The organism is Dechloromonas hortensis (assembly GCF_009469765.1).
In the GTDB taxonomy this organism is placed as follows: Bacteria; Pseudomonadota; Gammaproteobacteria; order Burkholderiales; family Rhodocyclaceae; genus Azonexus; species Azonexus hortensis.
This window is the reverse complement of sequence record NZ_SSSQ01000012.1, coordinates 1-57,229: the sequence shown is the minus strand read 5'-3', so window position 1 is coordinate 57,229 and position 57,229 is coordinate 1. Positions and strand designations below refer to the sequence as shown.

General features: G+C 63.1%; 53 protein-coding genes (1 of these 53 cut by a window edge). 24 read left to right on the top strand and 29 right to left on the bottom strand.

Features of this window, described 5'->3' with window-relative positions; all coding sequences use genetic code 11:
* Positions 1–301 carry the start of a tRNA (adenosine(37)-N6)-threonylcarbamoyltransferase complex dimerization subunit type 1 TsaB gene (tsaB, locus tag GH663_RS16720; RefSeq protein WP_153132820.1) on the bottom strand. Its footprint begins 389 nt before the window's first position, so the window shows 301 of its 690 coding nt (coding positions 1–301); its start codon is at positions 299–301; its stop codon lies off the left edge, out of view.
* Between the two features lie 90 nt (positions 302–391).
* Positions 392–682 (bottom strand): hypothetical protein, encoded by a 291-nt coding sequence (locus GH663_RS16715; protein WP_153132819.1) that lies wholly within the window; start codon positions 680–682, stop codon positions 392–394.
* Positions 683–842: 160 nt separating this feature from the next.
* Between GH663_RS16715 and ompR the strand changes: the two genes are divergently transcribed.
* Entirely contained in the window at positions 843–1,571 is a 729-nt protein-coding gene (gene ompR, locus GH663_RS16710; protein WP_153132818.1) for an osmolarity response regulator transcription factor OmpR, read from the top strand.
* On the top strand, positions 1,568–2,872 hold the full coding sequence (locus tag GH663_RS16705; protein ID WP_246181620.1) for an ATP-binding protein: 1,305 nt from the start codon (positions 1,568–1,570) through the stop codon (positions 2,870–2,872). Before ompR ends, GH663_RS16705 begins: the two co-directional genes overlap by 4 nt.
* Here GH663_RS16705 and GH663_RS16700 read toward each other — a convergent pair.
* The 7 genes from GH663_RS16700 to ispD all read right to left on the bottom strand — a co-directional run bounded on the left by GH663_RS16700 (position 2,862) and on the right by ispD (position 9,924).
* On the bottom strand, positions 2,862–3,704 hold the full coding sequence (locus GH663_RS16700; protein ID WP_153132817.1) for an HDOD domain-containing protein: 843 nt from the start codon (positions 3,702–3,704) through the stop codon (positions 2,862–2,864). The genes GH663_RS16705 and GH663_RS16700 overlap by 11 nt on opposite strands.
* The gene (locus tag GH663_RS16695) at positions 3,701–4,021 is read right to left on the bottom strand and encodes a hypothetical protein (protein ID WP_153132816.1); all 321 of its coding nucleotides are present in this window, start codon (positions 4,019–4,021) and stop codon (positions 3,701–3,703) included. The genes GH663_RS16700 and GH663_RS16695 overlap by 4 nt, the downstream gene beginning before the upstream one ends.
* Positions 4,018–6,897, bottom strand: coding sequence for a putative bifunctional diguanylate cyclase/phosphodiesterase (locus GH663_RS16690; protein ID WP_153132815.1), 2,880 nt, complete (start codon positions 6,895–6,897; stop codon positions 4,018–4,020). The genes GH663_RS16695 and GH663_RS16690 overlap by 4 nt, the downstream gene beginning before the upstream one ends.
* A 73-nt stretch (positions 6,898–6,970) precedes the next feature.
* Positions 6,971–8,197, bottom strand: a complete 1,227-nt coding sequence (locus tag GH663_RS16685) for an HD-GYP domain-containing protein (protein WP_153132814.1) — start codon at positions 8,195–8,197, stop codon at positions 6,971–6,973.
* On the bottom strand, positions 8,194–8,727 hold the full coding sequence (gene thpR, locus GH663_RS16680; RefSeq protein ID WP_153132813.1) for an RNA 2',3'-cyclic phosphodiesterase: 534 nt from the start codon (positions 8,725–8,727) through the stop codon (positions 8,194–8,196). The genes GH663_RS16685 and thpR overlap by 4 nt, the downstream gene beginning before the upstream one ends.
* Before the next feature lie 31 nt (positions 8,728–8,758).
* Positions 8,759–9,241, bottom strand: coding sequence for a 2-C-methyl-D-erythritol 2,4-cyclodiphosphate synthase (gene ispF / locus GH663_RS16675; protein ID WP_153132812.1), 483 nt, complete (start codon positions 9,239–9,241; stop codon positions 8,759–8,761).
* Positions 9,238–9,924, bottom strand: a complete 687-nt coding sequence (gene ispD / locus GH663_RS16670) for a 2-C-methyl-D-erythritol 4-phosphate cytidylyltransferase (protein WP_153132811.1) — start codon at positions 9,922–9,924, stop codon at positions 9,238–9,240. The genes ispF and ispD overlap by 4 nt, the downstream gene beginning before the upstream one ends.
* 41 nt (positions 9,925–9,965) lie before the next feature.
* Between ispD and GH663_RS16665 the strand changes: the two genes are divergently transcribed.
* The 10 genes from GH663_RS16665 (at position 9,966) to GH663_RS16620 (ending at position 19,437) form a co-directional block, all read left to right on the top strand.
* The gene (locus GH663_RS16665) at positions 9,966–11,222 is read left to right on the top strand and encodes an MgtC/SapB family protein (RefSeq protein WP_153132810.1); all 1,257 of its coding nucleotides are present in this window, start codon (positions 9,966–9,968) and stop codon (positions 11,220–11,222) included.
* A gap of 10 nt (positions 11,223–11,232) precedes the next feature.
* Positions 11,233–12,039 carry an AmmeMemoRadiSam system protein B gene (gene amrB / locus GH663_RS16660; protein WP_153132809.1) on the top strand — a complete coding sequence of 269 codons (807 nt, stop codon included), beginning with the start codon at positions 11,233–11,235 and terminating at the stop codon, positions 12,037–12,039.
* Positions 12,032–12,580, top strand: coding sequence for an AmmeMemoRadiSam system protein A (gene amrA / locus GH663_RS16655; RefSeq protein ID WP_066887049.1), 549 nt, complete (start codon positions 12,032–12,034; stop codon positions 12,578–12,580). Before amrB ends, amrA begins: the two co-directional genes overlap by 8 nt.
* On the top strand, positions 12,577–13,671 hold the full coding sequence (gene amrS / locus GH663_RS16650) for an AmmeMemoRadiSam system radical SAM enzyme (RefSeq protein ID WP_066887051.1): 1,095 nt from the start codon (positions 12,577–12,579) through the stop codon (positions 13,669–13,671). The genes amrA and amrS overlap by 4 nt, the downstream gene beginning before the upstream one ends.
* The gene (locus tag GH663_RS16645; protein WP_066887054.1) at positions 13,668–14,261 is read left to right on the top strand and encodes a dienelactone hydrolase family protein; all 594 of its coding nucleotides are present in this window, start codon (positions 13,668–13,670) and stop codon (positions 14,259–14,261) included. Before amrS ends, GH663_RS16645 begins: the two co-directional genes overlap by 4 nt.
* Positions 14,262–14,366: 105 nt before the next feature.
* Complete coding sequence (gene upp, locus GH663_RS16640; RefSeq protein WP_153132808.1) at positions 14,367–14,999, top strand: uracil phosphoribosyltransferase; 633 nt, start codon at positions 14,367–14,369, stop codon at positions 14,997–14,999.
* Positions 14,996–16,228, top strand: coding sequence for a uracil-xanthine permease family protein (locus tag GH663_RS16635; RefSeq protein WP_153132807.1), 1,233 nt, complete (start codon positions 14,996–14,998; stop codon positions 16,226–16,228). The genes upp and GH663_RS16635 overlap by 4 nt, the downstream gene beginning before the upstream one ends.
* Before the next feature lie 403 nt (positions 16,229–16,631).
* A complete protein-coding gene (locus GH663_RS16630) occupies positions 16,632–17,582 on the top strand; it encodes a DUF2971 domain-containing protein (protein ID WP_170291445.1) in 951 nt (316 codons plus the stop codon).
* A 73-nt stretch (positions 17,583–17,655) separates the two neighbouring features.
* Positions 17,656–18,201, top strand: coding sequence for a hypothetical protein (locus GH663_RS16625; protein ID WP_153132805.1), 546 nt, complete (start codon positions 17,656–17,658; stop codon positions 18,199–18,201).
* A gap of 369 nt (positions 18,202–18,570) precedes the next feature.
* Entirely contained in the window at positions 18,571–19,437 is an 867-nt protein-coding gene (locus GH663_RS16620; protein WP_153132804.1) for an EamA family transporter, read from the top strand.
* Between the two features lie 13 nt (positions 19,438–19,450).
* Here GH663_RS16620 and GH663_RS16615 read toward each other — a convergent pair whose 3' ends face one another.
* Complete coding sequence (locus GH663_RS16615) at positions 19,451–22,330, bottom strand: response regulator (RefSeq protein WP_246181625.1); 2,880 nt, start codon at positions 22,328–22,330, stop codon at positions 19,451–19,453.
* Positions 22,331–22,464: 134 nt separating this feature from the next.
* Positions 22,465–24,426 carry a GGDEF domain-containing protein gene (locus GH663_RS16610; RefSeq protein ID WP_153132802.1) on the bottom strand — a complete coding sequence of 654 codons (1,962 nt, stop codon included), beginning with the start codon at positions 24,424–24,426 and terminating at the stop codon, positions 22,465–22,467.
* 280 nt (positions 24,427–24,706) lie between these two features.
* Between GH663_RS16610 and GH663_RS16605 the strand changes: the two genes are divergently transcribed.
* From GH663_RS16605 to GH663_RS16575, 7 genes are all read left to right on the top strand, one after another.
* Positions 24,707–25,270, top strand: coding sequence for a hypothetical protein (locus GH663_RS16605; protein WP_153132801.1), 564 nt, complete (start codon positions 24,707–24,709; stop codon positions 25,268–25,270).
* Between the two features lie 158 nt (positions 25,271–25,428).
* Positions 25,429–28,869: a transcription-repair coupling factor gene (mfd, locus tag GH663_RS16600; RefSeq protein WP_153132800.1), complete on the top strand. Its 3,441-nt coding sequence runs from the start codon at positions 25,429–25,431 to the stop codon at positions 28,867–28,869.
* A 1-nt stretch (position 28,870) separates the two neighbouring features.
* Positions 28,871–29,941, top strand: coding sequence for a 3-deoxy-7-phosphoheptulonate synthase (locus GH663_RS16595; RefSeq protein WP_066879573.1), 1,071 nt, complete (start codon positions 28,871–28,873; stop codon positions 29,939–29,941).
* Positions 29,942–29,989: 48 nt separating this feature from the next.
* Entirely contained in the window at positions 29,990–30,376 is a 387-nt protein-coding gene (locus GH663_RS16590) for a YkvA family protein (protein WP_153132799.1), read from the top strand.
* An 18-nt stretch (positions 30,377–30,394) separates the two neighbouring features.
* Positions 30,395–30,955 carry a gamma carbonic anhydrase family protein gene (locus GH663_RS16585; RefSeq protein ID WP_153132798.1) on the top strand — a complete coding sequence of 187 codons (561 nt, stop codon included), beginning with the start codon at positions 30,395–30,397 and terminating at the stop codon, positions 30,953–30,955.
* Entirely contained in the window at positions 30,952–31,791 is an 840-nt protein-coding gene (gene serB / locus GH663_RS16580; RefSeq protein ID WP_153132797.1) for a phosphoserine phosphatase SerB, read from the top strand. Before GH663_RS16585 ends, serB begins: the two co-directional genes overlap by 4 nt.
* Before the next feature lie 194 nt (positions 31,792–31,985).
* A complete protein-coding gene (locus GH663_RS16575; RefSeq protein ID WP_153132796.1) occupies positions 31,986–34,556 on the top strand; it encodes a chemotaxis protein CheW in 2,571 nt (856 codons plus the stop codon).
* Here the strand turns inward: GH663_RS16575 and GH663_RS16570 are convergent.
* From GH663_RS16570 to cysE, 12 genes are all read right to left on the bottom strand, one after another.
* Positions 34,553–36,268 (bottom strand): SulP family inorganic anion transporter, encoded by a 1,716-nt coding sequence (locus GH663_RS16570; RefSeq protein ID WP_153132795.1) that lies wholly within the window; start codon positions 36,266–36,268, stop codon positions 34,553–34,555. The two genes, GH663_RS16575 and GH663_RS16570, sit on opposite strands and share 4 nt — an antisense overlap.
* A gap of 98 nt (positions 36,269–36,366) precedes the next feature.
* Positions 36,367–36,762, bottom strand: a complete 396-nt coding sequence (locus GH663_RS16565; protein WP_153132794.1) for a DUF2237 family protein — start codon at positions 36,760–36,762, stop codon at positions 36,367–36,369.
* On the bottom strand, positions 36,759–36,953 hold the full coding sequence (gene iscX / locus GH663_RS16560) for a Fe-S cluster assembly protein IscX (protein WP_066879593.1): 195 nt from the start codon (positions 36,951–36,953) through the stop codon (positions 36,759–36,761). The genes GH663_RS16565 and iscX overlap by 4 nt, the downstream gene beginning before the upstream one ends.
* A complete protein-coding gene (gene fdx, locus GH663_RS16555; RefSeq protein WP_153132793.1) occupies positions 36,950–37,294 on the bottom strand; it encodes an ISC system 2Fe-2S type ferredoxin in 345 nt (114 codons plus the stop codon). The genes iscX and fdx overlap by 4 nt, the downstream gene beginning before the upstream one ends.
* The gene (gene hscA, locus GH663_RS16550) at positions 37,291–39,171 is read right to left on the bottom strand and encodes a Fe-S protein assembly chaperone HscA (RefSeq protein ID WP_153132792.1); all 1,881 of its coding nucleotides are present in this window, start codon (positions 39,169–39,171) and stop codon (positions 37,291–37,293) included. Before hscA ends, fdx begins: the two co-directional genes overlap by 4 nt.
* Positions 39,172–39,173: 2 nt before the next feature.
* Positions 39,174–39,701 (bottom strand): Fe-S protein assembly co-chaperone HscB, encoded by a 528-nt coding sequence (gene hscB / locus GH663_RS16545; RefSeq protein WP_153132791.1) that lies wholly within the window; start codon positions 39,699–39,701, stop codon positions 39,174–39,176.
* The gene (iscA, locus tag GH663_RS16540; protein ID WP_066879605.1) at positions 39,701–40,024 is read right to left on the bottom strand and encodes an iron-sulfur cluster assembly protein IscA; all 324 of its coding nucleotides are present in this window, start codon (positions 40,022–40,024) and stop codon (positions 39,701–39,703) included. Before iscA ends, hscB begins: the two co-directional genes overlap by 1 nt.
* A 2-nt stretch (positions 40,025–40,026) precedes the next feature.
* Positions 40,027–40,410: a Fe-S cluster assembly scaffold IscU gene (gene iscU, locus GH663_RS16535; protein ID WP_066879609.1), complete on the bottom strand. Its 384-nt coding sequence runs from the start codon at positions 40,408–40,410 to the stop codon at positions 40,027–40,029.
* A gap of 43 nt (positions 40,411–40,453) precedes the next feature.
* On the bottom strand, positions 40,454–41,665 hold the full coding sequence (locus GH663_RS16530; protein ID WP_153132790.1) for an IscS subfamily cysteine desulfurase: 1,212 nt from the start codon (positions 41,663–41,665) through the stop codon (positions 40,454–40,456).
* A gap of 25 nt (positions 41,666–41,690) precedes the next feature.
* Positions 41,691–42,848 carry a cysteine desulfurase family protein gene (locus GH663_RS16525; protein ID WP_153132789.1) on the bottom strand — a complete coding sequence of 386 codons (1,158 nt, stop codon included), beginning with the start codon at positions 42,846–42,848 and terminating at the stop codon, positions 41,691–41,693.
* Between the two features lie 6 nt (positions 42,849–42,854).
* Entirely contained in the window at positions 42,855–43,361 is a 507-nt protein-coding gene (iscR, locus tag GH663_RS16520) for a Fe-S cluster assembly transcriptional regulator IscR (protein ID WP_153132788.1), read from the bottom strand.
* Positions 43,362–43,420: 59 nt separating this feature from the next.
* A complete protein-coding gene (cysE, locus tag GH663_RS16515) occupies positions 43,421–44,176 on the bottom strand; it encodes a serine O-acetyltransferase (protein WP_153132787.1) in 756 nt (251 codons plus the stop codon).
* A 143-nt stretch (positions 44,177–44,319) separates the two neighbouring features.
* Between cysE and GH663_RS16510 the strand changes: the two genes are divergently transcribed.
* Positions 44,320–46,086 (top strand): serine hydrolase domain-containing protein, encoded by a 1,767-nt coding sequence (locus tag GH663_RS16510; protein ID WP_153132786.1) that lies wholly within the window; start codon positions 44,320–44,322, stop codon positions 46,084–46,086.
* A 3-nt stretch (positions 46,087–46,089) separates the two neighbouring features.
* Positions 46,090–46,350: a phosphopantetheine-binding protein gene (locus GH663_RS16505; RefSeq protein WP_153132785.1), complete on the top strand. Its 261-nt coding sequence runs from the start codon at positions 46,090–46,092 to the stop codon at positions 46,348–46,350.
* Here GH663_RS16505 and GH663_RS16500 read toward each other — a convergent pair.
* The 4 genes from GH663_RS16500 to lexA are packed head-to-tail and all read right to left on the bottom strand — an operon-like array spanning position 46,347 to position 52,164.
* Positions 46,347–49,427: an error-prone DNA polymerase gene (locus GH663_RS16500; RefSeq protein ID WP_153132784.1), complete on the bottom strand. Its 3,081-nt coding sequence runs from the start codon at positions 49,425–49,427 to the stop codon at positions 46,347–46,349. The genes GH663_RS16505 and GH663_RS16500 overlap by 4 nt on opposite strands.
* Positions 49,428–49,443: 16 nt before the next feature.
* Positions 49,444–50,916, bottom strand: coding sequence for a Y-family DNA polymerase (locus GH663_RS16495; RefSeq protein WP_153132783.1), 1,473 nt, complete (start codon positions 50,914–50,916; stop codon positions 49,444–49,446).
* Positions 50,849–51,562 carry a translesion DNA synthesis-associated protein ImuA gene (gene imuA / locus GH663_RS16490; RefSeq protein ID WP_246181619.1) on the bottom strand — a complete coding sequence of 238 codons (714 nt, stop codon included), beginning with the start codon at positions 51,560–51,562 and terminating at the stop codon, positions 50,849–50,851. Before imuA ends, GH663_RS16495 begins: the two co-directional genes overlap by 68 nt.
* Complete coding sequence (gene lexA / locus GH663_RS16485) at positions 51,559–52,164, bottom strand: transcriptional repressor LexA (RefSeq protein ID WP_066880288.1); 606 nt, start codon at positions 52,162–52,164, stop codon at positions 51,559–51,561. Before lexA ends, imuA begins: the two co-directional genes overlap by 4 nt.
* A gap of 136 nt (positions 52,165–52,300) precedes the next feature.
* Between lexA and GH663_RS16480 the strand changes: the two genes are divergently transcribed.
* Entirely contained in the window at positions 52,301–52,606 is a 306-nt protein-coding gene (locus GH663_RS16480) for a hypothetical protein (RefSeq protein ID WP_153132782.1), read from the top strand.
* Positions 52,607–52,609: 3 nt separating this feature from the next.
* On the opposite strand, the gene dgt is transcribed toward GH663_RS16480, so the two are convergent.
* A complete protein-coding gene (gene dgt / locus GH663_RS16475) occupies positions 52,610–53,956 on the bottom strand; it encodes a dGTP triphosphohydrolase (protein ID WP_153132781.1) in 1,347 nt (448 codons plus the stop codon).
* Between the two features lie 35 nt (positions 53,957–53,991).
* A complete protein-coding gene (locus GH663_RS16470; RefSeq protein WP_153132780.1) occupies positions 53,992–54,402 on the bottom strand; it encodes an acyl-CoA thioesterase in 411 nt (136 codons plus the stop codon).
* Between the two features lie 102 nt (positions 54,403–54,504).
* Here GH663_RS16470 and GH663_RS16465 point away from each other — a divergent pair, with 102 nt between their 5' ends.
* Both GH663_RS16465 and fabI read left to right on the top strand, forming a co-directional pair.
* Positions 54,505–56,151: an electron transfer flavoprotein-ubiquinone oxidoreductase gene (locus GH663_RS16465; RefSeq protein ID WP_153132779.1), complete on the top strand. Its 1,647-nt coding sequence runs from the start codon at positions 54,505–54,507 to the stop codon at positions 56,149–56,151.
* Positions 56,152–56,194: 43 nt separating this feature from the next.
* Positions 56,195–56,992 (top strand): enoyl-ACP reductase FabI, encoded by a 798-nt coding sequence (fabI, locus tag GH663_RS16460; protein WP_153132778.1) that lies wholly within the window; start codon positions 56,195–56,197, stop codon positions 56,990–56,992.
* Positions 56,993–57,229: the final 237 nt, after the last annotated feature.

The window sequence follows — 57,229 nt, the reverse complement described above, 5'->3', positions numbered from 1 at the left end:
GTTCGGCAAGGGCAGCGAGGCTGGTGACGGGGATCAGCGGAATATCAGCCGCCATCGCCAGCCCCTGTGCGGCACCGCAGGCCACCCGCAGGCCGGTAAAGGCACCGGGGCCAACACCGAAGGCAATGGCATCGAGCTGGGCAATCTTCAGCCCCGCCTCGCTGAGCAGTTCGCGAACCAGCGGCAACAGGGTTTCGGAATGCGACTTACCGGCCGGGCAAAAGCGTTCGGTGATCTGGCCGTCGCGCCACAGCGCGCAGGAGCCAAGTTCGGTGGAGGTTTCGAGAGCGAGGATCAGCATGGGGCCGCATTTTACCGGAGCGGCAGCCTGGCCGGGGCAAGGCATTGCGCCAAGTGGTGCTAACAAATGCCGAGGCAGCCAGCGAACACCTTAGTTCTCCCGCCGCCCATCGCGCCCTTCCCGCTCCTGCACGGCGCGCTGTTCGCGCATTTCCTCGCGCATGCGGCGCCGGTCTTCCGGTGGCACATCCTGCCAGCGTCGCCCGCCTCCCTCTTCACGCCGAAACTCGCGATCCTGCTGCCAGTGTTCGCGCATCTGCTGCCGCATTTGCCGACGCTCCTCGGGCGGCAAGTCCCGCCACTGCGCCTGTGCCCAGACGCCGCCCAGCGGGCCGAGCAGGCCCAGGAGCAACAGTGTGGAGAGGAGAATCCGGCGTTTCATGGCAATGACGAAGGTTTCGATGTGCAGATGCGATCATTGTCCATCGCAGCCCACCAGACAAGGCAAGCGAGATGTAAAAATATGTTTCCCGGCGCCGGTCCGACAATCCTTGTTACCATTTGTCGCGCTTGATTCACCGTCTGCAATTATCCTTGCCAGCATGAGCGAACAAAATACCCACCTTCTCGTCGTCGACGACGACGCCCGCCTGCGCGACCTGCTGACCCGTTACCTCGGCGAACAGGGCTTTGACGTCAAGGCTGTCGCCGACGGCCAGCAAATGGACAAGCTGCGCAGCCGCGAACATTTTCATCTGATCGTGCTCGACCTGATGATGCCGGGCGAAGATGGCCTGAGCATCTGTCGCCGCCTGCGCGGCACCGGCGACCTGACACCGATCATCATGCTGACCGCCAAAGGCGACGAAGTGGACCGCATTGTCGGGCTCGAAATGGGAGCCGACGACTACCTGCCGAAGCCCTTCAACCCGCGCGAACTGCTCGCCCGCATCCATGCCGTACTGCGCCGCCAAGGCAACCGGCCGCCGGGCGCGCCGGACGATGAAGCCGAAAACATCCGCTTCGGCAATCTCGAAGTAGACCTCGCTGCTCGGACGCTGAAACGCGGCGACGAACTGCTGCCGCTGACCACCGGCGAATTCGCCGTCCTCAAGGTCTTGCTCCACCACCCGCGCCAGCCGCTCTCCCGTGACAAACTGATGACGCTGGCCCGCGGCCGCGAACAGGGACCGTTCGACCGCGCCATCGACGTTCAGGTCTCCCGGCTGCGCAAGCTGATCGAGGTCGACCCGGCCCAGCCACGCTACCTGCAGACGGTCTGGGGCTTCGGCTACGTTTTCGTTCCGGACGGCACCGCACGCGACGCATGATGCCGCGCTCGCTGCTGGCTCGCACATTCCTGCTGCTGGCCATGCTGGTGCTGCTGACGACGGCCGCCTGGCTCAGCCTGTTCCGCTACATGGACGCCGAGCCGCGCGCCCGGGAAACGGCGCAACTGGCCGCCTCCGCGGTGAACCTGATCCGCGCCTCGCTGTTCGCTGCCGCTCCGGAAAAGCGCCTTGGCCTGTTCAACGAATTTTCGACTCGCGAAGGCATCCGCCTGCTGCCGGCCGAAGCGGAAGACGAGATCGAGGCGATGCCCGACAGCCGCTTCCACCGCCTGCTGCAACGCGAACTAGCCAGCCGGCTCGGCGATCACACGCGGATCGCCGCCAGTGTCGATGGCGTGCGCGGCTTCTGGGTCAGCTTCCGGCTGGAAGAGCACGATGACGAGGAATACTGGCTGATCCTGCCGCGCGAGCGTGCTGCGCGCAGTTTTGCCAGCCACTGGCTGACCTGGGGGCTACTCGCCACCCTGCTCGCCCTCGCCGTCGCCTGGCTGATCGCTTCGCGAATCAGCCGGCCGCTGAAAGCCATGGCCAAGTCAGCCGAAGCGGTCGGTCGGGGCCAGAGACCGGCCCCCCTGCCGGAAGACGGGGCCGTCGAACTGCGCCGGCTGGCCACCGCCTTCAATGCGATGGCGGCCGATCTCGAACGCCATGACAAGGATCGCTCGGAAGTGCTGGCCGGCATATCGCACGACCTGCGCACGCCACTAACCCGGCTCCGCCTCGAAGCCGAGCTCAGCGTCAGCGACGACAACGCCCGCCAGGCGGTGGTCGCCGACATCGAACAGATGGAAGCGGTGATCTCCCAGTTCATGGACTACGCCCGCGCCGAATCCGGCGAAGCCGCCGAACCGACCGACCTCACCGCCCTGCTCTCGACGCTGGCCGAACGCCAGGGCTACGTCGGCCGCCCGCTGGCACTGGAGCTTGCCCCGCTGCCCGACCTCAAGCTGCGGCCGAAAGCCTTGACCCGAGCGCTGACCAATCTGCTCGACAATGCCTGGAAATACGGTGGCGGCAACGTCACGCTGAAGGCTGCTGCGGTGGACAGTGAAATTCGGGTCGAAATCGCCGATCACGGGCCGGGTATTCCGGCTGGCGAAGCCGAACGCCTGAAGCGCCCGTTCACCCGGCTCGACACGGCGCGCACGAACGCCAGCGGCACCGGTCTCGGCCTGGCCATCGTCGAGCGCGTCGCCCACCTGCATGGCGGCCGTTTCGAGCTACTCCCGAATCCTGGCGGCGGCCTGCTCGCCCGCTTGACTCTGCCGATCAGCCGCTAAGCGCCTGACAGGTTTCGTCCATGCTCTGTTCGATCTGCGGCAGCAGACTGGCCAGCTTGGACGGATCCATGCCGAGCCGGTTCCACGCAGTGCGGTCGAGCGGCATCAGCATTTCCTCCGGTTGTCGGGACAAGCCGAGGGCATGGGCAATGGCATCGGCCATATGGATCAGGTCGGCCAATGAGCTTGCCGGCGCGCCGGCCGGCGCATGGTGGTCAGCTACCGCCTCGTGCAGTGAATCCGGAAAACGCCAGGTCTCGGCCAGCAGGCCGCCGACTTCGGCGTGGTCCATACCCAGAACGTTGCGCTCGGCCTCGACCAGAAAGCAGTCATGCTGCTTGCGGTAGGCGAGAACCGCCGCGTATTGCGTCGAAAAATTCGAGGCCAGCACCAGTTCGCCGATATCGTGCAGGATGCCCGCGGTAAAGGCGAGCTCGGCGTTATGACCGGCCAGCGGGGCAATCGCCCGGGCCGCCAGGCCGACCGCGACACAATGGCGGAGATAGGCCTGTTCATCGAAACCCGGGCACTGCTCGGGCCGAAAGGCACTGCTCATGCCAACCGCCAGCACCATGCTGCGCACTGCCCGAAAACCGAGAACCACCACCGCCTCGTTGATCGTCCCGACCCGGCTCTGCAAACCGTAGAACGATGAATTGGCAACGCGCAGCACACGAGCGGTCAGCCCCTGATCGCAGGCGATCTGATGGGCGATCTGCGAAATATCGACCTCTTCCTTGCTGAAGGAAGCCAGCAGTTCGGTCACCGCGGACGGCAAGGACGGCAACTGCTTGAGCCGGGCGACGACCTGATCACGGTTGAGCTGGTTCATGAACGATGCTCCATGCGGTAATCGAGCACAGCCTGATAGAGCGCCCGGGTCTCGTCACCGTCCCCCGCCTTGCGAAACACATGATCCAGTTGGGCGGTCAGCTTGGCCCGATAGGCCGCCTGCATCGCCTGGTCTTCCTCGACTTCGCGCTCGACGGAGACTTCGGCTATCTCCCGCCGTTGCAACCCCTGCAACATGCCCTCGCTGAGCTCCGCCCCAGCCGGCACCAAGACATGGCCGGCTTCATCAAGGACGGCGACGGCCAGCCGCATGCCGATGGCAGCCTCGCTGAGCGGCAAAGTTTCGACAACTTTCATTGGCCTCTCCCCTCAAGCAGCAGGAGCCAGCCGCCAGGCGAGGCTCCCGCGCCGATCTGCCGCCAGCGGCAGGCATAGTGTGCATTATTGATTCGGGCATCTGCATTGTCGCCAAGCAATGGCAACTCCGGCAACAAGTCTCGCAGCCGCTCACCGATCACCAGCCGCCGTTCAGCGAAGGCCTTCAGCGCGGCATCGTTGATCAGCACCAGCATACCCCCATCATCGATACCGAACACCGGCCATGACATTTCCGCCAGCAGTTCCTGCAAGATGCCATAGCCCTGCGCTTCGGTGGTTTGCAAAAGCTGATTCTGCAGTTCAAGTCGGCGTCGCTCTTCTTCGGCATGGAGCAGCTTGCGCCCGGCCTGCTCGACCTCGTGCGACAGGCGATTGTAGTCCTCGCTGATCCGGTGCTGTTCCAGGGCCTCCTCGACCGTATGCCGGAAGGCGGTCGCCTCGAAGGGCAGATGGATTACCCGATGGACCAGACCGGAGGCACTCAGTTCGGTGACCAGCTTGCGGTTCCACTCCCGGCCGCCAGCCAGCAGGATGCGCTCGCAGAGCGGTTGCATCTGCGCCGCCAGGCGGATCACGGCAGCAGTATCAAAGCCCTTGCGCGGCGAACCGCAGACCAGCACATCGACCAGATTGGCAGCAAACCATTGCGTTACCGCCTCGATGTCATTGGCCGTGCACACCCGGTGCCCGTCGCGGTCGAGCATGGAAATGACCTCTTCACAGCCGTCCACCGCAACGAACAGCGCCATCGGCTTGCGCGTGCCCGAACGCAGCAGGCTGGCCGGCAGGCACTTGTCGGCGGCCAGCAGTTCGCTCATTTCGGCCACCGGCAGCGGCCGTGAGAAGAAGTAGCCCTGAATGATGTCGCACTGGTGCGAAATGAGCAGCGCCAGTTGCTCCGGCGTTTCCACCCCTTCGGCGACGACCTTGAGTTTCAAATGGTGGGCCATGGTGATCACCGCCCGGGTAATCGAGGCATCGTCGGAATCGGCCGCGATATCCCGGACGAAGGAGCGATCGACCTTGACCGCATCGAGCGGAAAACGCTTCAGGTAGGCCAGGCTGGAATAGCCGGTGCCGAAATCGTCGAGCGAAATGCTGACCCCAGCCTCCTTGAGCGCAAAGAGCGTGCGGATCGCCGTATCGGCGTTCTGCATCAGCATGCTCTCGGTGATTTCAAGATCCAGGCAGGCCGGCTTCAGGCCGCTCAGGGCAAGGGTTTCGCGAATGTCGCCGAGCAGCGTATCGGACAACAACTGGCGCGCCGACAGGTTGACCGAGATGCTCGGCATGTCGAGCCCGGCCTGCTGCCAGAGCACGGTCTGGCGACAGGCCTCCTGCAGTACCCAGCGCCCGACCGGGACGATCAGGCCGGTCTCTTCGAGCATCGGGATGAACTGATCGGGCGGTACGAGGCCGCGCCGCGGATGATTCCAGCGCAGCAGTGCCTCCGCCCCGGTGATCCGACCGTTGGCGCAACTGACCTTGGGCTGGTAATGCAGCACGAACTCGTTGCGCAGGGAGGCGTTGCGCAGTTCGCTTTCGAGGAACAGACGATCGCGAATATCGTCCCGCATCTGCCCGGAATAGAACTGGTAGGTATTGCGCCCCTGGCTCTTGGCATGGCGGACCGCCACTTCGGCATGCGAGACCAGTTCATGTGCCGTCTCGCCATCGGCCGGGAAGAAGGCGATGCCGATGCTCGCTGTGGCGAAGACCTCCTGCCCCTCGACCCGCACCGGCAGGATCAGCGTATCGATGATCCGGCGCGCCACCGTGCTCGCGAACTGGCTGTCCGGCGCATCGGGCAACAGGATGACGAACACGTCACCGCCAATCCGTCCGATGCTGTCCGATTCGCGCAGCGAGCCGGACAGGCGGGCGCCGATCTGGCGCAGCAGTTCGTCGCCGGCGGTATGGCCGAGTGTCTGGTTAAGCTCGCGAAAATGATCGATATCGACCACCATGACGCCCACCGACAAGGCGGTGCGCCGGGCCAGCGCAATCAGGTGCCGGGCCTGCTCGTAGAACATCAGCTGGTTGGGCAGCGCGGTCAACGCATCGAAATGGGCAAAAAACGGCAACTGACGCTGATCGGCCAGCAGGCTGGTGACATCACTCGCCACCCCGCCGATACTGACCACCCGGCCAGCCTCGTCGCGGACCGGAAAGGTGCGCGCATGCAACCAGCGCACGCCACCGTCCGGCCGCACGACGCGAAACCGCTCGTCGAGGCCACCGAGACGATATTGCTGGAAGGCCTGCGCCAAACGCTTGCGGTCCTCGGCATGGACATGTTTCAGCGAGTCCATGGAATCAGCATAGAGAGCCTCGACATAGCGCCCCCAGATCTGCGCGTAGCCCTTGCTGACAAAGGTAATGCGCTGGCTTTCGGCATCGCTCAGCCAGTAGCACTCAGGCACATTGCTGGCCAGTTGCAGGAAACGCGCTTCGCATTCGTCCACCGGCACCCCGGGCATGGAGTGCACCTGGTTCTGGCGCAGTCGTAGCCGGGCGCATTCGCGCTCGACGACCGGCAGCAGACGCGACGGATTGCTCTTGAAAATGAAATCGCAGGCGCCGTTTTCGAGCAACTCGACCGGAAACAGTTTTTGACCGCGCGCAATGGCGAGCACGACCGGCAAACCGGGCGCCTGTTCGGCAACCAGATCGAGTACCTCGACCGGCTCGATGTCCGGCAAGGCGCAACTGAGCAGGGCAATATCCCAGGCTTCGCCGCTCAGCGCCTCGTCGATTTCGCTGCGCAACGCAGCTTGTCGCGAATAGACCGCATGCCCGCCGCCGCGCAGGGCGTCGAGCAGACGTTGGGCATCCCGGGCATTGGCGTCAACCAACAGTACCCGCAGGATTGCACTGCTTTCCGATTCCCCCTGCTCCGTCAAACAGCCCCCTGTGTTTTATCTTTGGCTACTGCAGAAAGCGCGAAATATCGATACCCATTTTATCCGCCGACTCAAAACTGACGATCCGGTCGCCGCCCCCCGAACCGACCGGCCGCGACAGATCGACATCCTCGGGCGCGATATAGTGCTGGCGCCGGCCGTCGTACATGACCCGTACCACCGGCGTCAGCAGATGCGTCTCGGACTGCTCGACCACCACCCCCAGGCGCCCGCTCTCCAGCCGGACCAGCGTCCCGATCGGATAGATACCGACACTCTTCAGGAAAACTTTCGTCATTTCCGGATCGAAATGATGCTGGCTCCATTCGAACAGCTTCTGCACCGCCAGCGCCGGCGAGATGCCCTTGCGGTAAACGCGGTTGGACGTGATCGCATCGTAGACATCGACAATCGCCGCCATCCGACCGACCGCGGGGATTTCGTCGCCTTTCAGGCCTTTCGGGTAGCCACTGCCATCGTAGCGCTCATGATGCAACTCAAGCGGTTGCATGGCCAGTGCCGGGATACCCGGCAACTGATGCATCAGGTCGGAGCCGAGCACGACATGCGACTTGATATGCCGCAACTCCTCGGCGTTGAGCCGGGCCGGCTTGTTGAGCACGGCCTGGGCGACCCGCATCTTGCCGATATCGTGGATCAGGCCGCCGAGCACGACATCGTGAATCGAGTTGATCTCCATATCGACCACCTTGGCAAAGCTGGCCAGCATGGTGCAGACACCGACCGAATGCAGGAAGGTGTAATCGTCCAGGCTTTTCAGGCGGCGCATGGTCATCATCGCCGAACTGTTGCGCATCACCGAAGCGACGATTTTTTCGATGCTCGGCTTGGCGGTGGCAACCTCGACCTGGCGACCGAGCCGGGCGTCTTCCATCAGATTGCGGATGATCTTCACCGCCTCGCCGAAAGCCAGGCGAGCCCGATTCATTTCCTCGGCCAGCGAAATACGTGGTTCCGGCGCCAGCGGCCGCGCCGTCATCGCCATCTGTTCGACCTGCTGCCCGGTTTGTACAGCTGCCTCCTGCGCGGTGGGTACGCCGTCGCCGACATCCCGCCCGCGATCGGTGTCGATGAACAACTCGCGAATACCGGCAGCCAGCACGCGGGCGACATCGTCTTCGGAGGCGATCATCATGCTGTTGAAGGCAAACGGATGGTGCAACCAGCCGGCATTGAAGTCGCTGACATACATGCCGGGCTCAAGCAGATTGACCGGGATTTTCTTGATCATGGAACGAGCGGAAACTCAGCAAGGATCTTGTATTCAGGGCCACTGGCCGATAGCTGGGAGCGTACCAGAACAAAGCTGGTGCACGACCAGGCGAGTGGCGCGATGGGCGGAAGTATTTGCGGCGGATGGCCGGCGGGAAGCTTGCGCAGCAGAGTCAGGTGCGCCGCGAACGGGCGATCGGCATCGGCCACGGCAAAACCGGCGGCGCCCAGTTGCTGTTGCAAGGCCTTGGCCAGCCCGGGCAATTCAGGTGGCGGCGCCGAGCAGCCGGCCCACAGCAGGCGGTTATGCGACCAATAGCCGAGGCGGTCGATTTGCAATTCAAACGGCGCCGCCCGGACACCGGCCGCCGTGCGAACCAGCAGCGGCAGACTGCTCTCGGCGACGGCGCCGAGGAAAGCCAGCGTCAGATGAATGCTTTCCGGTCGGGTCGCCTTGCCACCCAACTGGCTGGCCGCCGAACGGGCCGTGCCGGCCAGTGGTTCAGCAATGGCCGCCGGCGGCCACAAGGCAAAATAAACCCGTGCCATGGCCGGCCCGGGCTCTGTCCCCGCCTGCTCGTCAGGTGGCACGTTCGACCAGGACGATGGCCTGCGCCTCGATCGCCTCTTCGCGGCCGAGGTAGCCCAGGCGCTCGTTGGTCTTGCCCTTGATATTGACGCAATCGGCCGCAATTCCAAGGTCGACCGCGACATTCGCCACCATCGCCGCGGCATGCGGGGCCAGCTTTGGTTGCTGGGCGATCAGCGTCGCATCAACATTGACCGGACGCCAGCCCTTGTCGGCCAGCAAGGCGACGGCGGCGCGCAACAGTACGCGGCTGTCGGCGCCCTTGTAGCGCGGGTCGGTATCGGGGAAATGGCGGCCGATGTCGCCGAGCGCCACCGCCCCGAGCAAGGCATCAGTAATCGCGTGCAACAGCGCATCGGCGTCGGAATGACCGAGCAGGCCGGTGGCGTGCGGAATCTCGACGCCGCCGAGAATCAGCTTGCGGCCTGCGACCAGTTTATGGACGTCGTAACCCTGCCCGACCCGGAAATTCATTTACGCCCCCTCAATATCATCGCGGCCAGCGCCAGGTCGGCCGGGTAAGTCACTTTCAGATTGGTCGTATCGCCACGCACCAGTTTCGGCTGCAGGCCGAGGGCCTCGATGGCACCGGCCTCGTCGGTCACGGCACTGCACTTTTCCAGTGCTTCGACCAGTCGACCGTAGCGGAACATCTGCGGCGTCTGCGCCTGCCACAGGCCATCGCGCGGCTCGGTGGCGGCGACGCGCTGACTGGCGTCGGCCCGCTTCAGGGTATCGGCGACCGGCACGGCGAGGATGCCGCCAACCGGATCATCGGCCAGTTCATGGAACAGCGCGGCCAGCATGTCGGCGCTCAGGCAGGGCCGGGCCGCATCATGCACCAGCACCCAGTCGTCCTCGGCGGCGACCATCGCCGCCGCCTGCAGGCCGTTGGCTACGCTTTCGGCCCGGGTGGCGCCGCCGCAGCGGACGGTTTCGAGCTTGGCACCGAGTTCGGACCAGTCATGACGCCCCCATTCGGTGTCGTCCGGCGACAGCACGACCCAGACGCGGTCGATGTCGGGACAGGCGACCAGCGCCGCCAGGGTGTGGAAGATCAGTGGTCGGCCGAGCAGGCTCAGGTACTGTTTGGGTTTCTCGGCGCCGAAGCGGGAACCGCTGCCGGCAGCGGGAACGATTGCGAAATGACGTGGCATGGCTTAATTTTACTTAATAACGACCATAAAAGAGGAATCGCATGAGCTTCGTCGTTCCCGAACTGGCTGGCCCCGTCGAGGCTTTCTCAACGGCACTGGGGGTCGGCCTGCTGGTCGGCATGGAGCGCGAGCGGCGCCCGGATACCGCCGCCGGCCTGCGCACCTTCGCCCTGGTTGCCATGCTCGGCTGCCTGTTTGCCCTGCTCGGCGAAAAAGCCGGCGGTCCGTGGCTGCTGGTTGCCGGCCTGCTGGTCATTTCAGCCGCCATGGTCGCCTCCAACTTTTCCTCGCGGCAGGAAGAGCAGTATCGCGGCTTTACTTCGGAAGCCGCCGTCATCGTCACCTACGGGCTGGGCGCGGCAATCTGGTTCGGCTATTCGACGCTGGCTGTGATGCTCGCCATCACGACGACCATCCTGCTCTATTTCAAGGCCGAACTGCGCCAGTTCAGCGAACGGACCACGCCGAAGGACATCAATTCGATGCTGCAATTCGCGGTGCTGTCGCTGGTCATCCTGCCCATCCTGCCGAGCGAGGATTTCGGCCCCTACAACGCCATCAACCCGCGCCAGATCTGGTGGATGGTAGTGCTGATCTCCGGCCTGGCGCTCGGCGGCTATCTCGCCCTGCGCATCATCGGCGCCCGGCACGGCGCCGCTCTGCTCGGCATTTTTGGCGGTCTGGCCTCGTCCACCGCGACGACCATGATGTTCTCGCGCCACGCCCGCGACCATGCCGACCTGACCCGGATGTCGGCGATCGTCATCCTGATCGCCAATGTCATGGTGATGATCCGCCTCGGCCTGATTTCCGGCGTCGTCGCCCCGGCGCTGGTGACGCCAATTGCCACCGTCTTTGCCTGCGGCATCGTGCCCGGCGTCGTGATGGCGCTCTACGGCTGGAAGATCCTCAGTGCCGGCGGCGCCTTGCCGATGCCCGAAGTCAAGAACCCGACCGAACTGAAGACCGCGATTTCCTTCGGCCTGCTCTACGCCATCGTGCTGCTCGCCTCGGCCTGGCTGCAGGACATCGCCGGCAACAGCGGCCTTTACATCGTCGCGCTGGCCTCAGGGCTGACCGACGCCGACGCCAGCGTGCTGTCCACGCTGCGCATGTTCAACCTGGAAAAAATCTCCGGTGGCGAAGCGGTGATCGCCGTCACCCTGGCGTTGATGGCCAACCTGGTTTTCAAGATCGGGCTGGTCGTCAGCATCGGCGGCGGCCATCTCGCCCGTTACGCGCTGCCCGGCCTGATCGCCATCGGCAGCGGCATGGCCGCCGGACTGATGCTGTTGTAAGGAGACGACCATGAGCATCACCCGTCCTCCCGCCGTCGCCGGCACCTTTTATCCAGGCACCCCATCGGTGCTGGCTGCTACCGTCGATCAACTGCTCGCCGATGCCACGCCCACCGTCACCGCCCAACCCAAGGCGCTGATCGTGCCGCACGCCGGCTACATTTACTCCGGCTCGACCGCCGCCATGGCCTACGCCGCGCTGAAGCCATGGCGCGAGCAGATTCGCCGAGTGATCCTGCTCGGCCCGACACATCGCGTCGCGGTCGACGGCCTGGCCCTGCCCGAAGTCGAGTTTTTCTCGACGCCGCTTGGCAACATTCGCCTCGACCGCGAGGCCATCGCCCAATTGGCCGAGCTGCCGCAGATCTCCTTCAGCGACACTGCCCACGCCTGGGAACATTCGCTGGAAGTGCATCTGCCCTTCCTGCAGCGGGTGCTGGCCGATTTCACGCTGGTCCCGCTCGCCGTCGGCCATGCCTCGCCGCACGCCGTCGGCGAAGTGCTCGATCTGCTCTGGGGCGGCCCGGAAACCCTGATCGTCGTCAGCTCCGACCTCTCGCACTTCCTGCCCTACGCCAGCGCCCGACAGGTCGACCACGACACCTGCCAGCACATCCTGCAACTCGACACCCATATCCGCCCCGAACAGGCCTGCGGCGCCTACCCGGCCAACGGCCTGCTGCTCGCTGCCCGCCAGCGCGGGCTGGTGCCGCAACTGATCCACCTGTGCAACTCCGGCGATACGGCCGGCGACAAGGAACGGGTCGTCGGTTATGCCGCCTTTGCCTTTCACGAAACGGAAACTGGCCATGGATGAACTCGGCAAGACCCTGCTCAGCCTCGCCCGCCACGCCATCGCCGCCCATTTCGGCGAAACGGCAATGCCGGCGGTCGACCTCCCGGAATTGCACAAAATGGGCGCCTGCTTCGTCACGCTGACCCAGCAGGGCCACCTGCGCGGCTGCATCGGCACACTCGAAGCCTGGCGTCCACTCGGCGAGGATGTTCAGGAAAACGCCCGCAACGCCGCTTTCCGCGATCCGCGCTTCACGCCGCTGATTGCCGCCGAAGTCCCCATTACCCGGATCGAAGTCTCGCTGCTGACACCCGCCGTGCCAGTGGCGTTCCACGACGAAGCCGACGCCCTGGCCCAACTGCGCCCGGGGATCGACGGCGTCATCTTCACCGCCGGCCGGCACCGCGCCACCTTCCTGCCGCAAGTTTGGGAGGATCTGCCGGAGGCACGCAAATTCATGGCCCACCTCAAGCAGAAAGCCGGGCTACCCGCCGATTACTGGGGGCCGGATGTCCAGCTCGAACGCTACCAGGTGCAGAAATGGAAGGAGTCCACCCCATGAGCACCCACGAAACTCTTTACCCTGGCCGCTGGTGGCACGCCCTGCCCGACGGCCGTATCCAGTGCGATCTCTGCCCGCGCGACTGCCAGTTGCACGAAGGCCAGCGCGGCGCCTGCTTCGTTCGCCAGCGGGTCAACAACGCCATGCAGCTGACGACCTACGGTCGCTCGTCCGGCTTCTGCATCGACCCGATTGAAAAAAAGCCGCTCAACCATTTCTACCCGGGCAGCAGCATCCTGTCGTTTGGTACGGCTGGCTGCAATCTGGCCTGCCGCTTCTGCCAGAACTGGGACATTTCCAAGTCGAAGGACATGGACCGCCTGATGGACGAAGCCAGCCCACAGGCCATATCCAATGCCGCCCGGCGCTACGGGGCGGACAGCGTCGCCTACACCTACAACGACCCGGTGGTCTTTGCCGAATACGCCATCGACACCGCCCTCGCCTGCCGCGAACAGGGCATCCGCAATGTCGCTGTCACCGCCGGCTACATCCATCCGGCACCGGCCCGCGAATTCTTTGCCGTGATGGATGCGGCCAACGTCGATCTAAAGGCCTTCACCGAGAATTTCTATCACAAGCTCTGCGTCGCCCATTTGCAACCCGTGCTCGACACCCTGGCCTACCTCCACCACGAAACCGATTGTTGGGTGGAAATCACCACGCTGCTGATTCCCGGCAACAACGACAGCCCGGCCGAAATCAACGAACTGGCCAATTGGGTGATGCGCGAACTCGGCCCGGATGTGCCGCTGCATTTCACCGCCTTCCACCCCGACTGGAAGATGACCGACATCCCCGCCACGCCGCCCGAAACGCTGAGCCAGGCCCGCCGCATCGCGCTCGATACTGGCCTGCACCACGTCTACACCGGCAACGTCCATGATAGCGAAGGCGGCACCACCTTCTGCCCGAGCTGCCACGCCGCGCTGATCGTCCGCGACTGGTACGACATCCGACGTTACGATCTGACCGCCGAAGGGCATTGTCCGCATTGCCAGACCGCCCTTGCCGGCCGCTTCGGCGCCAGCCTCGGCCGCGACGGCAAGGCCTTCGGGGCGCATCGCATTGCGGTTCGCCTGGCCCCATGAAGCGCGACCTGCTGATCTCGACGCCGCATGGCCAGTTGCATGGCCAGCTCGAACTGCCCGATCAGCCGCGCGGCCTGATCCTGCTCGCCCGCGCCCACCATGCGCCGGTCGACGCCGTGATCGCGGCCAATCTGGCGGCACGCGGCTACGCCATCCTCAATATGGAACTGCTCTCGGCCCGCGAAGCGCAGTTTTCGGATGCCACGCAAAACGTGCCGCGCCTGAGCCAGCGCCTGCTCGACATCATCGACCTGATCCGCAACGACGGCGACATGCAGGACCTGTCGCTCGCCATCCTGGCCAGCGGCGATGCCACGCCGGCCGCCATCCGCACCGCCGCCCGGCGCGACACCCAGGTCAAGGTGATCGCCGGACACGGCGGCCTGATCGACCGGGCCGGGCTGCAGGCCCTTGAGCTGCTGGTCGCCCCATTGCTGATGCTGTTCGACCCCACTGACCGCCTCGGCGAAGCCGCTTTTCGGCGGGCCCTGATTCACCTGAAAGGCGTGCACGAAATGCATCTGCTGCACGCCGGCGAAAACCCGATGGCCCGGGTGGTGGCCTGGTTTTCGCAACATTTGCATGGTTGACCGCAGCAATCACCCATTTTTGAGCCCCGGTATGTGATTTCCCGTATGGGCGGCCGGGCGGCAATCGATTAATCTTCGCCTCCTGCCCATTCCCGAGGAATTGCCATGCCGGTGATCGAAGTCCGCCACCCCCTGGTCAAACATAAAATAGGCCTGATGCGCGAAGGCGACATCAGCACCAAGAAGTTTCGCGAACTGACCGCCGAAATCGCCCGCCTGCTGACCTACGAGGCCTGCCGCGACTTCGAGCTGGAAAAAGTCACCATCGACGGCTGGGCCGGGCCGGTCGAGATCGACCAGATCAAGGGCAAGAAAGTCACCGTCGTGCCGATCCTGCGCGCCGGGCTCGGCATGCTGGACGGTGTGCTCGACCTGATCCCGAATGCCAAGGTCAGCGTCGTCGGCATCGCCCGCAACCACGACACCCTGATGCCGGAATCCTATTTCGAACGCTTCGTCGGCCAGCTCGACGAACGCCTGGCAATGATCATCGACCCGATGCTGGCCACCGGCGGCTCACTGATCGCCACCATCGACATGTTGAAGCGCAACGGCTGCAAGCACATCAAGGCGCTGGTCCTGGTCGCCGCGCCGGAGGGGATCAAGGCGCTCGAAGCCGCCCACCCCGACGTGCAGCTGTACACCGCCGCCATCGACAGCCACCTCAACGAAGTCGGCTACATCATTCCCGGCCTCGGCGACGCCGGCGACAAGATTTTCGGGACCAAGGAAGCATGAGCGCCGGCCACGAGCCGGTCTGGCGCACCGCCCTGTCCGGGGCGCAAATTCTCTTCGTCGCCTTCGGGGCGACGGTGCTGGTGCCGCTGCTGACCGGCCTCAACCCCAGCCTGGCGCTGCTCGGGGCCGGCGTCGGCACGCTGATCTTCCAGCTCTGCACCAAACGCCAGGTGCCGATCTACCTCGGCTCCAGCTTTGCCTTCATCGCCCCGGTCATCTACTCGGTGCAGACTTGGGGCATGCCGGCGACGCTCGGCGCGCTAGCCTCGGCCAGCTTTTTCTATTACGTCGCGGCCGGCCTGGTCAAATGGCGCGGCGTCGGCTTCATCCACCACCTGCTGCCGCCGGTCGTCATCGGCCCGGTGGTCATGGTCATAGGCCTCGGCCTGGCCCAAGTCGCGGTCGGCATGGCGACCGGCAAGGCCGGCGCAGCGCAGGTCGTGCCCTACGACACGGCGATCGCCATCGCCGCCATTTCTCTGCTGGCGACGATGTTGACCGCCATCCGCGCCCGCGGCCTGTTGAAGCTGGTACCGATCCTGGTCGGCGTCGCCGTCGGTTATGTCGTTTCGCTGGCGGTCGGCATCGTCGATTTCTCGCGAGTGACCGATGCCGCCTGGCTCGCCCTGCCGCAATTCGGCACGCCGGAATTCAACCTGGCCGCCATCCTGTTCATGATCCCGGTCGCCATCGCCCCCATCGTCGAACACGTCGGCGGCATCCTCGCCATCGGCTCGGTCAGCGGCAAGGACTACACCGAAAGCCCCGGCCTGCATCGCACACTGCTCGGCGACGGGCTGGCGGTCAATGTCGTCGGCCTGTTCGGCGGCCCGCCGGTGACCACCTACGGCGAAGTGACCGGCGCCGTCATGCTGACCAAAAACTACAACCCGGTGGTGATGACCTGGGCCGCCTGCTTCGCCATCCTGATGGCCTTCGTCGGCAAGTTCGGCGCCCTGCTGCAGACCATCCCGCTGCCGGTGATGGGCGGCATCATGGTCCTGCTCTTCGGCTCGATCGCCGGCATCGGCCTGAAGACGCTGATGGACGCCCGGGTGAACCTGTCCAGCGCGCGCAACCTGTGCATCGTTTCGGTGACGCTGGTCACCGGCATCGGCGGCCTGGCCGTGCAGATCGGCAGCTTCTCGCTGCAGGGCATCAGCCTGTGCGGCGTGCTCGCCGTACTGCTCAACCTGTTGCTGCCGAAGGATGAAGACGCAGCAAGCTGAGCATAAGCAACATCAACCAAGCCGGCCGCCCCCAGCGCCGGCTTTTTTTCGCCCCGATTTTTGCCATTTTTGACCGGTCGACCGCCGGGGTCGATACATCGAGTGAGCCGACCGCATGCGCTCATCGCTCCTGAGCAAGAAATGTGTTCGTGACCAAAGTCCTATCAGACAGCAACCGGCCACTAGCGGGCACTCGGTAACCCTGCCCCAAAGCAGACATTGCCCTGGGTCAGTTGTCCGGCATATTGATGTTGTTATACTGACAGACAATATTCCAAGTGACTTAAAGTAATGTGCTTAGTGCAATATATCCGGCGTCAGCAATTTCAATTTTTATACGGACCACTGTGTCCGTGTAAACACTGTTAGGCATGCTATGTGGATCGAAGAGTTTCTCCGTCTAATGACTGACAGCACTATTACGCTCGATGCAATTGACCGTGCTTATGCGTTAAAAGATAGAAATCTCCCGAGCAAGCTCTACAAGTTCCGCGCGATCAACGACTTTTCCGTATCAAATTTCGAGAATGACACCGTCTGGCTCTGCTCTGCCGACAAATATAACGATCCTTACGAATGCGCTACCACTTGGTCAGTACAGGATGTGCTGCGAGAACATACGAAGTCCAATATCAACAACCTGATTGCTCACGCCAAACTGGAAGAACATCTCTCACCCGCTGAGCTCGCCGTAGTGCATGCAGCGGATGATCCCATGATGGAGTTAACGAAACTTCTCATTGGGAGACACGAAGACATCTCTCCCGTGAAACGAGATGAGATGATTACCGCGCTCATCGACGTGTCGAATCGCATTTCCGCCGACAACATCCCTCGAATGAATTGCCTGATACAGCGTGGAATGAAGATCTGTTCTTTCAGCTCGCGCCTCGACTCTGTCGTTATGTGGGGGCATTACGCAGACTCTCATTCTGGCTTTGTCATGGAGTACGACGTTACCACTTGGCCGCCCGGAGATATCCGGCGACGAATACTGCATCCCGTAATCTATAGGCAGAGGCTCTTCGATGCCACGAAGTACCATCTGCAAGCCATTGGGAAAAAGGATTTCAATAACCTTTTCGGCGCCATTGCAGCCATCCACAAGTCCCCTGATTGGTCTTACGAAAACGAATGGCGCTTTGTCATCCCCATGGGAGAGTCGTTCTCAGACCAGAACTATCCAATGCCGACGCCAAGCGCGATATACATGGGGTCGCGAATTTCAGCTAACGACAGGGGCATTATCATGAGGATCGCTGAGAGAAAGGGAATTCCAGTAAGCGAAATGTCGCTGTCCCCTTTCGAGTTTTGCCTAATTCCAAATCTGATCGGTGAGGCATTGCATGCCTAACCTCTCGTTGCAGGGGACGCTCCGCCTATCGGCGGTGCGCCCCTGAACTTCAACGTTCGACCATTCGTATCCGATGGAAGAATTCAAGCCATTTCATCAATTGTTTGAGGCCGACGAACGGTGGAAATTTTTTGTTCTGAGGCACAAATCGACCGGACAAACCGAGCCGTACACGCTTCAGGCGCGATACGACGCAATTGCTTCAATCGAGTTACATCCGTCGGTTCCTGATGACATTATGGATGAGCACAACACCGCAAAGATGCTATGTGTCTATGCTTGGTTGTATTACCCATTTCATCAGGCTGCTGAACAAAAGGCCTTTGCAACACTTGAAATGGCGCTTGGTCGAATATATCCAAACATAAAGAAAGATGGGCTCAAGAAGCTTCTTTCACGCGCGGTGAATAATGGGGTCATAACTGACGTCGGTTTCAGCCACATCAAGGCGGACGAGTCCGATCCCATGAAGTACACCAGAACGCTACCGAATAGTATCCCCGACCTGCGGAATGCCCATGCACACGGCGAGCGGCTGCTTCATCCACACTCTGAGTTCACTGTTCGGAATTGTGCCGAAATCATTAATCAACTGTATCCGAAACCGTCCAACGTCTAACTTCACGTTCCTGAACGTCCGGTTTTACAAGCAGCCTACTTCCTCTTTGGGTCGATAGCACGTATCCGCCGAATGAAATAGCTGCCGCTCAAGGAGCTTCCTGCCCGAACGGCAGGTCACCGGCCCATTCCGGCCGAACACTGACCGAGCAGTCAACGGCAGCAAAGGCCGATTAGCTCCCGGTCACACCCCTCGCTGTACGACTGCTCGAATCAGTAATCGGCCGTTGGAGCATCAAGACGGCGAAGGTCCGCAGAGGGTCGTTTTGAGCCGGTCAGGTCGGATGCAATTTAGTTGTCAGCAGGATGCTGATTTCACGGCGGGTCGGGGCAACGTATCATCCGCCCCCTGTTTTTCCGAAACCGCGCCATGCCTTACCTGATTACCGTCACCATCCTCTGGGCTTTTTCCTTCAGCCTGATCGGCCAGTATCTGGCCGGTCAGGTCGATAGCGACTTCGCCGTCCTCATCCGCGTCGCCATCGCTGCCCTGTTGTTCACGCCGCTGACGCTATGGCGCGGCCTGCCGGCCCGCTTGCTGGGCGGCCTCTGGCTGGCCGGGGCGCTGCAGTTCGGCATCACCTACCTCTGCCTGTACCGCAGCTTCAGCGTGCTGACCGTGCCGGAAGTGCTGCTGTTTACGGTGCTGACACCGATCTACGTCACCCTGCTCGACGACGCACTGGCCCGCCGTTTCAACCCGTGGGCACTGGTCGCCGCGCTGGTCGCCGTCGGCGGCGGCGTAATCATCCGTTTCCAGAAACTGGAAGGCGACTACCTGATCGGTTTCCTGCTGCTGCAACTGGCCAACGCCACCTTCGCCGCCGGCCAGGTACTGTGCCGCCAGTTGCTGGCCCGCTACCCGACCGAACAGCCGCTGTATCGCTTCTTCGGCCATTTCTTTCTCGGGGCGCTGGCGCTGGCCCTGCCCTCCTTCCTGATTTTCGGCGACAGCAGTCGCCTGCCGCAAACCGCCATGCAGTGGGGCGTACTGGCCTGGATGGGCATCTTCGCCACCGCGCTCGGCATGTTCTGGTGGATCAAGGGCAGCACCCGGGTCGATGCCGGCACCCTGGCGGTGATGAACGAATTGCACGTCCCGGCCGGCCTGCTGGTCAATGTGCTGATCTGGAACCGCAACGCCGACCTGCCGCGCCTGGCGCTCGGCGGCGCGATCATCCTTGCTTCGCTCTGGCTGAACCGTCTAGGCCGGCGCCGAGTGCTCGCCCTGGCCTAGACGAGCGCTTGCTTCAGCGCTGCGCCAGCCACTTGAGCAGGCGTTCGAACAACAGATCGGGATCGACCGGCTTGCCGATATGGTCGTTCATGCCCGCCGCCAGGCAGCGCTGGCGATCCTCGTCGAAGGCGTTGGCGGTCATCGCCAGAATCGGCACGTGCGCTTTTCCCGGCAGCAAGCGAATAGCCTGGGTGGCCTCGATGCCGTTCATATTCGGCATCTGCATATCCATCAGGATCAGGTCGTAATCATTACATTGCACCAGTTCGAGCGCCTGCCGGCCGTCAGCCGCCAGATCGACGCGGGCTCCGACCTCTTTCAGCAATTCGCGCGAGACTTCCTGATTGATCGGTTCATCCTCGACGAGCAGGATGTAGGCGCCGGGATAGCGGGTTTTCAACTGCACTTCCGCCGAACCGAGTGACCCTCCGAAGGCCGCAGTTTCGGCAATGGCCGCCCGGCCCAGGCGGACGGTGAACCAGAAGCAGCTACCGAGACCCGGCTGGCTATCAACCCCGATTTCCCCCCCCATCATCAGGACCAGTCGCTTGCTGATGGCGAGACCGAGGCCGGTGCCGCCGTACTTGCGCGTCATCGAGCCGTCGGCCTGTTCGAAGGCGGTAAACAGGCGCGGCTGGTCTTCGCTGGAAATGCCGATACCCGTATCGCGAATTTCACAGCGGACGAGCACATCCTGTGCATTCTGCTCAAGCAAGGAGAGGCGCAGGGAAATCGAGCCGGCCTCGGTAAATTTGATGGCATTGCCGGTCAGATTGAGCAGGATCTGGCCCAACCGCAAGGGGTCGCCCTGCAGCGGCAGATCGGCCAGTTCCGGCGCCAGCTCGAGGTTCAGGACCAGCCCTTTTTCGGCAATCTTGGCATCGACCAACGACGACAGGTTCTCCAGCACCTGGCCCAGCTTGAAGCCGATGCCCTCCAGCTTGAGATAGCCGGCCTCGATCTTGGAAATATCGAGAATGTCGTTGATCACCGCCAGCAAATGCCGGGTGGCCTGGATGACCTTGAGCAACTGTGCCTTCTGCCGCTCGTCGGTTGCCCGGCGCAACGCCAGCTCCGCCATGCCGCTGATCGCATTCATCGGCGTCCGCAGCTCATGGCTCATGTTGGCGACAAACGTGCTCTTGGCGTGACTCGCCGCTTCGGCTGCCTCCTTGGCGACCGACAGTTCCTGCGTCTTTTGCTCGACCAGTTCGCTCAGGTGATTGCGGTGGCGCTCCAGTTCGGCCTCGACCCGCTTGCGCTCGGCAATGTCCGAATGCGTCCCCGACATGATCAGCGCTCGGCCGCTGGCATCCCGCTCGACGACGCGCCCCCGGGTCAGCACCCAATGCCAGTCGCCGGATTTCTCGCGACAGCGCAACTCGGCCTCGTGGTAAGGCGCCTGATCATGCAGATGACGCTGAATCGAAGCATGGGCGACGGCCAGATCGTCCGGATGAACATAAGCCGCCCAATTTTCGGGGGCGAGGTTCATTTCGCCGGGCGCGTAGCCCAGCATCGTCTCGAAACGCGGGCTGACGGTGAACTCATTGCTCTCCAGGTTCCAGTCCCAGAAGCCCTGATCTGACCCTTCCAGAACCCGGGCCAGGCGGGCAACGCTTTCCCGCAGGGCAGCATCGGCTTCCTTGCGCTCGGTGATATCGCGCGACAGGACGACGAAGTGCGGCATCTCGCCCGGCGCCCCCGGCTTGCGCGACAGCGACAGCTCGAACCAGCGCGTGCCCTGCGGCAAGGACAGTTCGAACTGAAAGCCTTCGGCAAAGCCATCGGCGTCGGCCTTGCGTACTGCTGCCATCACCACTTCGGCTGCAGCAGGCGGCAGGACATCGCTGACTTTCTTGCCGATCATTTCAGCCGGCGACCTGGCCAGCAGATCGAGCCGCGGCGAGTGATAATCGAGATAGCGGCCATCCAGCCCGAGTTCGAACAGCAGGTCGGGAATGGCGTCGAGCATGGCCATGACCTTGGCCTGCTCGGCCTCCAGGTGCCGGACCTTCTGCTTGACCTGCCAGCGGAGGAAGAAGACCGCCCCCGACATCAGCACCAGAAAAGCCGAGAGCAGGCCGAGTACCTGCCAGACCCGTGGCGGCACCAAGACGACTTCGCGCGTCCCTTGCCACTTCTTCAGGATCCGGGCGTATTCGGAATCCGGATCGCTCTGCCAGGCCAGCAGTTGACGATCAATCGCCGCCAGCAATTCCGGACCGCCTCCTTTCGCCGTCACGTAAAACAAGCGCGCCGGCTGAAAGACGATGGGCGTCGCCGACAGGCTGTAGGCCGGCGCGTTGTATTCGCCGAAAAGATTGTTGACCACCGCTGCGTCGGCCTTGCCGGCCACAACCAGCGCGAATGCTTCTTCGAGGCTGCTGGCCGGCACCATGGCCACATGCAGGCCAAAGCCAGTCATCATGTCAGTGAAGAATTGTTCCTGCACGCTACCGGTCAGCATGGCAACCCGCTTGCCCTCAAGTTCCAGGGCCGAGGCAATCGGCATGTTCGAGCGGCTGTAGATCTGCGACCAGCTATGCAGCGAGGGCGTGGCGTGAAAATCGAATAGCTGATCGCGTTGCGGCGAATAGGCGACGTCGGGCATCAGGTCGATTTGTCCGGCCTGTAGCGCATCGAGACAGGCCTGCCAGGCGCAGGGTACGTAGTTGAGCTGCCAGCCGGCCTGCTGGGCAATGCGGTTCAGGATATCGACCAGAATACCGGCTGGCTTGCCTTCGGCATCGACAAAAATCTTGGGGGCATTGGCGTAAACGCCAACCCTGACTACCGGGGCCGGTTGGCCGGCACCGGCCTCGGCAACGCCGCCCAGCACGCCGAGGGCGACCAGAAAAATTCGGCACAGGAAATGCACGACCAGGCGCATCACGGTTGGTTGATTATCTTCATGCAAGCAGGTTGGCGGCGGGAAAAATGCAAGGCGGTCTGCATCAGCCACAGGACAGTGGCAGGATAGCAGACTCCCCGGAGCGGCATCAGTCCCGAAAAGGCAGGAAGAACCTACGCCTCCTCAAAAAAGCAGACCTGGTTCCGGCCGCCCGCCTTGGCCCGGTACATGGCCTGGTCGGCCTGACGGATCAGTTCGTTGCAACGTTCGACATGGCCGCAGAAAACGGTGACGCCAATGCTTGGCGTACTGGCGCAGAGGTAGCCGCTCAGCCGATAGGTTTGATTGAGCAGGTTCAGTATCTTCTGGCTGACCTGCCCGGCGGCGCGGGACGCCTCGCAACTGTCGTCGCCGAGATCTTCCAGCAGGATGACGAATTCGTCGCCGCCGAGGCGGGCCACGCTGTCCTTTTCCCGCACCGCCGCCCGCAGGCGCTGGGCGACCTCGATCAGCAACTGGTCGCCGACCTGATGGCCCAGCGAGTCGTTGATCGCCTTGAAATTATCCATGTCGATGAAGAGCAAGGCGCCGAAGCGGCCACTGCGGCTGCTGGCGAGCAATTGTTGTTCAAGGCGGTCGAAGAGCAGCCGACGATTGGGCAACTTCGTCAGCGGATCATAAAAGGCCAGATCGCGAATCGCCGCTTCGGCCAGCTTGCGGTCGGTGATGTCGAGAATCACGCCATCCAGCCATTGCGCCTGGCCCTCTTTGTCATAGCTGACACAGCCCCGCTCGCTGACCCAGCGGGTCCGGCCATCGGCCGTGTTGATCCGGTATTCGATGCTGTAGGCGGTGCGCTCAGCCACCGCCTTGGCCAGACTTTCGCGGACGCTGGCCCGGTCTTCCGGGTGAATCAGCAGCACGTAGGACAGTTCACCGGAGAGGTAGCGTTCGCAAGGCTCACCGGTCAGTGCCTCGATCCCGTGGCTGAGATGGGTGACCGACCATGGCGATTTCAGGCTGACCCGGAAGACGGTGCCCGGGACGTTTTCGACCAGCGTCTTGAAACTGTCGCGACTTTCCTCGAGCTTCAGCGTCGCCTCGCTCATCTTTCGCCGGTGCCGCGCATTGGTGTACAACACGGCAAAAAACATCAGATCGAGGCCGAGCCCGCCAAGCAGGATCATTTGGGGTTGGGCACTGGCGGTGTTTTCCTCGAAGCGCCGACTGCTGTGAAAGCGTGCAGTCCACAGGTGGCCGCCGATTTCGAGCGGTATCTCGGTGACATGGCGCGCCTGCCGGGCCCTGTCTTCCGATGAAAAAAGCAGGCTGGCCGGGGTCGGACGCGCATCGAACAGTTCAATTTCGACCTCCCGACCCGGATCCTTGAACACTTCGTTCATCAGGTCATGGGCGCGAAACGGGCTATACACAAAGCCAAACAGCGCCTGCCGCCGCTCGGCGACGCTGGAAACCGGCAGACTGCTGCGGTAGACCGGCAAATAGATCAGAAAACCGGGCTGTGCCGCCTCATCCGTTTCCTGCACCAGCGTGACCTTGCCGGACAAGGCCGGCAGCCCACTGTCGCGAGCCCGCTCCATCGCTTCGCGGCGGACAGGTTCGGCAAACATGTCATAGCCCAGGGCGCGCACGTTGCGCCCGGAAAATGGCTCGATATAAACGATGCTGCTGTAAAGCGGCCGCTCGCCGACCGGCGTAATCCGGTAATCGGCAAAGCCTTCGCGCTGCATGGCCTGTTCATGCGCCACCCGCTGCTCGGCCGGCACCATCTCGGCGAAACCGGTACCGAGGATGCCGGGGCGGGAAATTTCGAGCATCAATGGTTTGAGATAGGCCCGCCATTCACCGCGGCTGACCGCATCGCTCGCCGAAAAAAGACCGGCCGCGCCGCGCAGCACAAGTTCGTAATCCTGCATACGATCGAGCAGCACCTGTTTTTCCTGCTCGGTCCGGTAGTGAAAGCGATCCTCGGCGCGCTTGGCGAAATCCGCTTCCGAATAGCGCCAGAGACCCAGCGTGACGAGAACCGACAAGGCCAGCGCCCCCCAGGCGACACCCTCGCACGCCAGCAGGTCGTTCAGTCGCGACAACGGAGGGCTTTCCGTACTCGGCATCCAGGCAACTCCACGAATCCAGCCATTGAATGAATATAGACCTTCCCTGATGCAGTGCAATCGGGGAAAGCTCCGGGCTTGAGGCAGGCACCGAAGACGATTCGACATCGCCCGGCGGGAAAAGCGGCAGACGGGGCAACTTCATGAAGAATGCGTATTCGCCCCGAATACGGAAAGATCAGCATCAGGCGTTTGAGGCGAAGGCCAGGCCAGAGTTCCGCCGTGTAGAATTCATGAAATTCAATTAAACAGGCCGCCAAGGCCGATACAGGGGGTATTCATGAAATCACTCGGCTTGTCTGCCGTTCTCGTCTCGCTGGCCCTTGGCCTTGCCGTCGATGCCCATGCCAAGGGCTTTCGCTCGCATTCTTCATCACACTCGTCCTCGCACAGCTCGTCGCACCCGAGCGACAGCCACCCGACCAGCCATCCGTCCGATAGCCATGCCAGCGAAGGTGGCGGCGTCATCCGCAACGCCATTGCCCGCCCCCACCGCTCAGAGCGGAGCGGTAACGATTCGGGCACCGGCTCCGCAGCAAGCACTGCCGGCGAGGAGAACTCACCGGCCCGCCAGGCCCAGCAAGCCGCCCTCGCCAAGGTCAACGCCGAAGCCGAAGCAGCCGCCCAGGAAAAGAAGCGCCAGCAAGCCGAACAGGCCGCCGCGGCCGCCGTCGAGCAACAAAAACGCCTCGACGCCGAGACCGCTGCCCGCGAGCGCGAACGCATCGCCCTTGAACGTGTGCAGCGCCAGGCGGCCTGGGAAGCCCGCTGCCAGATCAAGCCTGTGATGAGCGATCTGGAAATCAGTACCTGCCGCGAGGTGTGGACGACGCCGGCCCGCTGAGCGCCGCTTGCCGCGACCGGGAGTGCGGCAGATCGCGGTTTTTGCCGTTTTCACGGCGTTGACCGCAGGCATCGCCAAGCGTCTGACGCAGCGATGAAAAAATATGGCCGGGGCCGGGAAGTTATAATTCCTCCCCCGCCACGCTGCACCGCGCCATAGTGTCCGCTCCCAAATCCCTGCTTTCCCTCCCCGCCCTGCCCAAACCCGGCGCCCGCCTCGACCTGCCGCCGCAGGCCGGCTCCGCCGACGCCCTGGCGCTGGCCGAACTGGCCGCCCAGAGCAAGGGCCGCCTGCTCGCCGTGGTCACCGCCAGCGCCGCCGATGCACAGCGCCTGCTCGACGAAATCCCGTGGTTTGCGCCGGGCCTCAAGGTGCGCCTGCTTCCGGACTGGGAAACGCTGCCCTACGACCACTTCTCGCCGCACCAGGACCTGGTATCCGAGCGTCTGGCAACGCTGTGGGCGGCGCTGCAGGGCGAGGTGGAAATCCTGCTGGTACCGGCGTCGACCGCCGTCAACCGGCTGGCGCCGCCGGAATTCATGGCGGCCTACACTTTCGAGTTCAGGAAGGGCCAGAAGCTCGACGCCGAGAAATTCCGCAGCCAGGTGACGCTGGCCGGCTACGCCCACGTGACGCAGGTGGTGTCGCCCGGTGAATACTCGATCCGCGGCGGCCTGATCGACCTTTTCCCGATGGGCTCGCAACTGCCCTACCGGCTCGACCTGTTTGACGACGAGATCGAAAGCATCAAGACCTTCGACGTCGACACCCAGCGCACCGTCTATCCGGTCGCCGAAGTCCGCCTGCTGCCGGCCCGCGAATTCCCGATGGACGACAAGGGGCGTACCCATTTCCGCCAGGCCTTCCGCGAACGCTTCGAGGGCGACCCGGCCAAGTCGGGCATCTACAAGGACATCTCGACCGGCATCGCCAGCGCCGGTATCGAGTATTACCTGCCGTTGTTCTTCGACGAAATGGCGAGCATCTTCGACTACCTGCCGAAGGATGCCGTCTTCGTCACCCACGGCGACGCGCCGGCCGCCATCGCCGCCTTCTGGGCCGACACCAAGTCGCGCTACAACCTGTTGCAGGGCGACAAGGCGCGGCCGCTGCTAGCGCCGGACGAACTGTTCCTGACTGACGAAGCCTTCTTCACCGCGGCCAAGGCCTACGGTCGACTGGCGCTGGCCGGCAAAAACGGCGAAGCCACCGGAAAACTGCCCAACGTCGCCGTCGACCGGCGGAGCGACGATCCGCTCGGCGCCCTGAAGAATCATCTGGCCAGTTTCAAGGGCCGCGTCCTGCTCGTCGCCGAAACCGCCGGCCGCCGCGAAACGCTGGCCGCGATGTTCGCCGAACACGGCCTGAAACCCGCCGCCAGCGCCGACTTCGCCGGTTTTCTGGCGAGCGATGCAAAGCTGGCCTTGGGCATCGGCCCGCTGCAGGCCGGCTTCGCGCTCGACCAGCTGGCCTTCATCACCGAAACCGAACTCTTCGCCGGCACGCCGCGCCGCACCCGGCGCGAAGCGGCCAAGAAAGCCACCTTCGACAACTGGCTGAAGGATCTCACCGAACTCAAGGTCGGTGACCCGGTCGTCCATGAAAGCCACGGCATCGGCCGCTACCAGGGCCTGGTTCGGATGGATCTCGGCCTCGGCGAGCAGGAGTTCCTCGAACTGCACTACGCCAACGAAGCCAAGCTCTTCGTGCCGGTGGCACAACTGCACGTCATTTCCCGCTACTCCGGCGCCGATCCGGAAAGCGCGCCGCTGCACACCCTCGGCTCCGGTCAGTGGGAAAAGGCCAAGCGCAAGGCGGCCGAACAGGCGCGCGACACCGCCGCCGAACTGCTCGCGCTGTACGCCGCCCGCGCCGCCCGCCAGGGCCATGCCTTCGATTTCCAGGAAAACGATTACGAAGCCTTCGCTGACGGTTTCGGCTTTGAAGAGACCAACGATCAGGCGCAGGCGATCGCCGCCGTCATCGAGGACATGCGCTCGGGCAAGCCGATGGATCGCCTGGTCTGCGGCGACGTCGGCTTCGGCAAAACCGAAGTCGCCCTGCGCGCCGCCTTTTGCGCGGTGGCCGGCGGCAAGCAGGTCGCCGTGCTCTGCCCGACCACCCTGCTCTGCGAACAGCATTACCAGACCTTCGCCGACCGCTTCGCCGACTGGCCGGTCAAGATTGCCGAAATCTCCCGTTTCAAGACCGCCAAGGAATCGGCGCAAGCCTTGCAGGAACTGGCTGAGGGCAAGATCGACATCATCATCGGCACGCACAAGCTGATCGGCAAGGACGTCAAGTTCAACCGTCTCGGTCTGGTCGTCATCGACGAGGAACACCGCTTCGGCGTGCGCCAGAAGGAAACGCTGAAGGCGATGCGGGCCGAGGTCGATGTGCTGACCCTGACCGCAACGCCGATCCCACGTACGCTGGCGATGTCGATGGAAGGCCTGCGCGACTTCTCGGTGATCGCCACCGCGCCGCAAAAGCGGCTGGCGATCAAGACCTTCGTCAGCCGCTTCTCCGACGGCATCATCCGCGAAGCGGTGCTGCGCGAACTGAAGCGCGGCGGCCAGGTGTATTTCCTGCACAACGAGGTCGATACCATCGACAACATGCGGGAGAAGCTGGAAAAACTGGTGCCCGAAGCGCGCATCGTCATCGGCCACGGCCAGATGAACGAGCGCGAACTGGAGCGCGTCATGCGCGACTTCACCGGCCAGCGCGCCAACGTGCTGCTGTGCACGACCATCATCGAGACCGGTATCGACAACCCGCACGCCAACACCATCCTGATCAACCGTGCCGAAAAGTTCGGCCTTGCCCAGTTGCACCAGTTGCGCGGCCGGGTCGGCCGGTCGCATCACCAGGCCTACGCCTACCTGCTGGTCCAGGACGAGAAGGCGCTGACCAAGCAGGCCAAGCTCCGCCTCGAAGCAATTCAGGCGATGGAAGAACTCGGCTCCGGCTTCTTCCTCGCCATGCACGATCTGGAAATCCGCGGCGCCGGCGAAGTGCTCGGCGACAACCAGTCGGGCGAAATGCAGGAAGTCGGCTTCAACATGTACACCGAGATGCTCAATCGCGCGGTGGCCCATCTGAAACAGGGCAAGGTCATCGAAACCGCCGACCTGACCCAGCCGCTCGGCATCGGCAGCGAAATCAACCTGCGCACGCCGGCCCTGCTCCCCGACGGCTACTGCCCGGATGTCCATGAGCGTCTGACGCTCTACAAGCGCCTTGCCAACTGCGAAAGCAGCGAGGACATCGATGCCCTGCAGGAAGAATTGATCGACCGCTTCGGCGAACTGCCGCTGCAGGCGCAAGCCCTGCTGGCAACGCATCGGCTGCGCTTGCTGGTCAAACCGTATTGCATACAAAAGCTGGATGCGACCAGCGAGCAGATTTCCATCCAGTTCAGCCCGGAGTTCGCCAAACTGGCGCCGATCGAGCCGATCAAGATCATTAATTTGATTCAAAAGAATCGCAGCTATAAATTAGCTGGACAGGATAAAATTTCCCTTCTACGCCACTGCCCCACCTTGAACGATAAGGTCGCCGCAGTAAAAGACATGATTCGCCAGCTGACCAATTGATATGACGACCCACGACATTGAAAACGTAAACGTGACTGCCTTCGACAACATGCCGACGCCGGAAGAAATCCACGCCCGGCTGCCGATCTCCGAGAAGGCCGCCCGCACGGTCACGCACGGTCGCAATCTGCTGCGCAAGATCCTCGACCGCAAGGATCACCGCCTGTTCGTCGTCGTCGGCCCCTGCTCGATCCACGACCCGGTGGCCGGCCTCGATTACGCCCGCCGCCTGAAGGCGCTGTCCGATGAAGTCGGCGACACGCTGCAGATCATCATGCGCGTCTATTTCGAAAAACCACGCACCACGGTCGGCTGGAAGGGCTACATCAACGATCCGTTCATGGACGACAGCTTCCGCATCGACGTCGGCATGGCCAAGGCCCGCGAATTCCTGCTCCAGGTGGCCGAAATCGGCCTGCCGACCGGCACCGAGGCGCTCGACCCGAACTCGCCGCAATACTACGGCGACCTCATCACCTGGACGGCCATCGGCGCCCGCACCACCGAATCGCAGACCCACCGCGAAATGTCGTCCGGGCTGTCCACGCCGGTCGGTTTCAAGAACGGCACCAGCGGCGACCTCGGCGTCGCCATCAACGCCATTCTCTCCGCCTCCAAGCCGCACTCCTTCCTCGGCCTGACCAGTCAGGGCCGGGTCGCCGTCGTCCGCACCAAGGGCAACGCCTACGGCCACATCGTGCTGCGCGGCGGCGACGGCCGGCCGAACTACGACACCGTTTCCATCGCCATGGTCGAACAGGCGCTCGACAAGGCCAAGCTGCCGCACAACATCGTCGTCGACTGCTCGCACGCCAACAGCTTCAAGAAGCCGGAACTGCAACCGCTGGTCATGGCCGATGTCGTCAATCAGGTCCGCCTCGGCAACAAGTCGCTGGTCGGCGTGATGATCGAATCGAACATCGAAGCCGGCAACCAGTCGATCCCGGCCGACCTCAGCCAGCTGAAATACGGCTGCTCGGTGACCGACGGCTGCGTCGACTGGGCAACCACCGAAAAGATGATCCGCGACGCGGCAGTGCTGCTGCGCGATGTGCTGCCGGATCGCAGGTAAGCAATCGGTGGCGTGGCGAAACACTTCGCCACGCCACCGGAAAATGCCATGACTCTTCAGGCATCCTTGAAGACCTGGGCAAGGCAGATCAAGCAGCAAACCCTGACGGTCTATTTCGCCGCGCGCGATCCGCGCACACCCTGGGCGGTCAGGCTGCTGGCCCTGCTCGTTGCAGCCTATGCCCTCAGTCCGATCGACCTGATTCCCGACTTCATTCCGCTCATCGGTTACCTTGATGACTTGTTGATTGTTCCGCTCGGACTGGCGCTGGTTGTCCGCCTGACCCCGCCGGAAGTCATTCAATCGTCGCGTGAACAAGCCGCTCATTTCGCCGGCAAACCGGTCAGCTATGGCGCTGCGTTGGTCATCCTGCTCCTTTGGCTGATCCTGGCAGCATGGCTGGTCCGTTGGCTGATCGAGATTGCCGATTTCTAGCTCCACCTCCCCAAAAAAATGCCCCTCGCTCCCTACCTCGACACCTTTCCCTGCCTCGGCGAAGCCTGCTACATCCACGACTCCGCCCAGGTCATCGGTGATGTGCAGATCGGCCGCGATTCGTCGGTCTGGTGCAATACCGTGTTGCGCGGCGACGTCAATCGCATCGTCATCGGCGACTGCAGCAATATCCAGGACTTCGCGATGGGCCATGTCTCGCATAGAAATGCGGCGAAGCCTGACGGTTCGCCGCTGATCATCGGCAACCACGTCACCATCGGCCATTCGGTGATCCTGCACGGCTGCACGGTGGGTGATGAATGCCTGATCGGCATGGGTTCGATCGTGATGGACGATGCGGTGATCGAAAAACAGGTCATGCTCGGCGCCGGCAGCCTGGTTTCGCCCGGCAAGACGCTGGAAAGCGGCTACCTGTATGTCGGTCGGCCCGCCGTCAGGGTGCGCGCCCTGAGCCCGGAAGAAATTGCCTATCTGCGCTATTCGGCGGAACATTACGTCCGCGTCAAAAACAACTACCTGGCAACGGCCCGGCCTGCCTCTAACGAACAAACACCATGAACCTGATTATCCAGGGCGGCGCGCTGCCCACCTTCCTGCTCGAACGCATCGTTGCCGCCACCGGCGCCAGCCAGGTCGAGCCGCGTCCGCCGCAAGTCGTTCGCCTGCACGGGGCCAGCCGCACCGCCGAGTTCGACGCGCTGATCCCGCTCATCGAAGCCGAAAAGCTGGACTGGGCCTTCGTCGACGCCGGCCGCAAGCTCTCCGATTTCGGCCTGATCTGCTTCGACATGGATTCGACGCTGATCACCATCGAGTGCATCGACGAACTGGCCGACTTCGCTGGCAAGAAGGAAGAGGTTTCCAGCGTCACCGAAGCCGCGATGCGCGGCGAAATCGACTACCGTGAAAGCCTGCGCCGCCGCCTGGCCCTGCTCGCCGGGCTCGACGCCCGCGTTCTGGCTCGCGTTTACGGCGAGCGCCTGCTGCTCTCGCACGGCGCCCGCGAACTGCTGGAGGCGGCGCAAAACGCCGGCCTGCGCACCGCCATCCTGTCCGGCGGCTTCACCTATTTCACCGAGCGCCTGCGCATCGAACTCGGTTTCGATTTCGCGACCTCGAACGAACTGGAAATTTCCGGCGGCAAGCTGACCGGCAAGGTCGTCGGCGACATCGTCGATGCCAGCGCCAAGGCCCATCACCTGGCCCGGCTGACTGACGAACTGGGCCTCAAGAAGGAGCAGGTCATCGCCTGCGGCGACGGTGCCAACGACCTGATGATGATGGCCCAGGCCGGTCTCTCGGTGGCTTTCCACGCCAAGCCGGCCACCCGCGCCAAGGCCGATGTCGCGATCAACTTTGGCGGCCTGGATTCGCTGCTCAATCTGTTCGACTGAAAATCGCCCGTTTTCGGCAGTTGACCGCAGGCATGCGGCATCACTGGCACCAAGCCGGTGCATCCTGGCCCAGCGCTGCCTGAAACGGTGCTGTAAAAACACCAGAAACATCCTATCCATGGGTCTTTCCGGTGTTTTTCCATAGGCACATGCCTTGCTAGCACTCCATACACATTGGGCGCCTGGAGCGTGGCATGACGAAATACAAGGGCATCGAGGTCAAGGACACCGTGCGGGCGCTGCTGCCGCACATGCCGCTGATCGAGGAATACCGTGAAATGCTGCAGACGCTGCAGGCGGTTTGGGACAACCTGAACCTGCTCGGCCAGATGTCGGGCACCACGGCCGAGATCGGCCAGACCCGCGAAGCCTTCTCCAGCCTGACCGGCGAATTGCTGAACAATCTCGCCGAGCGAACGCTGGCCAAACGCGAGCAGGAAATGAAGGCGAAGTCGCAGGTGGCGATCGACATCCTGATCCGCAACCTGTTCGAGCGGACGGCCGATATCGGTTTCCTCAGTACCGACGACGTGATCCGCAGCTTCGCCGCCCAGCCCGGCGAGCCCTTTGAGTTGCAGCAGCGTTTCCGCGAATACGTCCGCAAGTATTCGGTGTACGAGGATGTCGTGCTGCTCTCGCCGCAAGGCGAAGTCCTGGTCCGCCTCGGGTCGGACGGTGGCAACCCCAGCGGCAACACCAGCATCCGCGATAGCTGGGTGCGCGAAGCGCTGGTCACCCAGGCCGCCTATGTCGAAGCCTACGCCCATTCCGCCCTTTTCCCCGAGCGGCCACGCTCGCTGATCTACGCCTACCGGATCACCGCGCCGAGCGGCGAGACGCTCGGCGTACTGGCCCTGTGCTTCCGCTTTGCCGATGAAATGCAGCGCATCTTTGCCGAACTGTCGCAGGCCGACGATCCGGGGGTGATTGCCCTGCTCGACGGCACCGGCCAGGTCATCGCCAGCAGCGACCGTTGGCAGATTCCGCTCGGCGCCGAACTGAGCCTGCCTTCCAACCAACTGCAGCGCCTGCGCTTTGCCGGCCGCAGCTACCTCGCCTTTGCCAGCGACACCAAGGGCTACCAGGCCTACATGGGGCCCGGCTGGCGCGGTCTGGTGATGATGCCCGTCGCCCAGGCCTTCGAAGCCCAGACCGACAACCAGCTCGACGGTATCGCCCCCAGCCTGGTCGCCTCGGCCATTTCGGGCGGCCGCGCCTTTCCGGAAGCGCTGCAGGCCATTCCGCGCCAGGCCGCGGCCATCCAGCGCGACCTGAGCCGGGCGGTATGGAACGGCACGGTCCGGCAGAGCGTTTCGTCGGCCTCGATCAATGCCAGCTTTTCCAAGATCCTGCTCTGGGAGATCAGCCGCATCGGCATGAGCATGCGTGAGGTTTTCTCCAGTTCGATCGGCAACCTGCAGGCCACGGTACTCTCCTCGGTGCTCGCCGACAGCCAGTTCCTCGCCGCGCTGGCCATCGACATCATGGACCGCAATCTCTACGAGCGCGCCAACGACTGCCGCTGGTGGGCACTCGACGCAACGATTCGCCGGCTGATGGATACGGGCCCGGAAACCGAACGCCAGTCAGGCCTGGAAACGGTGATCCGCTACATAAACAGCCTGTACACCGTTTACGACAACATCGTGCTCTTCGATACGACGGGTACGGTGAGCGCCGTTTCCAACCCGGCCTATGCCGAACTGGTCGGCAACCGGCTCGACGAACCCTGGGTCGGATCATGCCTCGAACTGCGCGACAGCCAGAGCTACACAGTCTCCAGCTTCACACGCACCCGCCTCTATGCCTCGCGACCGACCTATGTCTATCTGGCGGCGCTGCGCTCGGCGGACGACAGTCGCGTCACCGGCGGCATCGCCATCGTCTTCGATGCCGAGCCACAGTTTGCCGCCATGCTGCACGACTCGCTGCCGCGGGAAGCCAACGGCGAGGCCGTTGCCGACAGCTTTGCCGTCTTTGTCGATGGGCAATCGACGATCATCGCGTCGAGCAACAGCGCCTATCGGATCGGCAGTAGCCTGGCGCTCCCCGACGAACTCCTGAATCCGCCGGCTGCCGGCTGCTCCCGACTGATCAACCTGAACGGCCAGGTGATGGCCGCCGGCGCCCGTCGCTCATCGGGCTACCGCGAATACAAAGGCATCGAGGACGACTACCGCAACGAAGTGACTGCCGTTGTTTTCGTGCCGCTGGGTGAATACCGGCCGGAAGCCGGCCTGGGTAGTGCCGGCGGCGAAGTCGCCAGCCGGCGCTCAGTCATCCCGACCGGGATTTCCAGCCGGGAAATCGCCACCTTCCATCTCGCCGGCCACTGGCTCGGCCTGCCGGTCGGCGATGTCGTCGAAGCGATCGAAGCCAACGGTGCCGCCCGCCTGGCGAATGCGCCGAAGGAGGTTTACGGCGCCCTGATCTATCGCAACGAATCGCTCCCCATCTACAACCTTCACGCCGCACTCGGCCTCAGCGAACCGGCCGGCGCCGAGAGCGGCCGCCAGATCGTGGTCGTGCGCGATGAAAACGGGGGCAATTTCGGGATTCTGGTCGATAGGCTGGGCGAGATTCTCGAAGTGCCGAGTGCCGACATCGAAGACCTGTCCAACATCTATGTCGGCATCGCCTCGGTCCTCGCCTCGGTGGTCAAGACCACGCCGCAAAACGGTGGCGCCATGCTGGTCCTGCTCTCGGTCGCCAGCATGAGCCAGCATCTGCATGCCAAACCGCTGCCGGCGGCGCTGGCCGACTAGACGGGTGGCTGGCGCAACTGCTCGAAGGCCGCGTTGGCCGACAGGAAAACCTGGCCGCTCAGGGATGACCACAACGCCGAGCGCTGCAGTCGGTCCTGAACCGGCCCCCGGACCTCAGCCAGGTGCAGGCGGATGCCCCGCTCGGCAAGGTCCTGATTGAGTTCGGCAAAGACCTCGACCGCCGTAGTATCCATCAGGTTGACGGCGCTCATCACCAGCACCAGATCGCGGGCTTCGCCTATCCGCTCGAGTTCTTGGTTGATCCGCATCTCGACTGCGCCGAGATTGCCGAAGAACAGGCGTTCATCGATCCGGACGAAGAGCACGCCGGGAATGGTCTCGACCGCGTAGCGTTCGACATTGCGGAAATGTTCGCTGCCCGGCAGCCGACCGACCACCGCGATATGCGGCGTACTCACCCGGTAGAGCAAGGTCGCCATCGACAGCACGATGCCCAGGCCGATACCAGTTTCCAGACCGAGCAGCAGCACCCCGCCCGCCGTGCCGAGCAAGGCCATGGCATCGGCCCGGTCGTAGGCCCAGGCTTGGCGCAGCGCCTGGACATCGATCATCGACCAGGCGGCCATCATGATGCTGGCGGCCAGCACGGCTAGCGGCAGGCGTTCGAACCAGTGTGCCGCGCCGGCCAGCACGCCGATCATCGCCAGCGCCGAGACCAGGCTGGCCAGCGGCGTCTGCGCCCCGGCCGCGACATTGATCGCCGAGCGCGACAAGCCGCCGCCGACCGGCATGCCGCCGTAGAAGGCAGCCACCACATTGGCGGCGCCGAGGCCGACCAGTTCGGCATTGGCATCGACCCGCTCGCGCCGCTTGATGGCCAGCGCCTGCGCCATCGTGATGCCCTGCACCATGCCGATCAGCGTCATCACGAAGGCCGGCACAATCAGCAGTTTGATCGACTCGTAACCGGGCAGGAAAAACTCGAAACCGGGAATACCGGCCACCACCGCCCCGACCACGGCGACGCCGCGCGTCCGGTCGAGATCCAGCCAGACCACTGCCAGCGTGCCGAACAGTACGACAACCAGCGGCATCAGGCGCCCGATGAAGGCAGCCCGGGGCGCCCCCAGACCAAGCCGCCCGAGCAGGCCACCCAGCCCGTGGCGGGCGAAAGCCAGCGCGGCCAGCGCGAGCAGGCCGATCAGCACGGTCGGCCCATGACTGTCGGCCAGTTTGCCGAGCAGATCAACAACCAGTTCGGCGCTGCTGCGGCCCTGCGGTGCGATACCGAGCAGGTACTTCATCTGGCTGATGATGATCAGCACGGCCGAGCCGGAAATGAAGCCGCTGATCACCGGCCGGCTCAGCAATTGGGAAAGGAAGCCCAGGCGCAGTACACCGCAGGCGAGCAGCATGAGGCCGGAAAAGAGCGAGAGGACAGCCGCCAGCAGGATGTATTCGGCCGAACCGGGGGCGGCCAGTGGGCTGAGCACGGCATAGGTCATGATTGCCGTAATCGCCACCGGCCCGACCGCCTGGACCATGCTGCTGCCGAGCAGCGCATAGGCGATCACCGGAAAAATGCTGACGTACAGTCCCATCTGCGGCGGCAGGCCGGCCAGCAAGGCGTAGGCCAGGCTTTGCGGAATGACCAGCACGGTGACGATCAGGCCGGCCGCCAGATCGGCCCCCAGTTTCTGCCTGGGGTAAGCGGCCAGCCAGCCAGGTAAGAAGCGGCGCAGCAAAGTCATTGCTCGAAGGGAAGAGGTAAGGCCGGCCGACGGCAGGCAACCCCGGCAGTATCAGGGGCGCCGCTTCGGCGCGTCAATCAGCGCCGGAAAAACGGCAATTAATGCAGGTCGACCGCGTGCTGCTTGAGCAGGTCGAGCGGCACGATTTCCAGTGCCGCCTGATTGGTCGAATTGAGCGAAACCTGCGGTGCCTTGCCGGCCTTGCAGGCTTCCAGCCAGCGCGCCGCACACAGGCACCAGCGCTGCCCCGGCTGCAGACCGGGAAAATCGAATTCCGGGCGCGGTGTCGACAGGTCGTTGCCGCGCGCTTTTGAAAACTCGAGGAACTCGGCCGTCAGCACGACGCAGACGGTATGGCTGCCGAAATCCTCTTCCGAGGTATTGCAGCAGCCATCGCGGAAAAATCCGGTCAGCGGCCTGTCGCTGCAGGTCAGCAGCGGCCCGCCCAGGACGTTGAGCTGGCTGCCGCGCCCCGGAAAATCGCGGGTTTTCACGAAACCTCGTCGATCCAGGCTTGCTGGATGGCTTCGAGAATTTTCTCTCCGCAGTGCTTCGGGTCGTCATTGAAACCGGGCAATGCCATCACCCAGTCGCGCAGATCGACAAAATTCAGTTTCAGCGGATCCTTGTCCGGGTGCGCCTCGCTCAGCTCAATGGCGATATCGTTGATGTCGGTCCATTTCATTTGCGGTGCCCCTCCTTGGCCATGTTGAGACTGTATTTCGGAATTTCGACGACCAGCGGCGTCTTGCCGACAATCGCCTGGCAGCCCAGGCGGGAATTCGGCTCCAGGCCCCAGGCCTTGTCGAGCAGATCTTCCTCTTCCTCTTCGGCCGGTGCCAGCGAATTGAAGCCTTCACGGACGATGACGTGGCAGGTCGTGCAGGCACAGGACATTTCGCAGGCGTGATCGAGTTCGACGCCATTTTCGAGCAAGGTCTCGCAGATGGACTTGCCCTCTTCCGCCTCGATGACGGCGCCGTCCGGGCAGTTTTCGACGTGCGGCAGGACGATCAGTTGCGTCATGCTTCTTCTCCCATTTTGATGTCGTCGACCTTGCGGCCGGACAGCACTTTCTTGATGCTCTGGTCCATGCGGCGATGGGCAAAGGCCTGAGTCTCGTAGCCGAGGTCGTCCATCGCGATGTTGATCAGGCGCCGATTGTCGCCCTGCATCGTTTCAGCGAGCTTGGCGATCGTTTCCTTGATCTTGGCGGTTTCCGCCTCGTTCAGCAGATGCGGGTCTTCCTTCATCGCTGCTTCGGTTGCCTCGATCATGCGCTGGGCCTCGACGATGGCCTCCTTCAGCGCGCGATTGATCGCGTCATCCTTGGCGTGCTCCATCGAATCCTTGAGCATGCCGGCGATTTCGTCGTCGGACAGGCCATAGGACGGCTTGACGGTGACGCTCGCCTCGACGCCGGTGGTCTGCTCACGGGCCGCGACCGACAGCAGGCCGTCGGCATCGACCTGGAAGGTGACGCGAATGCGCGCCGCCCCGGCCACCATCGGCGGAATGCCCCGCAACTCGAAACTAGCCAGCGAACGGCAGTCGGAAACCAGTTCGCGCTCGCCCTGGACGACGTGGATCGTCATCGCCGTCTGGCCGTCCTTGAAAGTGGTGAATTCCTGGGCACGGGCGGTCGGAATGGTCGAATTGCGCGGGATGACCTTCTCGGTCAGGCCGCCCATCGTTTCCAGGCCGAGCGAGAGCGGAATGACGTCGAGCAGCAGCCAGTCGTCCTTGCCGGTCTTGTTGCCGACCAGCAGATTGGCCTGGGTGGCGGCGCCGAGGGCGACCACCTTGTCCGGGTCGAGATTGGTCAGCGGCTCCTGGCGGAAGAAATCGCCGACCGCTTTCTGGATCTGCGGCATGCGCGTCGCGCCACCGACCATGACGACGCCCTTGATGTCCTCGGCCCGCAGGCCGGCATCGCGTAGCGCCTTCTTGACCGGCTGTAGGGTCTTCGAAATCAGGGTCTGGGTGATTTCCGCAAAGGTCGCCACATCCAGCTTGAGGTCGATCATCTCGCCGGTGGACAGGCGGGCGGTGAGCGGGGCCTCGGCGTTGTTGGTCAGGAATTCCTTGGCCTCGCGGCAGCGCATCATCAGCAGGCGCCCATCTTCCGGCGACAGCGGCTGCGGCTTGGCCTGCTCGATGACCCAGCACAGGATGCGGTGATCGAAGTCGTCGCCGCCGAGCGCTGAATCGCCGCCGGTGGACATCACTTCGAAAACGCCCTTGGTCAGTTTCAGGATGGAAATGTCGAAGGTGCCGCCGCCGAGGTCGTAGACGGCATAAACGCCTTCTGCCGCATTGTCCAGCCCGTAGGCGATGGCCGCCGCGGTGGGTTCGTTGAGCAGGCGCAGCACATTGAGGCCGGCCAGCCGGGCGGCGTCCTTGGTCGCCTGGCGCTGGGCATCGTCGAAATAGGCCGGCACGGTGATCACGGCCCCGACCAGATCGCCGCCGAGAGCGGCTTCCGCCCGGCCCTTCAGGCTTTTCAGAATCTCGGCAGAGACTTCGACCGGGCTCTTGATGCCGGCAATCGTCTTGACCTTGACCATGCCCGGCGCTTCGATGAAGTCGTAGGGCATCGATTCGACGTGCGAAATGTCCTTCAGGCCGCGGCCCATGAAGCGCTTGACCGAAATGATCGTATTGCGCGGGTCGACCGCCTGCTTGGTCTGCGCGTCGTAGCCGACTTCGGTGCTGTTGTCGGCGTGATAACGCACGACGGACGGCAACAGCGGACGGCCATGCTCGTCGCTGAGGCAGATCGCAATGCCGCTGCGCACGGTGGCGACCAGCGAATTGGTGGTGCCGAGGTCGATACCGATGGCGAGCTTGTGCTCGTGGGGGGCGGCCGACTCTCCGGGCTCGGCAATTTGAAACAGGGCCATTTTTATTCTTCCAGCGACGCCAGCGCGTCGTCGATTTCGTGCAAAAGTTTTTCCAGGAACATCAGCCGGCGCACGCGGTCGGTGGCCAGCGTCAAACTACCGGTATCGTCGAGCAACTCGGCGAGTTCCTGATAGCGGGCGTTAATGTCGCCACGCAGGCGATTGTGCAGATGCTCGAGTTCGTGATGATCGCCGCCATTGCGCGCATCCATCACCGCTTCGCGCCATTCCATCTGTTCCATCAGGAAATCGCCCGGCATCGCGGTGTTGCTTTCCGCCTGGATGTCGTGTCCGTCCAGATGCAGCAGGTATTTGGCCCGCTCCAGCGGTTTCTTCAGCGTCAGGTAGGCTTCGTTGGCGTGCGTCGCCCACTGCATCGACAGCCGGCGCTCGGCTTCACCGGCATTGGCGAAGCGATCCGGGTGCACTTGCGCCTGAATGTCGCGGTAACGAGAGTCGAGATCGGACAGATCGAGCCGGAAGGCCCGATCCAGTCCAAACAGCGTGAAATGATCGGCGCGAAAATCCATCAGACGTTAAAGGATTCGCCGCAACCGCACTGATCCTTGACGTTCGGGTTGTTGAACTTGAAGCCTTCGTTCAAACCTTCACGGGCAAAATCGAGTTCCATCCCTTCCAGGTAAGGCATGCTCTTCGGATCAACGAAAACCTTGACGCCATTGCTCTCAAAAACCAGATCCTCGGGACTCACCTCGTCGACAAATTCCAGCTTGTAGGCCATGCCGGAACAGCCGCTGGTCCGTACGCCGAGGCGCAGGCCGATGCCCTTGCCGCGCTTGGTCAGGTAATTGGCGACGTGCTTCGCCGCCTTGTCGCTCAAGGTGACAGCCATGCTTATTCTCCGTGCTTCTTCTTGTAATCGGCCACGGCCGCCTTGATGGCATCCTCGGCCAGAATCGAACAGTGAATTTTAACCGGCGGCAGGGCCAGTTCTTCAGCGATTTCGGTGTTTTTGATCGACAAGGCCTGATCCACCGTCTTGCCCTTGACCCATTCGGTGACCAGCGACGACGAGGCAATCGCCGAACCGCAACCGTAGGTCTTGAACTTGGCATCCTCGATGACGCCGGCCTTGTTGACCTTGATCTGCAGCTTCATCACGTCGCCGCAGGCCGGTGCGCCGACCATGCCGGTACCGACGCCGTCGTCTTCCTTGCCAAAGGAACCGACGTTACGCGGATTCTCATAGTGATCAATGACTTTTACGCTATAGCTCATGTTAATTCTCCGTTAATTCAGGGGTATCTCTAGACCGTTGTTGTTAGTGTGCTGCCCACTGGACAGTACTCAGGTCGATGCCGTCCTTGTACATTTCCCACAGCGGTGACAGTTCGCGCAACTTGCCAACTTTCTTGTGCAACAGATTGATTGCATAGTCAACTTCCTCTTCCGTCGTGAAGCGACCGATGCTGAAACGGATGGAACTGTGGGCCAACTCGTCATCGCGCCCCAAGGCACGCAACACATAGGAAGGTTCCAGGCTGGCCGAGGTGCAGGCCGAACCGGACGAAACCGCCAGATCCTTGATCGCCATGATCATCGACTCGCCTTCAACGTAAGCAAAACTGATGTTCAGGTTGTGCGCCACGCGCTGCGTCAGGTCGCCATTGACGTAGGTTGCCTCAATATCCTGAAGGCCCTTCAGCAAGCGGTCGCGCAAGGCGCCGATGCGCTTGTTCTCTTCGGCCATTTCTTCCTTGGCCAGACGGAAGCATTCGCCCATGCCGACGATCTGGTGGGTCGGCAGCGTGCCGGAGCGGAAACCGCGCTCATGACCACCACCGTGCATTTGCGCCTCAAGGCGAATGCGCGGCTTGCGACGCACGTAGAGGGCGCCGATGCCCTTCGGGCCATAGGTCTTGTGGGCGCAGAAGCTCATCAGGTCGACTTTGAGCTTGCTCAGGTCGATGTCGACCTTGCCAGTCGCCTGGGCCGCATCGACGTGGAAAATGATGCCCTTGTCGCGGCAGATTTCGCCCAGTTCGGCGATCGGCTGGATGACGCCGACTTCGTTATTGACGAACATCACCGAGACCAGCACGGTATCCGGCCGAATGGCGGCCTTGAAGACCTCCAGGTCGATCAGGCCGTTTTCCTTGACGTCGAGATAGGTCGCTTCGAAGCCCTGGCGTTCGAGTTCGCGCACCGGGTCGAGCACGGCCTTGTGCTCGGTCTTCACCGTGATGATGTGCTTGCCCTTGGTCGCAGCGTAGAAATTCGCAGCACCCTTGATGGCGAGATTGTTGGACTCGGTGGCACCGGAAGTCCAGACGATTTCCTTGGGGTCGGCATTGACCAGCGCGGCGACCTGCTCGCGTGCTTCCTCAACCGCGGCATCGGCGACCCAGCCGAAGCTGTGCGAACGCGAGGCCGGGTTGCCGAAATGCTCGCACAGGTAGGGAATCATTTTTTCCGCCACGCGCGGGTCAACCGGTGTCGTTGCCGAGTAATCCAAATAGATGGGGAGTTTCATCGTCATTCTCGCTAAGTCGGGTTGTTCAAACGGCAATTGCCGTCAGTCCCTGCAGGCGTCCGACTGTGGCCTGCAAGGCGTTGATGAATTGTTCGATTTCAGTCTCGGTATTGCCTGCCCCCAGACTGATGCGGATCGCGCCACGGGCGATTTCCGGCGCCACGCCCATCGCCCGCAGGACATGCGACGGCTCGGGATTGGCGCTGGAACAGGCGGCACCGCTGGCCACGGCAAAACCGGCACGATCCAGTTTGCCAACCAGTGTTTCGCCATCGATATCGGGAAAGGCGAAATAGCTGGTATTCGGCAAACGCTTCGCTTCCACTGCAAAGATCCGGGCACCCAGTCCTGCCAGCCCTGCCTCCAGCTTCGCCTGCATGGCCCGCAAACGAGCCGACAGTTCGGCAACGCGTTGCGCCGCAAGTTCCGCAGCACAACCAAATCCGACGATTGCCGGCACATTTTCGGTGCCGGAACGCAGGCCGCGCTCATGGCCACCGCCGGCAATCAGCGGCTGCAATTCGACGCGCTTGTCGAGCACCAGCGCCGCCGCGCCCTTCGGGCCATAGGCCTTGTGCGCCGACAGCGTCAGCGCATGCACGCCAGCCGCATTGAGGGCGCGAAAATCGAGCGGCAGCTTGCCCAGCGCCTGCACCGCATCGCTGTGAAACCAGCCGCCGCCTGCTTTGGCGGCATTGGCCAAGGCGGCGATGTCCTGGACGACGCCGGTTTCGTTGTTTGCCGTCATCACTGAAATCAGTTTCGGGCGGCTCAGCAACGCCTCGGCGTAATCCGCCAGATTCAGGCTGCCGGCGGTGTCGACCGCCAGACTGCGCACTTCCCAGCCCTGGCGCGCCAATTGGGCGGCCGGCTTGATGACACAGGGATGCTCGACGGCGCTCACGGCCAGCACACCTGGCCTCATGGAGGCCGCAGCCCCTTTCAGGAACAGATTGTTGGCTTCGCTGCCGCCGCTGGTAAACACGACCTCGGTCGGATGGGCATTGACCGCTGCGGCGACCTGCTGCCGCGCCTCGTCGATCGCCTGGCGAGCCCGGCGACCGTATTCGTGCCGGCTCGACGCATTGCCGTACTGGCTTTCCAGCCAAGGCAGCATGGCGGCCAGCACGGCCGGATCAAGCGGCGTGGTGGCGTTGTGGTCGAGATAGGCCGGCTGAAACATGGCGGATCAGACGATGGCGGCGGTTTTTTCGCGTGCCGCCTTGGTCCGCGGCTGCGGCCCGAGGCGACGCTTGTCTTCGAGAACGGCGGCCATCTGGCCAAGCGTCTTGACCTTCTGGCGACTGACCAGCTCAGCCAGCGACACCGAAGCCAGGTAGTCGTACATCTTGGAATTCAGCGTGGACCAGAGGTCGTGCGTCATGCAGCGATGTTCGTCATGACAGTTTTCCCGACCGCCGCACTGCGTCGCATCGAGTTGCTCATCGACGGCGCGGATAATGTCGGCCACTGTGACCTGGTTGAGCGGGCGGGCGATGCAGTAACCGCCGCCGGGGCCGCGCACGCTATCGACCAGCTTGTAGCGGCGCAGTTTGCCGAACAGCTGCTCAAGGTAGGAGAGCGATATCTTCTGACGTTCGCTGATGCTGGCCAGCGCCACCGGACCATCCTCGCCGCGCAGGGCAAGGTCGATCATGGCGGTCACGGCAAAACGGCCTTTGGTGGTCAAACGCATTTTTCGATCTCCAGCTAATAACCTAGTGTTCCGGTCAACTATATACAAACCAGACAAAATCAGTCAACTATTTTACTCAGGTATTTCGGATCGAAACGGTCGGCGGCCAGCACCTCGTTATCGCATTTGACGCCTTGCGCGTCGAGTTCGCGGATCAGCGAGGCCAGTCGGCGGTCGGTTTCGGCGGCGTGGTCGAGCAGGCCATGAATGGCCTTGGCCAGCGGGTCATCCTGATCGCGACCGACGGCATAGGCGGAAAAGCCCATTTTCTCGGCCTGCGCTTCGCGCTGCTTGCTCTGCTCGGAATGATCGAGCACCCGCGCCGGGTTGCCGACAGCGGTCGCCCCGGCCGGTATCGGCTTGGTGACCACGGCATTGGAGCCGACCTTGGCACCGGCCGAAATGATGATCGGCCCGAGCACCTTGGCGCCGGCCCCGATGACGACGCCGTTCTCCAGCGTCGGATGTCGCTTGCCCTTGTTCCACGAAGTGCCGCCCAGCGTGACGCCGTGATAGAGCGTCACGTCGTCGCCGATCAGCGCCGTTTCGCCGATCACGACACCCATGCCGTGATCGATGAAGAAACGGCGGCCGATCGTGGCGCCAGGATGAATCTCGATACCGGTGAAGAAACGAGCGACGTGTGCCGTGAAGCGAGCCAGCCAGCGCAGGCGATGGCCCCATAGCCAGTGCGCCAGGCGATGCATGATCAGGGCATGGATACCGGGGTAACAGGTGAGCACCTCCCAGAACGAGCGGGCCGCCGGATCGCGGTCAAAAACCGCACGAATATCCTCACCTAACTGCCGGAACATGAAGCCTAATCTCCCTTTTCAAACGAGGGAGAATTTTAAAATACTCGACTGAATTTGTCAGCTATTTTTCCCCAAGGACGAGCTAGGCATCTGATTTATAATCGGGCGCCCTGCTGTCGCCCACGCCAAAAGCTCTTTTCCCCATGCCCTGCCGCCTTCTTCTCCTTGTTGCCAGCACCGTTATGCTGTTCGGCGGCTGCGCCACCCCGGCACCGGTTTCCGAAGGCAATCCGCGCGGCAGTTACCAGCACACCGAAAAATACCTGTCCTGGCTGGTCGACCGCGAGATGGCGGAAAACGAGATCACCGGCCTCAGCATCGCGCTGGTCGATGATCAGCAAGTGATCTGGCAAAAAGGCTTTGGTTACGCCGATCTGGAAAACGGGATCCGGGCGGCACCGGAAACCATTTACCGGGCCGGCTCGATCGCCAAGCTGTTCACCGCCGCCGCCATCATGCAACTGGCCGAACAGGGCAAGATCGACATCGATCAGCCGCTGACCGCCGCCCTGCCCGAGTTTTCGATCAAGTCGCGCTTTCCGACAGCCGGCCCGGTGACGCCGCGCAATGTGATGACGCACCATTCCGGCCTGCCCTCCAATTTCCTGCGCGGCATGTTCGTGCGCGACCCGGCGCGCTTCGAAAGCGTCGTCGACAGCCTGCGCGACGAGCACCTGACCTTTCCGCCCAACTACGTCTTCTCCTATTCCAACGTCGGCATGGCACTGCTCGGCGCCGCGGTGCAGAAAGTCGGCGGCGCCGCCTTCGACGAGCATATGGAGCGCCAGTTCTTCCGGCCGCTGGGCATGCCGCACAGCAGCTTCACGCCGCGCGCCATCACCAAGGCCTACGACCGGAACAAGGAAATCGAGGTTTTCTCGCTGCGCGACATGCCGGCCGCCAATCTGCTGAGCAATGTGACGGACCTCAGCCAGTTTCTGAAAATGCAGTTTGCCGACGGTAAATCCGGGCCGCAGCAGATTCTGTCCAGCGCCTCGATCGCCGAAATGCTGCGCGTGCAGAACGCCGATTTGCCGCTGACCTTCAATTCCTACGTCGGCCTCGGCTGGATGCTGAGCGGTATCGAAGTACCCGGCGGCGGCCCGGTGGCCAGCCACGGCGGCTCGCTGCCCGATTCGCACAGCATGATGGCGATGCTGCCGGAACACAAACTGGGGGTCGTCGTCCTCTCCAACTCGGTGACTGCCCACTTTGCCGTCAGCAAGATCGCCGGCGAGGCGCTGCGCCTGATGCTCGAAGCCAAGACCGGCATCCGGCAAAGCCCTGCCCCGGTCGTCCGGGCCCGCGAGCGTGCTCCGAGCAGCGCCGAACTGCGCCTGTTCAACGGCCATTTCGACACCATGGTCGGGCTCAGCAAGGTCTCCACCGAGTCCGGCCAGATCGATGTCGAGGCGGTCGGCCACCATTTTCGCCTGGTGCCGCATGAAGACGGCCTGTTCAGCATCAAGTACAAGGTATTCGGCCTGATCCCGGTGCATGTTGGCGCTTTCGACGACATCCGGCTGTCGATTGCCTCGGTCGACGGCCGGCAGATCGTGGTCGGCCGGATCGGCGGCGAATCGCTGATTTTCGGCGAGAAGCTGAATCCGACCAGCATCCCGGAATCCTTCCTGCAGCGCATCGGGCAATACGAGATCATCGGCAAGATCGACGGCCCCTCGCCCGACCACATCGTGCTCAAGGAAGATGACGGCCTGCTCGTCGGCGAGGTGCGCTTTCCGGAAATACCCGAATTGCTGCTGCGCATCGGCTTTCGTCCGGTATCCGACGACGAGGCGGTGACCGACGGCCTGGGCAGCGGCCGCGGCGACACACTGCGCCTGATCCACGAAGACAACGAAGAACGGCTGGGCTTCTCCGGCTACCGGCTACGCAAGAAACTGAACTGAACCATGGAAAATCTGCACCAGGAACTCAAGCTCTTCATCATCGAAACGATGAATCTTGAAGACATCACCCCGGCCGACATCGGCGACGACAGCCTGCTTTTTGCCGAAGACGGCCTCGGCCTCGACTCGATCGACGCCCTCGAACTCGTGCTGGCGCTGAAGAAAAAATACGGCATCGTGCTTGAGGCCAACGACGAACAGGCCCGCCAGCACCTGCGCTCGGTCGCCACGCTGGCCGCCTTGATCGAGGCCCGCCAGGCTTAGTGGAAATCCCGGCTGGAAGTTTCCAGCCGGCCCAGCCAGGCGGACAGATCGACCAGCCGCTTGGCGACCAGATGCACCACCTCGCCCTCCTTCTGCAACTGGCCATAAACGCCGAGCAGCCTGGCGCCGAGCAGTTCGCGGCGCTGCCGGTCGACCAGTTGCGGCTGGACGACGACATTGGTCAGCCCGCTTTCATCCTCCAGCGTCACGAAGACGACACCGGTCGCCGTGCCCGGCCGCTGGCGGCCGACGACGATGCCAGCGACACGGACCAGCGCCCGATGACCGGTGGTCTTCAGTTCGGCCGCCGTGACAAAACGGCGTTCGAACAACTGCGGCCGCAAAAGCGTCAATGGATGCTGGCGCAGCGTCAGGCCGAGGCTGTGGTAATCGGCCACCAGATTTTCACCGGCACCGGGCGCCGGCAATTCGGTATTCGCCTCACGGGCCGGCAAACCGTCGAACAGATCGCCTTGCACGACGGCGGCGCTGGCTTCCCATGCTGCCTGCCGCCGATGACCGGCCAGGCTCTGCAGGGCGTCGGCAGCGGCCAGCAGGTCGAGATCGCGCCGCTGCAGGCCGAGGCGCGCTGCGAGATCGGCGACGCTGGAAAATGGCCTTTTTTGCCGGTCGACCGCCAGACTTTCGGCGACGCGCCGGGAAAATCCACTGATTTCGCGCAGACCGAGGCGTACGGCGCCGCGCTCGTCGATCCGGCTCTCCCAGTCGCTGGCCGTGACGTCCGGCGGCAGCACCTGAACACCGTGGCGCCGGGCGTCCTGGATCAGCATCGACGGTGAGTAGAACCCCATCGGCTGGCTGTTGAGCAGGCCGCACAGGAAGGCCGCCGGGTGGTGGCGCTTGAGCCAGGCCGAAACATAAACCAGCAAGGCGAAACTGCTGGCGTGGCTCTCAGGAAAGCCGTATTCGCCGAAGCCCTGGATCTGCGCGATGATGCGCGTCGCAAAACTGTCCGGCAGCCCGTTGGCGGCCATGCCGGCGCGCAGTTTCTGCTCAAATGGCTCCAGCCCGCCCTTGCGTTTCCAGGCCGCCATCGCCCGCCGCAACTGGTCGGCCTCGCCCGGCGTGAAATTGGCAGCGACGACGGCCAGTTGCATGACCTGTTCCTGAAAGATCGGCACGCCGCAGGTGCGCGCCAGCACGGCATCGACGCCCGGTGAAATTTTCTCGATGCGCTCCAGCCCCTGCCGCCGCTTCAGGTAGGGATGCACCATGTCGCCCTGGATCGGCCCCGGCCGGACCAGCGCCACCTCGACCACGAGGTCGTAAAAATTCTGCGGCCGCAAACGCGGCAGCATCGCCATCTGGGCGCGCGATTCGACCTGGAAAACGCCCATGCTGTCGGCCCGGCAAAGCATGGCGTAGGTCGCCGGGTCCTCGGCCGGGATTTCGTGCATTTTGAGCGGTCGACCGCCGGCATCGCCGACCGTCTGCAACATCCGGCGAATCGCCGTCAGCATGCCGAGGGCCAGGATATCGACCTTCATCAGGCCCATCGCATCGAGATCGTCCTTGTCCCACTGGATGACGCTGCGCTCGGGCATCGCCGCGTTCTCGACCGGTACCAGCCGGGACAGCGGCCCGCGCGAGATGACAAAGCCACCGACGTGCTGCGTCAGATGCCGGGGAAAACCGCGCAGGGCTTCGGCAATCGCCAGCCATTTCTCGACGCGCGGCGCCTGCGGATCGAGGCCCAATTCGGCGAAACGCTCCGGCAATTGCTCGCGCTTGTCCCACCAGGCCAGCGAGGCGGTTAGCGCGTTGATCTGGGCGATACCGAAACCGAGCGCCCGGCCGGCATCGCGCAAAGCGCCCTTGGTCCGGTAGGTGATCAACGCCGCGGCCAGCGCCGCCCGCTCACGCCCGTACTTTTGGTAGATGTACTGGATGACCTCCTCGCGTCGCTCGTGTTCAAAATCGACGTCGATGTCCGGCGGCTCGCCGCGTTCCTTCGAGACGAAACGCTCGAACAGCAAGGCCGAGCGGGCCGGATCGACCTCGGTCACGCCGAGCGCGTAGCAGACGGCCGAATTGGCCGCCGAACCGCGCCCCTGGCAAAGGATGTCCTGGCTACGGGCAAAGCAGACGATGTCGTAGACGGTCAGGAAATAGGCTTCGTAAGCCATCTCGGCGATCAGCGTCAGTTCGTGCTCGATCCGCTCGCGGACGCTGGCCGGGACGCCGGCCGGATAGCGCCGCTGCAGGCCGCGTTCGGTTTCGGCGCGTAGCCACGAGGCCGGGGTTTCGCCGGCCGGGATGATTTCCTCGGGATATTCGTAGCGCAGTTCATCAAGCGAAAACGCGCAGCGCGCGGCGATCTGCACGCTCTCGGCCAGCATTTCCGGCGGGTAGAGGCGCGACAGGCGCAGCCGCGAGCGCAGGTGGCGTTCGCCATTCGGAAAGAGCCGGTAGCCGGCTTCGAAGACCGAGGTTTTCAGGCGCAAGGCGGTCAGCACATCCTGCACCGGCCGCCGGGCGCGGACATGCATATGCACATCGCCAGCCGCCACCAGCGGCAAGTTGCAGGCCGCGCCGAGCGCCTGCAAGGCTTCCAGCTTCGCCGCATCGTCCGGCCCGGCGTGCAGTTCGACCGCCAACCAGGCGCGGCCAGGAAAACGTCGAGCCAGCCAGCGCCCGTCGTCCGCCGACGCATTTTCGTCGGCCACCCAGAGGACAAGGCAATCAGGCAAGGCGCCGCTCGGCGAAATCGCCTCCAGGTCCTTGCCCTGCAGGGTGTAAGTCCCTTTTTCGGCGCGCCGCCGGGCGAGCGTGATCAGCGCCGAGAGATTGCCGTAGCCGTGGCGATTGCAGGCCAGAAAGACGAGCTTCAGGCCATCAAGCATCGTCATTTCGCTGCCGACAATGAATTTCAGGCCAGCCGCCTTGGCCGCCTGATGTGCCCGCACGACGCCGGCCAGCGAACACTCGTCGGTCAGGGCCAGCGCCGCATAGCCCTGCGCCTGCGCCCGCTCGACCAGCTCCTCGGGGTGCGAGGCACCACGCAAAAAGCTGAAGTTGGAAAGGCAGTGCAGCTCGGCGTAATCCGGCAGTTCCATCGTTCCCTCCCGGCGTTCAGGCAAACAGGCCGTGCAGGAACCAGCCTTCCGCATCGCGGAAAATCCAGGCCCACTGGCCCTGCGCATTGCGGGCGACGAAATAGTCGCGCCTGACATCGCCCGCCGTCGCCGCCGGCACCGCACCGGCCTGCATTTCGCCCTGCATTTCACCCTCATCCCACCAGCCGCTTTCCAGCCGCTCGGCCCGCGACAGCAATTTCAACGGCCCATGCCAGTGCGGGCCGTCCGCCCGTTCGGCCAGGGGCTGCGGCGCCGGCAGCAGCCAGAGCGGACGTGCGGCCTGGAGTCCGGCGGTCGACACCGCCGAAACGGCAAAATCCGCCAGCGCCGCCTGCCGACGCGTCGCGCATTCCGGCCGGTAATCAGGCGCGGCGCCCAGCACCTGAACGGCGCCCGGCCCCAGGCGGGCCTGCAGGCGCTCAAGGCAAACCAGCGCGCCCTCCCCGGCCACGGCCTGATCGAACAAAGGGGCGCTGGCGCCGGGCTTGGCCACCACCTCGTCCGCCACCAGCTGCATCGCCTCGACCGGCGCCGCCAGTTGCCAACGCCCCAGATGTTCGCGCAGCAGGCGGGCAAAACGCCCCTCGTCGGCCGCCGGCTCGGCAAAGCGCAACGGCAAGGCGCTGCTTGAGCCATCGTCGTGCGTCAAATGCAAGGCGCAGGCCCGGACCAGCAACTGCCGCCCCTGCAGCCAACCGGCCAGCGCCGCGAACAGGCGCTGCCCGGCAAAGGCGAGCGCCTCGGCATGCTCGACCCGGGCCGGCAACTCGATCTTCTGACTGAAGGCCTCCGGAAAAACGAAAGGCTTTTGCGGATGCGGCAATTCGCCCCAGGCCCGGAGCAGATCATCCAGCGGCGCATTGCCAAGCCGCCGGCGCAGGCCGGCCGCCGGCAAGGCACGCAGATCCCCCAGTCGCTGCAGGCCGAAGGCATCGAGCCGGGCCTGCACCTCGGCCGGCCAGCCGGCAACCGCACAAGGCAAAAGAGCCAGTGCGCGCTGCATCTCGGCCGGCTCGGCGCACAAACTGGCCGCCCCGGCTCGCGCCAGCCAGAGCGCGGCAAGCGGCGTCGGTGCCGTGGCCCAGGACAGGGAATAGGACTGCGCCCGGCAGCCAGCCTGCACCGCCTCGACAATCGCCGGCAGGCCGCCGAAAAGCCGCAGGCAACCGCCGATTTCAAGGAGCAAGGCATCCGGTGGCAACAGGCTGACCGTCGGCGTAAAGCGGCCGGCCCAGCAGGCCAGGCTTTCCAGCGCCGTGCTTTCAGCGGCGGCATCGCGCTCGAAAACCGCCAGCCCCGGCTGCAAACCCAATGCCGTCGACAGTTTCTGGCCGGGTGCGACGCCGGCAGCGGCCGCCGCTGCATCGCCGCACACCACCCGCCCGCGACTGACCAGTGCGCTAGGCGACTGCCGCAAGGGCAGCGCTTCGAGCGGCAGCAGTGGAAAGTGCAGGGCCAGCCAGAGCACGAACGGATCTCCCAGGGCGAGGTAAGGACAAATGAAGCGGCTGCGCCGCCGGTCGGCCACGCCGCTTGAGAATGCGCACCGACAGGCTGTTTTCAGCCGCCGCCATTTCGAGCCGCAAGGGGGCCGGCGATGGCGAGGCGGCGGCTGCGGTCGACCGCCACAAACAGGCAAAAACCGGCCGCCCCTCCGCCGCCACCTGCAGACGGCGCAGTGCCCGGGCATCGATGCCGGCCTCCGGCCAGGCCAGCACGCCGGCAAAACCGCCACAGGCCAGCAGCTGTTCGACCGACCAGGCCGTTTGCTTGCCCGCCGGCAAAACGACCAGCCTTTCGAGCGCTACCCCGGCCGCCGCCCAGGCCGGAGCATGCGGCAGCCAGGGCGGCGCGACCAAGGCCAGCCAGCCACCGGCGGTCGACAGACTAGCCAGGGCCGGCAGCAACAAGCTCATTTCGCCGAAACCGCTGCGGTCGACGAGAATTTCGGTCAGGTTTCCCCGCGGCCAGCCGCCGCCCGGCAACTCGGCATCGAGTTCGGGGTGGCCGCTCGGAATCGCGTTTTCCGGCAGGGAGGCCAGCGTATCGCCGCGCCAGACATCACCTCTGGCCAGCACGTCAGCCAAAGCGGTCGGCAACGGCATGGCGCTCATGACAAGGTGCTGATCGCCCCGCGAATCAGGCCGACCGCAATGCCTTCGATGGCAAAGTCGACCTCTTCCGGATGAACGATGATCGGCTGGAAATCCGGATTCTCGGCAATCAGATGAATCTCGCCCTTGCTGCGCTGCAGGCGCTTGACCGTGACCTCTTCATCGAGGCGGGCGACGACGATCTGCCCGTCGCGAGCCTGCGTCGTTTTGTGCACGGCGAGCAGATCGCCATCGCAAATGCCGGCATTGATCATCGACAGGCCGCGCACCTTGAGCAGGAAATCGGCCCGCGGGCTGAACAGGCCGGCATCCAGCGCATAGCGCCCCTGCACGTTTTCGACGGCGAGAATCGGCGAACCGGCGGCGACCATGCCGATCAGCGGCAAGCCGAGTTGTTCGACCAGCCTGATACCGCGTGCCGAGCCCGGCTCGAGCACGATGGCGCCCTTCTTGGCCAGCGCCTTGAGGTGATCTTCGGCCGCATTGGGCGAAGCAAAGCCAAAGGCACTGGAAATTTCCATGCGCGTCGGCGGCGCACCGAGCACCTCCAGGGTGCTTTTGATGAAGTCGAGAATTTCCTGCTGACGTGGCGTGAGTTTCATGGCCTGCTCCGCTAAAAACCATTGACTGTATTTTTGTACAGTATTGGCTTTTTGGCAAGTGGAGATTGCTCGTTGAGGCCGGAAACCGCTTGCGGCAAACTGCTACCATCACGGCCTGCACCAAGGAGTACCGACCATGAAGCTACAACACATCCCGCTCGGCGGCCGCTTCGAATTCGAAGGCAAGGTCTTCGTCAAAACCGGGCCGCTGACGGCCTCTTCCGAACAAGGCGGCCAGTGCATGATTCCGCGCTACGCCCACCTCAAGCCGCTCGACCTGCCGGTGACGGAAGACAAACCCGGGCTCCGCCGCAAGCTGGACGAGAAAGCCGTCAAGGCCGCCTTCAACGACTTCTACGGGACCTGCAGCGCCCTGCTCGGCGAGTCTGCCCGGCCGGAACTGGAAGCCGCCCGCCAGCGTTTCCTGGCGGCACTCAAGTAAGCCTCAGGTCGGGAGGTCGAAGCCCTTCAGCTTGCGGAACATATCAATGGCGTAGGAGTCGGTCATCCCGGCCACGAAATCGGCGACCTGCAGCAGGCGGATATAGGGATCGGGGTCCGGCTCACCGCCATGGCCGAGGAATTGCGTCGGCAACAGCTTGAGCAACATGCGGTCGCGGGTGGTGAAGCGGCCATGCCCGGCCCGGGCTTCGACGGCATTACTGAACAGTCCGAGCAAGGCGCCCAGCACTTCAAAGCCCGCCGTCTCGATCTCCAGCGCCGGCCGCGCCGTGTAGATCGTTTCCTTGGCCAGGCGAAGCACAGCCTGCAACGGGATGGCGATTGGCGACTGCTCGAGCAGTTCCTCATCGAACTCACCATTCAGGATGGCATCCTCGTTTTCAAGGAAGACCGAGGCCGCACTTTCCAGCAGGCGGCCAATGGCCTTGGCGCGCAGGTATTCGAGGCGCTCCTTCGGATCGTGCAGACGCTCCAGTCGTCCGCCATTCACCGTGCTGCCGGCCAGGTCGGCGAGCAGCAATTCGGCATCCTTGTAGGGCACGAAGCCGAGCTTGGCCGCATCTTCGAGATCGACAATCAGATAACAGGTGTCGTCCGCCACCTCGACCAGGAAGGCCAGCGGGTGGCGCCGCCAGACCGTACCCCGAATTCGCTCGATCAGGCCGGTCGACCGCGCGACTTGCTGAAAAGCGGCAGCATCCTGCTGAAAGAAACCAAACTTCTTGGCACTCTTGCCATCAAGCTCGTCCGTACCGATATCAGACGGCCGCGGATACTTGGTGAAGGTCGCCAGCACCGCGCTGGTCAGCTGCAAGCCCGGGTTGGCCGGGCTTTGCAGGCGCGTCACGATGCGAAAGCCTTGGGCGTTGCCTTCGTAACGCTCGAAGTCGGCACGCTGCGCCGGCGTGAATTGATGCCGTTCCAGCAAATCGGAGGTGCGGAACCACTCGCGAATGGCATCCTCACCGGCGTGACCGAAAGGCGGATTGCCAATGTCGTGTGCCAGACAGGCGGCCGCGACAATCGCCCCGAAATCGCCCGACTCGACGTGCTGCAAGCCATGCCGGGCAATGATCTCGCGCCCGACCACGGCGCCGAGCGAGCGTCCGACGCAACTCGTCTCCAGGCTGTGGGTCAGGCGGGTGCGCACGTAATCGCTCTTCGAGAGCGGGAAAACCTGCGTCTTGTCCTTCATGCGGCGGAAGGCGGAGGTAAAGACGATGCGGTCGTAATCCTGCTGAAAAGCCGTGCGCTCCGGCGTTCCCGGCGCCTTGCCGGCGCCCAGGCGGTCGGCCGACAACAGCTTTTCCCAGATTTTTCGTTTGCCCATGCTATTCAGAAGTCGCTATGCAATGGGCCGCGAGTTTACTCCGCTTCCAGTGCCGCCCGCACATGATCCGGCAAGGGCACCGATTTTCCGCTCTGCGTATTCATCCAGACCACCTTGGCCGCACCCTCGGCGTAAATCCGCTCGTCACCTTCGATACGCATTTCAACATGCGTCTGCACGCTGGAACGCCCGGGATGGCCCACGTAGGTCCGCACCTCGACCATGCCCGGATAAGTCATCGGGATCAGGAAGGTGCAAGCGGCATTGATGATCACCGGCCCATCGCCACCCGGCCGCACCGGAACCTTCATCTCCTCGATCCACTCGACCCGGGCTTGCTCCATGTAGCGAAAGTAAACCGTATTATTGACATGGCCATAGGCATCCATGTCGCCCCAGCGAATAGGCATCTTTGTTACGTGGATAAGTTTCTTTTTGTGTTCCATGTCTTTGAAATTCAAGAGGGGTTGATCAATGCGTTTCCATACTGTACCGTATTGTTTACAACGTAACAACCAACCAAATACAAACTAAATACAGGAGACATCATGGAACGCGAAGCCATGGAATTCGACGTCGTCATCGTTGGCGGCGGACCGGCCGGTCTGGCCTCAGCGATCCGGCTGAAACAGCAGGCGGCAGAAAAAGGCACGGACCTCTCGGTGTGCCTGATCGAGAAAGGCGCCGAAATCGGCGCGCATATTTTATCAGGCGCCGTCATGGACCCACGCGCCCTGAGCGAACTGCTCCCGAACTGGAAGGCGGACGGCGCGCCGCTGAATGCTCCAGTTTCCGAAGACCGTTTCTTCATCCTCTCCGAAGACGGCGCCACCAAAATTCCCAACAGCCTGCTGCCTAAGTGCTTTCACAACGAAGGCAACTATGTCATTTCGCTCGGCAACGTTTGCCGCTGGCTGGGCGAACAGGCCGAAGCCCTCGGCGTCGAAATCTACCCGGGCTTTGCAGGCTCCGAAGTGCTGTTCAACGAACAGGGCGCCGTCAAAGGCGTCGCCACCGGCGACATGGGCCGCCTGCATGATGGCTCGGAAGGTCCGAATTTCCAAAGGGGCATGGAACTGCATGGCAAATACACCTTCTTCGCCGAAGGCTGCCGCGGCCATCTCGGCAAGCAACTGCAAGCCCAGTTCAACCTGAACGAAGGAGTCGATCCGCAAACCTACGGCATCGGTCTCAAGGAACTCTGGGAAATCGACCCGGCCAAGCACCAGCTCGGCCTGGTCGTCCATAGCGGCGGCTGGCCAATGGATTCCGCCACCTACGGCGGAGGCTTTCTCTACCATCTCGAAAACAATCAGGTCGCCGTCGGCTTCGTCGTTGGTCTCGGCTACAGCAATCCGCACCTTGCCCCGTTTGAGGAATTCCAGCGCTTCAAGACGCATCCGGAAATCCGCAAATTCCTCGAAGGCGGCAAACGCATCGCCTACGGCGCCCGCGCCCTGACCGCTGGCGGCCTCCAGTCGCTGCCCAAACTGACCTTCCCGGGTGGCGTGCTGGTCGGCGACGATGCCGGCTTCCTCAACGCCGCCCGCATCAAGGGCTCGCACTGCGCCATCAAGTCCGGCATGCTGGCTGCGGAAGCCTGCTTCGAAGCGCTGGTCGGCGAACGCCAGCACGATGAATTGACCGCCTACCCCGAAGCCTTCAAACAAAGCTGGCTCTACGATGAACTGCACCAGGCACGCAACTTCAAGCCGTGGATGAGCAAGGGCCTGAAACTCGGCTCGATCATGTTCGGCATCGACCAGATCGTCTTTGGCGGCAAGGCACCATGGACCCTGCACAACACCACGCCCGACCACGCCAAGCTGAAACTGGCCGCCGAATGTTCACCGATCAGCTACCCCAAGCCGGATGGCGTACTCACCTTCGACCGCCTGTCCTCCGTTTTCCTATCGAGCACCAACCACGAGGAAGACCAGCCCTGCCACCTGCAGTTGAAGGATGCGACAGTACCGATCACCGTCAATCTGGCGCAATACGACGCCCCGGAACAGCGCTTCTGCCCGGCTGGCGTTTATGAAATCCTGCGTGACGAAAGTGGCCAAAACCCCCGTTTGCAGATCAACGCCCAGAATTGCGTGCACTGCAAGACCTGCGATATCAAGGATCCAACACAAAATATCAACTGGGTCGTGCCACAAGGCGGTGAAGGGCCAACCTATCCGAACATGTGATGCTTTATAATCTCAAGGCTAAACCCCAAAGGGAGAACAACACATGGGCTTTCTCGCCGACAAGAAAATTCTGATCACCGGTCTGCTTTCCAAGCACTCCATTGCCTACGGCATCGCCAAGGCCTGCCACCGTGAAGGCGCTCAACTCGCCTTCACCTACCAGAACGAGCGCTTCGAAGACCGCATCAAGAAATTTGCAGCCGAATTTGGCAGCAACATCACCATCCCGGTCGACGTCAGCAGCGACGAACAAATCGACAACCTGTTCGTCGAACTGGGCAAACACTGGGACGGTCTCGACGGCTTGGTGCACTCCATTGCCTACGCGCCGACCGAAGCCATCGAAGGTGACTTCCTGAACGGTATCACCCGCGACGCCTTCCGCATCGCCCACGAAATCTCTTCATACAGCTACCCGGCGCTGGTCAAGGCCGCCCGCCCGATGATGCAGGGCCGCAAGAGCGCAGCGCTCGCCCTCTCCTACCTCGGTGCCGAGCGGACCATGCCGAACTACAACACCATGGGTCTGGCCAAGGCCAGCCTGGAAGCGGCAACCCGCTACCTAGCCTTCTGCCTCGGCCCTGAAGGCATCCGTGCCAACGCCATCTCGGCCGGCCCGATCAAGACGCTGGCCGCTTCCGGCATCGGCAACTTCGGCAAACTGCTCGCCTATAACTCGCACAATGCTCCATTGCGCCGTAACGTGACCATTGAAGAAGTCGGCAATGCCGCTGCCTTCATGCTCTCCGATCTGGCAAGCGGGATCACCGGTGAAATCATGTACGTCGATGGCGGCATGAATACCGTCGCCCTGGGCAACGCCGACCCACTCCCCGCCTAACAGCATTACCTGCGCTCAGCACGCAAAAACGCCGGCCAGGCTTAAAACCTGGCCGGCGTTTTTATTTCTGACCATTCGGATAATCTTGCCAAGGCGGTGCTATACATTTTGCTTAGCTGAAAAGCCGAAAGCCCCGTCTGCTGTTGCAGAAGGGGCTTTTGGGAATGGGAGCCTGGCGGTGACCTACTTTCGCGAGCGGAAGCTCACTATCATCGGCGCTCATCTGTTTCACGGTCC

Coding starts and splice junctions, on each gene's coding strand:
- GH663_RS16595 (WP_066879573.1), top strand. CDS start 28,871: ATGACGACCCACGACATTGAAAACGTAAACGTGACTGCCTTCGACAAC.
- GH663_RS16500 (WP_153132784.1), bottom strand. CDS start 49,427: ATGGAACTGCCGGATTACGCCGAGCTGCACTGCCTTTCCAACTTCAGC.
- GH663_RS16575 (WP_153132796.1), top strand. CDS start 31,986: ATGACGAAATACAAGGGCATCGAGGTCAAGGACACCGTGCGGGCGCTG.
- iscR (WP_153132788.1), bottom strand. CDS start 43,361: ATGCGTTTGACCACCAAAGGCCGTTTTGCCGTGACCGCCATGATCGAC.
- GH663_RS16715 (WP_153132819.1), bottom strand. CDS start 682: ATGAAACGCCGGATTCTCCTCTCCACACTGTTGCTCCTGGGCCTGCTC.
- fdx (WP_153132793.1), bottom strand. CDS start 37,294: ATGACGCAACTGATCGTCCTGCCGCACGTCGAAAACTGCCCGGACGGC.
- hscA (WP_153132792.1), bottom strand. CDS start 39,171: ATGGCCCTGTTTCAAATTGCCGAGCCCGGAGAGTCGGCCGCCCCCCAC.
- serB (WP_153132797.1), top strand. CDS start 30,952: ATGAACCTGATTATCCAGGGCGGCGCGCTGCCCACCTTCCTGCTCGAA.
- iscA (WP_066879605.1), bottom strand. CDS start 40,024: ATGGCTGTCACCTTGAGCGACAAGGCGGCGAAGCACGTCGCCAATTAC.
- GH663_RS16470 (WP_153132780.1), bottom strand. CDS start 54,402: ATGGAACACAAAAAGAAACTTATCCACGTAACAAAGATGCCTATTCGC.
- iscX (WP_066879593.1), bottom strand. CDS start 36,953: ATGAAATGGACCGACATCAACGATATCGCCATTGAGCTGAGCGAGGCG.
- GH663_RS16610 (WP_153132802.1), bottom strand. CDS start 24,426: ATGCCGAGTACGGAAAGCCCTCCGTTGTCGCGACTGAACGACCTGCTG.
- thpR (WP_153132813.1), bottom strand. CDS start 8,727: ATGGCACGGGTTTATTTTGCCTTGTGGCCGCCGGCGGCCATTGCTGAA.
- GH663_RS16645 (WP_066887054.1), top strand. CDS start 13,668: ATGAAGCGCGACCTGCTGATCTCGACGCCGCATGGCCAGTTGCATGGC.
- GH663_RS16695 (WP_153132816.1), bottom strand. CDS start 4,021: ATGAAAGTTGTCGAAACTTTGCCGCTCAGCGAGGCTGCCATCGGCATG.
- GH663_RS16700 (WP_153132817.1), bottom strand. CDS start 3,704: ATGAACCAGCTCAACCGTGATCAGGTCGTCGCCCGGCTCAAGCAGTTG.
- GH663_RS16465 (WP_153132779.1), top strand. CDS start 54,505: ATGGAACGCGAAGCCATGGAATTCGACGTCGTCATCGTTGGCGGCGGA.
- GH663_RS16705 (WP_246181620.1), top strand. CDS start 1,568: ATGATGCCGCGCTCGCTGCTGGCTCGCACATTCCTGCTGCTGGCCATG.
- GH663_RS16665 (WP_153132810.1), top strand. CDS start 9,966: ATGAGCTTCGTCGTTCCCGAACTGGCTGGCCCCGTCGAGGCTTTCTCA.
- ispF (WP_153132812.1), bottom strand. CDS start 9,241: ATGAATTTCCGGGTCGGGCAGGGTTACGACGTCCATAAACTGGTCGCA.
- GH663_RS16585 (WP_153132798.1), top strand. CDS start 30,395: ATGCCCCTCGCTCCCTACCTCGACACCTTTCCCTGCCTCGGCGAAGCC.
- amrA (WP_066887049.1), top strand. CDS start 12,032: ATGGATGAACTCGGCAAGACCCTGCTCAGCCTCGCCCGCCACGCCATC.
- GH663_RS16605 (WP_153132801.1), top strand. CDS start 24,707: ATGAAATCACTCGGCTTGTCTGCCGTTCTCGTCTCGCTGGCCCTTGGC.
- lexA (WP_066880288.1), bottom strand. CDS start 52,164: ATGAAACTCACGCCACGTCAGCAGGAAATTCTCGACTTCATCAAAAGC.
- GH663_RS16635 (WP_153132807.1), top strand. CDS start 14,996: ATGAGCGCCGGCCACGAGCCGGTCTGGCGCACCGCCCTGTCCGGGGCG.
- upp (WP_153132808.1), top strand. CDS start 14,367: ATGCCGGTGATCGAAGTCCGCCACCCCCTGGTCAAACATAAAATAGGC.
- iscU (WP_066879609.1), bottom strand. CDS start 40,410: ATGAGCTATAGCGTAAAAGTCATTGATCACTATGAGAATCCGCGTAAC.
- GH663_RS16630 (WP_170291445.1), top strand. CDS start 16,632: ATGACTGACAGCACTATTACGCTCGATGCAATTGACCGTGCTTATGCG.
- GH663_RS16625 (WP_153132805.1), top strand. CDS start 17,656: ATGGAAGAATTCAAGCCATTTCATCAATTGTTTGAGGCCGACGAACGG.
- imuA (WP_246181619.1), bottom strand. CDS start 51,562: ATGAGCGCCATGCCGTTGCCGACCGCTTTGGCTGACGTGCTGGCCAGA.
- ompR (WP_153132818.1), top strand. CDS start 843: ATGAGCGAACAAAATACCCACCTTCTCGTCGTCGACGACGACGCCCGC.
- GH663_RS16590 (WP_153132799.1), top strand. CDS start 29,990: ATGACTCTTCAGGCATCCTTGAAGACCTGGGCAAGGCAGATCAAGCAG.
- hscB (WP_153132791.1), bottom strand. CDS start 39,701: ATGGATTTTCGCGCCGATCATTTCACGCTGTTTGGACTGGATCGGGCC.
- amrS (WP_066887051.1), top strand. CDS start 12,577: ATGAGCACCCACGAAACTCTTTACCCTGGCCGCTGGTGGCACGCCCTG.
- GH663_RS16620 (WP_153132804.1), top strand. CDS start 18,571: ATGCCTTACCTGATTACCGTCACCATCCTCTGGGCTTTTTCCTTCAGC.
- amrB (WP_153132809.1), top strand. CDS start 11,233: ATGAGCATCACCCGTCCTCCCGCCGTCGCCGGCACCTTTTATCCAGGC.
- dgt (WP_153132781.1), bottom strand. CDS start 53,956: ATGGGCAAACGAAAAATCTGGGAAAAGCTGTTGTCGGCCGACCGCCTG.
- GH663_RS16480 (WP_153132782.1), top strand. CDS start 52,301: ATGAAGCTACAACACATCCCGCTCGGCGGCCGCTTCGAATTCGAAGGC.
- ispD (WP_153132811.1), bottom strand. CDS start 9,924: ATGCCACGTCATTTCGCAATCGTTCCCGCTGCCGGCAGCGGTTCCCGC.
- GH663_RS16530 (WP_153132790.1), bottom strand. CDS start 41,665: ATGAAACTCCCCATCTATTTGGATTACTCGGCAACGACACCGGTTGAC.
- GH663_RS16510 (WP_153132786.1), top strand. CDS start 44,320: ATGCCCTGCCGCCTTCTTCTCCTTGTTGCCAGCACCGTTATGCTGTTC.
- fabI (WP_153132778.1), top strand. CDS start 56,195: ATGGGCTTTCTCGCCGACAAGAAAATTCTGATCACCGGTCTGCTTTCC.
- GH663_RS16525 (WP_153132789.1), bottom strand. CDS start 42,848: ATGTTTCAGCCGGCCTATCTCGACCACAACGCCACCACGCCGCTTGAT.
- GH663_RS16615 (WP_246181625.1), bottom strand. CDS start 22,330: ATGCGCCTGGTCGTGCATTTCCTGTGCCGAATTTTTCTGGTCGCCCTC.
- cysE (WP_153132787.1), bottom strand. CDS start 44,176: ATGTTCCGGCAGTTAGGTGAGGATATTCGTGCGGTTTTTGACCGCGAT.
- GH663_RS16505 (WP_153132785.1), top strand. CDS start 46,090: ATGGAAAATCTGCACCAGGAACTCAAGCTCTTCATCATCGAAACGATG.
- GH663_RS16570 (WP_153132795.1), bottom strand. CDS start 36,268: ATGACTTTGCTGCGCCGCTTCTTACCTGGCTGGCTGGCCGCTTACCCC.
- GH663_RS16685 (WP_153132814.1), bottom strand. CDS start 8,197: ATGATCAAGAAAATCCCGGTCAATCTGCTTGAGCCCGGCATGTATGTC.